Raw genomic sequence first — 57,384 nt, 5'->3', positions numbered from 1 at the left:
GCTAATCACTCCGATGCTGAGAGGGAAGACATGATTAAAAATATTTTAGCGGCAACCGTAGTTTTGGGGGGAACAGCGGTAGTGAGCGCAGGGCCGGCACCACTTGGTGTTGATGAAAGCGCCACAGTTAATCCTGAAACAGGTATTCGCCTGCCGGAAGGTTTTAAAGCTACAGTATTTGCAGATGAAGTTGGTTTTGTTCGTCATATTGTTAAGGCGGATAACGGTTGGCTTTATGGCGCTTTAATGCGCCCGAAGAACCGTATGGGTCTGGTGGCTATGCGCGATACAGACGGCGACGGTGATGCAGATGAAACACTTTATTTTGGTAATAAACTACGTGGTACCGGAATCGGTATTTATGACGGGTACCTATATTTCGGTACTGATGTAAGCATTATGCGCTGGAAGCTGCCGGAAGAAGGCGGCATTCCAACAGAAAAGCCGGAGCTTATTGCGCATGGTTTTATTGAAAAACGCCAACACGCAGCGAAAAGCTTTGCGCTTGATGGTAAAGGCAACTTGTTTGTAAATGTTGGTGCGCCGTCTAATGCTTGTATGGAAAAAGCTCGTACCAAAGGTTCGCCAGGTATGAACCCATGCCCGATTCTAGAAGACTTTGGTGGTATCTGGCGCTTTAGTGCTACCGAGCAAAACCAACATCAGAAAGATGCGGAAAAATACGCAACTGGGGTGAGAAACGCTGTAGCGCTTGATTGGAACCCACATGCTGATGGTTTATATCTCGCGCAGCATGGTCGTGATCAACTTGCTGAGTTTTTCCCGGAGCATTTCACTGTCGAAGAAAGCGCTGAATTGCCAGCGGAAGAATTCCACCGTGTAGACAGGGGCTCTGACATTGGCTGGCCTTACAGTTACTATGATCATCTTCAAGGCAAGCGTATGAAGATGCCTGAGTATGGTGGTGACGGCACTACAGAATCTGATATTGGCCAGATGCCACTGGCCGGTTTCCCAGGGCACTGGGCACCAAACGACCTGCTCTTTATGACAAGTTCAAAAGCACCTGAGCCATACAAACATGGTGCCTTCATTGCATTCCATGGTAGCTGGAATCGGGCACCTATGCCTCAGCAGGGTTACCGAGTTGCGTTTGTTCCTATGGATGTTGCAGGCAAGGTTACAGGCAAGTGGGTGACCTTTGCAGATGGTTTTGCAGGCACGCAGGAGATCCGTTCCCCTCGTGATGCAAAGCACCGTCCGATGGGCCTCGCAGAAGACCAAGATGGCTCGCTCTATATCTCCAGCCTGATGTCTGGTGGGCGCGTTTGGAAAGTGAGTTATGAAGCAAATTAGTATTCTATCAGCCCTCATCATTTTGGTGGGGGCTTTCTCTATGGCGGCAGCTCAAGAGGCTGACGTGAAGGTAACTGGTAAATCGCTTTATGAAGCTAATTGTGGCACATGCCACCAAATTGATGGCAGCGGCGTTATGTTCTTGCAGCCTGAACTGATTGGTAGCGAGCGCGCAAATGGCCCCAAGGGCGGTGTAATCGATATGATCCTTTTGGGTAGCGCAGCTGTTGAGCCGGGCACCAGCGACTACGGCAACGAAATGCCGGGTTTTGATTTTTTAACCGATGAAGAAATTGCATTAATCGCATCCTATGTACGTACCAACTTTGAAAACGATGGCGGCTCCGTTAGCTCTACTGACGTTCAGTCTCGCCGCAAACAGCGCTGATAGCCTTCCTGAAGAAATCGATGTCACTGCCGAACGCCTTAAAGTTAAAGCTGTAGGGCAGAGCGTTACGACAATTGATGTAGAGGATAGTGTTGCGCTTAGAATTGATAGCCTCTTATCTGAAGTGCCGGGCGTTGGCCTTTTCAGACGCGCGAACAGCTTAAGCGCTCACCCAACTATTCAGGGCCTCAATATGCGCGGTGTTGGCGCAAACGGGGCTGGCCGTGTGCTTGTAACGTATGACGGTGTGCCTATCACTGATCCGTTTGGTGGTTGGGTATATTGGAGCGGTTTGCCTAAACAGGCGATCAAGGAACTCCGTGTTCAAAAAGGCGGTTCGGCTGGTTCAGGTGGTGCGCAGGCGCTTGTAGGCCGGGTTGATATTATTTCTGATGTACCTGAGGAAAGCGGCGGCTTTGCCTCAGCATCTTTTGGTGCCTTTGATAGCTATGACCTTAGTGGCGGATTGTCTCTGGTTGGTGAAAAAGGGTATGTAACCGTCACAGCAGGGCATTTTGAAAGCGATGGCTTTTTCCTTTTGAACGAAGAGCAGCGCGGCCCTATTGATACAAGGGCAGCGAGTGAAGCAACATCTGCGTCTATCAAAGCTCGTTACGCTCTGAGCGATAGTACAACGATTTTCCCAACCGTACGTTATTACCGTGAAGAACGGGAAAATGGTTTTGAAGAAGGTCTTAACGAAACAGAAGCAGTGGATGCCTCTCTTCGCGTGCTTCATGAAGCCGCTTCTGGCGCACTCTATGAGCTGACCAGTTATTACCGTGACCGCCAGTTTAATAATGTCTTTGTAGCAGCACGCGATGAACGTACAGTAGCACGCCCGGTGCTTGATCAATTTGATATCCCAGGATGGGGCGCAGGTTTCCTTGCCCGTGTTCAGTGGAATGGTTTTGAAGCGGGTGTTGATGGCCGCAGGAACAGCGGTGAAACCAATGAACGTTTCCGCAATCTTGGAGCGGGCTTTACCCGTGTTCGCCGTGCAGGTGGGGATCAGTGGATTGTTGGTGCATACGCAGATTATCAGGCAGATGAAACTTGGGGATCATTCAGTGGCTCCGTGAGGGTTGACCGCTATAAAACCTATAACGGGGAGCGAGTTGAAACCAACCTTGAAGATAGCTCTGAGGTTAGAAATGATGCGATTGAAAACCAGAGCGATTGGATATGGTCTGGCCGCATCGGGGCTGAACGCCGTATCACTGGTGCTATTGATATTAAAGGTGCAGCCTATAAAAGCTGGCGCCTTCCAACGCTGAATGAATATTATCGTCCGTTCCGAGTGGGCAATGATATCACAGAAGCTAACCCAAACCTTGAGGCAGAAACACTTTACGGTGTTGAGATTGGCTTCGAATATCAACCGCTCAATAATGTTGAGGCCAACATCACTTTCTTCCGCAACTGGCTGAAGGATGGTGTAGGGAATATCACCGTAGGCTTTGGCCCTGGTTTCTTCCCTCTTGGTGGATTTGTGCCAAACGGTGGCGTGCTTCGCCAACGTGCAAACATTGATGAAAGTATCACTGATGGTATTGAATTTGATGCGTCTCTTGGGCTTCAGAATGGCTTAAGTTTTGGGGTAGCTTATCTGTTCGCTGATAGCCGGATTAGTGATTTTGATGTGCGGCCAGAACTTGAAGGCTTACGGCCAGTTCAAACACCAAAACATAGTTTCACACTAAGTGCGGAAAAGCGCTGGCAAGGGGCTTGGTTGAAGGTTGAAGGCCTTTATCGTTCTGGTCAGTTCGACGATGATCTGAATGAACGCAGGCTTGATGATATCTTCACAGTGAATGCTGCGGCAAGGTTTGAAGTGAAAGAAGGGATTACCGCTTTCGCTAATATTGAGAACTTGTTTGATGCTGAGGTAATTTCAGCACTTTCAGCAACAGGCCTTGAAACCATCGCTCAGCGACGTTTCTGGCAGGTGGGCCTTGAGGTAACGTTTTAGCTACTTGCGTTAAGTGGGAAATCGGGTTACTGATCGCTTTATAACTAAGGTGCATAAGCACCAATAAAACATATGCGACAGGAGACGACCCATGAAACTACTTAACGCTACATTTGTAACTATTGCTGTGCTTTCACTTGGCGCTTGTGCTGTATCTATCGAAGGCGGTAACGGCCGCTACGATGATCATCACAACAATTACCTGACAGTAACACTACCATCTGGTGATCGTGATGAGTTCAGCTGCCCGACAGAGATGCAAATCTTTGTGGAAGATAACCGTGCACAAGGTGGCGGCCTTACATATGGTTGCCGTTCGGTTGACGCTGAAGAAGGTTAGACCCTCAAGAAGCTAAACAAATGTAGCCGGCCTATTTTATAGAGCCGGCTATTTTTATACCTAAAGCCAGCGACGTACACGCTTGCAGTAACAATCATATTCCTCACCGAATGATTGGCGCATGAAGGCCTCTTCATCTTCGATGATTTTTCCAATGAGGATAGCGGTAGCTAACATGGAGAAAATCGTAATAGGCCCTGATACAGCTAGCGTTGCGCCGATCACGAAAATCATAATGCCTACATAAATTGGGTTGCGGCTGTAGCTGTAAAGCCCGCCAGTAATAAGGTTCTGGCTATCTTCTTTATTTTCGGGAATACCGATACGCCAGCTTTTACCCATATCAATTTGGCTCAAGATAGCGATGCCAATACCGAGCGCCATAAGCGCAACTCCAAATACAGAAAATGGATGGGTAAAACTATAAACCAGCTGATCCAGCTTTGGAATGAAAGGCCGTATGAGCAGATAGCCATCCAACACAATTGCGACGGCTGATGCCATGCTTTCAGAAAGTGTTTTCTTTTTTGAAAGTACAGAGAGCACCGACACGCTCTCTTTTCTGGAAAGGAACAGGATACGAGAAAACCCCCAAATCAGGGCAATGTTTATCAGAGCAACGGGCCCCCATAATACGATGAATTCTGCAGTGAACATATGCGTCTCCGGTTGCAGTATAATTGAAACGCTATGGATAATAAAATCTGTAGCAACTACAGAATCAAGATGTTTTTTATAGGCCTGCGCTATGGATGTTTCGCACAGGCCTTCCTGCTGTCGTGGGCAGGTTATTTCAGCGGTACATATATATCAGTGATCATTTCGCGTTCGGACACATCCGGGAATAGAGTAACCCTATGGAAAAACATCGGAAAATCTCCAAGTGTTTCATTAGCATCTATCAACAAGTTCTCAAACAGATTGGAACAAGTTTCCCCTATAGTTTCATCGCGCCCAATATGCCTGAGCACGGCACAGCGGTTTGCGGGGATGGTTTTGGTTACAACACCATATGAATTTTCAGCTACGTCATGCGTGGTGGATGCGCATATGTCAAACCGGAAGTCGGTGGGTGTGGTTAGGAAAGGGTCATCATAAACGATGTTATAGGTTTCGCTAATTTGTGGTGATAGCCCTACCCCTTTGCGCCATGCGATGAATGTCTGTACAGAACTGAGAATTGTATTGGGGTTGCCTCTGTGTTCCAGCACTGCAATTTTTGTTTCAGGGAAATCAATGAAAGTGAGATCGGTTGTTGAAGGTGATTGGGACATAATTAAACTTCTAGCCTCGCTAATGGGTTTAAGTTGCTCGTACCAAAAGCACCAGTCAGGTGTTTTCCGAAAAAGAGAAGGAGGTTGTTGAAATACTTTCTTGAATGCCCGTGAAAAGGACTCAGAATTTTCATAGCCCGCATCAAAAGCGATTTCCGTTATTTGGAGTTCTTTGCGAAAAGCTAACTGGTAGGAAGCTCGTTTAAGCTTTAGAAGTTGAACATAGTTGCCAATGTTTATGTTGGCATGTTCAGCAAAAGCGCGGTGAAAATGATACATTGAAAAACAGGCTACTTGGCTCAACTGAGTAACGGATAGCGATGTATCCAAATGATCGTCTATATGATCGATTACTCGTTTAAGCCGTTTTTGTGTTTCTGTTTGCATCATGCTTCCTTTTCTTTGGTGAGGCTAAGATGCAAGCATATGGCCGCAACTTCCTGACAGTAATTGCGGAGTTCCAAAATAAAGTAAAGAAGCCTTAGTGCGGTGGTTGCGAACGCTCTTCAATGCTGCTGATTAAATGCGATTGGATGGTGTCGAGTGCAGCCAATACATCAAGGGGTTTTGAGAGATAATCCCGAAAGCCGAGTTCCTTTACCTTATCTTGTGTGGCAGTGGTTACATCTGCAGTGATTGCAACAATGGGAACATTAATCGTGCGGGGGTCTTTTTGTAGAATGGAGAAAGCTTCAAGGCCACTCATCCCGGGTAAGTTCAGGTCCATGAGAATTAGATCATAGCCTTTTCTTTTTGCTAGTTCGATACCCAGTTCTGCGGTAGGGCAACTTTCCATTTCCACGCTATCTACATTCAGTAACAAGTGTTCCAAAAGTAAAATGTTTGAAGGGTTGTCTTCAATATACAATAGTTTTGCGCGGGTGTTTCTGGAGACTGCACTGTACTGCTGTTTTTCTTCATGAGTGTACTGGTAGTTAGATTGTGTTTCACTAAAAGGGATTTCAATCCAGAAGCTTGTACCGGTAGGTGAGCTTTTGAAATCGATAGAACCATTCATCATATGCATCAGCGTTTGTGAAATAGATAGTCCGATACCTGTACCTTCAACAATGGTATTTTCGTGACCCAACCGGGTGAAGGGGGTAAAGATTGTATCGGCTTGATCTGCCGGTATTCCAATGCCTGTATCTTCTATAAGTATTCTCAGATTTTTTTCGACTTTTTCACATTTGATGCGAACTGAACCTTTTGGTTTGTTGTATTTAACCGCATTGCTAACAAGGTTTAGAAGAACCTGACGAAGACGCATCTTATCTGCTGTAATGATGTAATCTTCATGGGCGGTGAAATCTAATTTCACATCAATCTCATATTTTTCCGCAAGCGGAGCAATAAGCTCCTTGCAGGAAGCGATAACTTCGGAGCTATTTGTATCTCCTAGCACAATATCAATAGCGCCATTTTCAATTTTGGATAAATCCAGCACATCGTTGATAAGGGCAAGTAGATGATCACCGCTTCTCAGAATAAGCCGCAAGGATTCACGTTGCTGTTTATTCAGTGGGTTGTTGTTATCCATCTGCAGGAGCTGGGCAAAACCAAGCACAGCATTGAGAGGGGTGCGTAGTTCGTGGCTCATGGAAGATAGGAATTCGGTTTTCGCTTTATTAGCGCGTTCAGCGTCCTCCTTGGCTTCTAGCAGATTGTTTTGGGCTTCGGTTTGTTCTGTCAGGTCTCTTACAATACCAGTGAAATAGAGTTCCCCGCCCAATTTGGTCTCGCTTACCGCTAAATATAGAGGGAAGATTGAGCCATCTTTACGCTGCCCTTGAACTTCACGGCCAATACCAATGATTTTGGCTTTGGAAGTTTCAACGTAGGACTGAATATAACCGTCGTGTTCTTTCTTATAGGGGGCAGGCATCAGCATTTTAACATTCTGTCCAATCATCTCTGATGATTGATAACCAAATAATTCCTCTGATGCTGGATTGGCTGCATTAATGATACCTCGGTTATCGATTAAGATCATGCCGTCTACGACAGTATCCCAAACAGCTTGAAGGCGGCTGCTTGAGGACCGGGCATCTGTTTGCAGCCGTCTATATTGTTGTGCCAGATAAGCTGCTGCCCACATCGGTACAGTACCTAAAAGGTTAGTCAAAAGCATAGTGCCGGAGACATCTTGACCATAACGGTAAAAAACACCTGATATGTTGAGCGCGGTGAGTATTACAACGGCCATATAGGGGATGTTGGGGTTAGCAAAGCTTGCCGAACAAAGTATGACACCAATAAGCGCAAATTCACCTAAGGCTGGTGGAATAATATCAGGCCTAAATACGCTGTAGGAAACTGCATAAACCAGTAGAATTATTGAGATAACAAGGAGTTGCCAGGGCGCTAGAGAAAATCTGGAAAACAGAGCCGGCATACGTTTTTGTCTCCTAAATAAGGAATGTGAGACCCCCGATTAAAACGATACTATTTTACTCTTGATTTGAACCTTACCCCAAAAACGCGAATTTTCCAAACCTATTGGGAAAATAAAAAAGCAGGCTCTGAGCCAGCTTTTTTAGTGTGCTATGTCTGAATGATTATTCGTCGGCTGCAAGCTTCTTGGCAATCTGTTGGAAGGCAGTAATAGTTTCGTCCTTCTGCATTTTGTTTTCCGGGTTGGTGAAGCCTTTGTTTGCACTGGTTTTTGCAATGATAATGTTTGTGCTTGGGTCTACATATATAAACTGGTGGTAAATACCTGAAGCCATATAATCACCTCGTGGTTTTGATGGGGTCCACCACTGAAAACCGTATCCGTAAGGCGTATCTGAACCGGGGTTATTAAAACCAGCCATCAAATGAGGAGCGCTTGGAGTTACGCTGTCTTTCACCCACTGTGCTGGAACAATGCGTTCCCCGTTCCAATTTCCTTCATGGAGATATAGTCTGCCCAGACGCGCCATATCTCTTAGGCTTACAGACATGCCGCCCATAGCCACTTCCATGCCTTCACCATCAATGGCCCAAATACCTTCATGCTCCATACCAATTGGCTGCCAGATTTTCTCCTGAAGATAGTCTGTAAGGGTTTTTCCAGTGACATTTACAAGCATCATGCCGAGAACATGGGTATCTACACTAACATAGTTATTGAAAGTACCGGGTTCGCGTTCACTTATGAGGCTCGTTGCAAAATCATCAAGTGACCCGCCAGTTGCGATGGCCATAGACATACGGTTTACGTCCGAGGAGAGATCACCATAATCTTCTGTAAAGCGAATACCGGATGACATCGTTAGAATATCCCTGATGATCACGCCATCATAACCACTACCTTTGAGTTTCGGTACATACTTGGTGATTGGATCATCGATGCTTTCAATAAGACCGTCTTCGATCGCAATACCAATAAGTGCGGAAACAAAAGATTTGGTTACTGAGAACATGTTATGGCGGTCAGTATCTTTCTCGCCCTGATAATATTCCTCAAACAAAATGGTGTCGTCTTTTACAACAAGCAGACCTGTTGTCCCCGTGATCTCGAGGAATTCGGCTAAATCCTTAGTCTTCCCGTCATATTCATACTGTTGTGGGATAGTCTGCTCAGCGCGTTTGAACTCCCATGGCGTGCTGGTTTTAATCACAGAATGTGGGAATTTGGCGGAGCTTGTCCGGAAGTTTTCTGTTATCTTTTCCGTATCGTAAAAAGTCGCAAGCTCATAAAAGCCCAAACCGAAGTTCACAGCTACATAGCCCCCATAAAGCACTGCTCCAGCGATAGCTACCTTAACGCCTGTTTTCCAAGAAAAAGCCACGGATATCCTCCCCATTCCGATTAACCCCTGTCTTTATGACCTAAATCAGAATGGGAAAAAGTCACAGAAAAAATGTGAGAAGGCTATAAGGCTGCGTTCAGCTTAAGCACGTCCCAATATCCCTTTTTTATCTCCATGCGCTCCCCATATCCCTTTTCAAGCATCAATTTATGAACTTCCTTGAGGCGGTAGCAGGGTACAAATGGCAGCACATGATGCTCGATATGATAGTTAACCCAGTATGGGGCTACTGTCGCGCGTTCAAAGATGTTTGCGAGCGTGGTGCGGCTGTTTTTAAGTGGGTCTTCTAGGTCAGGCATGGTGCAATGTTCGGCAATATTTCTGATCCGAAGCACCAGCATATATGTGGTGGCTAGAGGCAATAGCCACATTAAGAAATAAAGCTCAGGCATGCCTGCGAGGAAGAAGCCAGCGAACATTACTGCATTCATGAAAATTGGGCCTGCATAGAAATCAAACAAACGTTTTCCGCGGCCTTCCTTTTCTCCCCAGAAATAACGGAACAGACCGACATTAGTGCGGACAAATGCAATACCTGTAAGGTCACGTAGGAATTTCCGTGCCATACTTGGCTTAGTCACTGGAAAGGGAGTATATAGGAAGTTCTCAGGATCTTTCTCCGTGCGGGTAAAACGGTGATGGGCCATATGACGGATACGGTATCCATGCACGTTTAACAGCACAGGCCAGGCTGTAAACCACTGGGTAATTCTTTCATTTAGGTTCCGGGTTCTAAAAAGCATGCCGTGGCTGCCTTCATGCATAAGGATTGAAAGCCCTAACTGACGACCACCAACAACGATAAGCATTACAAAAAATGTAATTGGATTAGGGAGTAGTAGATACAGCGCCCAGGCTGCGGCAATCATTGCCCAGCAGTGAAAGACCAGCCAGAACCCCCACGCGTCAGACCGTTGCCTGATCCGGTGGCTTTCTTCCTTGGTTAATATATCAGATGGCTTGATTATCTGCCACTGCGTCGAAGAATGTTTTGCCATGATATTGTCCCGTTATCCTTGAGTTATTATTTGGCGCAATTAGGTTTTATGGCAAGTAAATCTGATACCTATCCGGGATGTTATAGAAGGCCGTAGCGGCATTAAGTGGAAATTGACCTTTTGCCCAGATACTTGCATGAATAATGCATGGGAATATTCATGAGAAATTTGCTGTTTATTCTGATTATAGCTTTGTTTGTGCCGTCATACTATGCAGTGGCTGACGAAGCACTTATCCAGCAACTGTCGGATAATCCGCTAATAGCGGAACCTATGCTGTCAGAGGATGGCCATTTCATTTCAGCTTATACAAGAGAAACGAAGCAAGCTCAGCTTTCTGTTTGGCGTTGGGAAAAGGGGTTTTCGAATAGGGAGAAGCTCCCGTACCAACGATCACAAGTTCTTTGGACCGCCTGGGTCGGTGATGGCCGTCTTTTATTGTCGCTTAAAGAAGGTGGCCTTGTTCTTTATGATGCTCATATTAAGCGTTTAAAGCCGCTTATAGAAAACGGGGGACCAAGGCCTAATGAGCTACCTCCGGTGCTTTTGAGTGCGATCCCAGATGATCCGACCAATATTTTAATGCAGTGGGAAGACCCAAAAGTTAAGGGTTACCCAGCTGTGTACCGAGTGGATGCAGTGAGAGGTGTTTCGACGAAGATTATCAGTGCGTGGGCGCCGGTTATCCGCTGGTGGGCTTCTCCTGAAGGGGAAGTAAAACTTGGGGAAGGCTTTCAGGGCAATAACCATATCCTTCTAGGGCCTGACGTAGCTGGTAGTTGGAAGGTTATCTCAGAGCACGATTACATTATGGGCACGCCGCCTGCGGTTCTTTCGGTTGAAACAGGTGGTGCGACAGCACTTACACTTTCAGCGCATGCCAGTGACAAAAAGGCTCTTTGGCGGCTGGATATTAATAGCGGTGATTTTATAGATCGGCTGGCTGGGCATCGAGGATATGATATTGCTTCTGCTCTCATACATCCCGGTGCTGACGTTGTTTTTGGGGCAGTTTTCTATGCAGAAGGTCGGGAGGCCTTTGTATGGCAAAAAGGTTTTAAAGAGGAACTTCAATTTGTTGCGAATAAGATTGGAGAGGACAATATTTCTTTCCTTTCCAGTAGTAGGGACGGCAGGGTGAAACTTTTTATGGTGGACTATAGTCACCGTCCCCCATCTTATGTGCTTTATAAAACAGCAAAGAAAGAAGCAATGCTTTTACCTGAGCATAAGTATAGCTTGCTGCCGATGGTTCGAACAGAAAGCGCTTTCATTCCGGTAGCGAAAAGAAAGCTTATGCATACATTGATATCCTCGCCCAAAGGCGGCGACAAAGGGAAAGCAATTCTATATTTACACGGGGGTCCTCAAAGCCGGGCAGTGCGCGCATTTGATCCGCAAGTGTCTCTATTGGTTGCCATGGGCTTCACGGTGGTACAACCGAATTTCAGAGGTTCTACAGGATATGGGGAAGCTTGGAGGAAAGCAGGGTATGGAGAGTGGGGAGGCACCATGCAGCGCGATATATCCTCGGCCATTGATTGGGTAATCTCAAGTGGTTATGCGAGTGGTGATAGGCTTTGCATAATGGGGGGATCTTATGGCGGATATGCCGCCATGATGGCGCTAGCGTTTGATAGTCATAAACTGGCTTGCGGCATTAGTCTTAATGGCATTGCCTCTCTCAATGATTATGTAGAAAATTTCCGGGGAAGTCGGTTTGGTTACCTTAGCCTCTCTGCTATTGTTGGTGATAGCAGTGAGAAAGCACTGTTCCAGAAATCACCACTCCATAAGGTCAATTTAATAAGAGATCCGCTGCTATTATTGCACGGTACCAGTGATAGTGTTGTGCCGTTTCTTCACAGCCAAAAGATGGCGCGTCGGCTTTTGTCTTTGCGGAAAGAGGTTGAGTTTGTCGCTCTTAATGATGTTGGTCATGTGCTGAATACACCACAAGCATGGTCTGTGTATCTGAAGTATTTGCAAGAATTTCTTGAGGACCATGTTCGAGACTGAACAATGCCACCTCCCAGTAGGGTGAGAGATGGCATCTATCCCGGCAGCAGACCATATAAGGGAGTGCGATAACCTTAATTGTCGCCGGAAATTCTTATGTTATTTCAGGCTGGGCCATATTTTCCCGGGGTCTTCCCGTTTTTCATTCTTATAGGTTTCAATATGCACATGTGGCCCTGTTGACTGGCCGGTATTGCCTACGAATGCAACGACATCGCCTTCTTCTATTCTGTCGCCAACAGATACAGCATAGCTATCTAGGTGCGCAAAAACTGTTGTGATGCCGCTGGTTGATTGAAGCACTACCACTTTGCCCCATTTCGGATTGTTTTGGTAAACATCTGTTGCTGCCACAACGTAGGAATTGGCTGGGGCAAAGATAGGTGTGCCAATTGGGGCTGCCATATCAATTCCCTTATGAACCCTGCCTTCACGCATTGCTTCATAGGCTTGAGATTTGCAACCATCTACAATAGGTGCCAGTTCATTTCTGAAGGGAAGATTGATTTGTCCAATAGCATGCGCTGTGCTTGCCAGTGTTACTGAACCCCCTAGAACTCCCAAGAGGAAAGCTAGGAGGATGGCTTTATCGCGTTTTGGCTTGCGAGATGGGCCTATCCCTTTCATAATAGTCTCAATTCTCATTTTGTTACTCCACAAGTTGTGATTTGAGAAGGAAGCAGGAGGGCATTGCAGTGCCATTCCTGCTGGCTTGCGCAAAGCTGAAAGCAGTGCTTCTGCATAAGCTTTGCGCATTTTTTTTGTAGCCCGTTTCAGGGCGAAATTATCCGCTCTGATTTCACAGGCATTATGCCACGCTACAATCAACTTCTTTAAGAATGGATTGAACCAGAAGAGGGCTGATAATAACGCAAGGGCTGTCGCTATCTCGGGGTCTTTTTTCCGGATGTGCATTTGCTCATGCCGGATAATAAGAGCCTGTTGTTCTTTCGTTGTTGTTTCTAAAAGATCTTTAGGAAAAATAACTGCTCGTGTTGGCCAGCCAAAGGCATATGGCGGTATGTTTCTTTCAGAAATACGTATGTCTTCTGCTGTATCAGATGTTTTTGCAAAGTGGGCAATTCGGGCGAGTTTAACGTAACTATAGCCAAATCGGATAAGGCTGATGATGCAACCTGCTGCGATAACCAACTGAAAAATATCTATCACAGTACTTTCAGAGGTTGGCAAGCTTACTACTGCATTAAAGTTGGTGGTGTTCGAAATATCATCAAGGCTTGGCAGCCAGATATTGGTGGGAAGCATTGGTACCGTTGTTGGGAAAAGTATCCCTAGATACGGGGCGAACGATAGTGCGATTAAAAAAAGTACCAGATTGGGGTTTTTGCGTAGGTTTGCTACCTGCCGACCGAGCAATCGGTGCATAACAAGCAGAACAGCCGCCCAAATGATATGAAACAAAAGCGCTGACATTATGAACGCTCGCCTTCGTCAAAGTCTTTCATAAGTTTTTCAAGTTCTTTGATTTCATCTGGCTCGAGGATCTCACTGCCAGTGAACATGGAACCAGGAAGGGGGCCTTTTACCTCAAGAACACGGCTGATGAAATCACGGGTCATGCTGGCGAGTGTGGATACTTTTTCCACTTGTGCTGTATAAACCCGCACACCGTGGAATTCCCTCATGGTGACCATATCTTTGCCGACCATGCGCTCTAGTGTTTTACGGGTGGTTGAAAAACTCCAGCTCTTTGAAACGCTAACTTGCTCATGAATTTCACGTGCACTCAATTCGCCCTTACTCCAAAGCGCTTTAAGGAGCGGAAGTTCACTTGGGGAAATTTTCATAATGACCTCTCATTCATTTGTCGCAAATATGTGACAAATGTCACATTGAGTCAAGGCACGAATGAAAAGAAAGTAAATGTGGGCATTAGATATACTGATTCATGTGGTTTTCTGAACAGTTGTAAATCTTATAGGAGTGAAATCAGAATGAAGAGCAGTGGAGTAAACGAGTGCTTTTTCAAGGCTTTGAGCCATTTTTTCTGAAAATTAATCGTTTTTTCCTTCTGAATCTTACAGTTTTATGTTCTTAAATGTGGCGGGCGCTCTTTTTAAAGGCAAAGAGCCATGGGAGTTATCTGCGCAGAAAGACGCAGAAATACAGATCAATAATCAAGGGGTAAGTTTGTGAGCACAGTTGAAAGTTCGACCGAAGGGTCGCAGCAACGGGAGCTACTAGGACATCCTATAGGGCTAAGTATTTGTTTCCTAACAGAAATGTGGGAACGTTTTTCATACTACGGTATGCGCGCACTTTTAATTCTCTTTCTAACAAAGCATTTTCTTTTTTCAGCTGGTGAGGCCAGCCTGATTTATGGTGCTTATACAGGCCTCGTTTATATGCTGCCAGTTGTTGGTGGTTATCTGGCTGACCGTTATCTCGGTAGCCGGAAAGCGGTGACTTACGGTGCTATACTTTTGGTAGCAGGTCATATCTCGCTCGCCTTTGAAGGACCACAAGCTATCCTGAGCGGAGACGCGGTTGAAAGATCGGAACTGCACGTTTCAATCTTCTTCCTTTCTCTTGCCTTGATTATCACAGGTGTGGGCTTTCTAAAGGCTAACATTTCAACAATTGTTGGTGCGCTTTATGGGCCGAATGACCCACGTCGTGATGGTGGTTTCACTATCTTCTACATGGGTATTAACCTTGGGTCTCTTCTTGCAACGCTGCTTGTTGCTGGTATCGGTGAAACTTACGGTTGGGGCTACGGCTTTGGTCTTGCTGGTATTGGTATGCTTGCTGGACTGGTGGTATTCTGGAAAGGTCAACACTTGCTTGAAGGTCGTGCGGATCCACCAAATGAAGAAGAATTGAAGAAGCCTGTATTTGCGGGTTTGAGCACAGAGTGGCTGATCTACCTTGGTGGTATCGTAGCTGTTGTAGCAATGTGGTGGCTGGTTCAGCACCAAACACTTGTTGGTACCCTACTTGGTGGTACTGGAGGCTTGATGTTGCTGATTGTGGTAGCATACGGCTTTATGAAATGTACAAAGGAAGAACGTGAGCGTTTGTTTGTTGCTTCTATCCTTATCGTATTCCAGGTGGTGTTCTGGGCACTGTTTGAACAGCAAGGCTCGAGCCTGACACTTCTTGCTGATCAGCAGTTTAATCGTGACCTTGGCTTGTTTACGCTGACAGCAGCACAAGTTCAGACGATGAACCCGCTATTCATTGTTCTTTTCGCACCGGTATTTGCCTGGATGTGGGTAAAGCTTTCGAAGAGAGGCCTAGAGCCTTCAACACCAGCGAAGTTTGGTATTGCGATGCTGCTTGTTGGTATTGGGTACCTTTTATTCTCATACGGCCTTGGTCTAACTGATGGCCCTGGTAAGAGCTTCTTCTGGTTATTTGTAATCTATCTCTTCATGACACTTGCTGAGCTGTGCTTGAGCCCTGTTGGTCTTTCTATGATCACAAAGCTTTCTGTAGCCCGCCTTGTTGGTATGATGATGGGTATGTGGTTCCTGTTCACAGCATTTGCGAACTTCGTAGCTGGTTTCCTTTCAAGCCTGACAGGTGCTGAAGGCCATGGTTCTGGCTCTGGTGAGCTAAGCGTTCCAGCAACAATTGATCTGTTCCACTCTGTGGGACTTCTTGCGATTGGTATTGGTGTGGTTCTCTTTATCCTGACACCGCTGCTACGCAAATGGATGCACGGCGTTCACTAAAAAAAGAAACACAGCTAAATGTGTGAAGGACGGCGAGGGTTTCCTCGCCGTTTTTTTATACTTAGATAAACGTAAGTTGTACCAGTGCTATAGTGACACATACTGTTTTGCTTGATAGGGTTTCGCCTGATCTGTCAGACACATGGCAGACATAGGGAGACCAACATGAAAAATTATAAAGTTCGAATGGGCGTTATTGCTCGTTCTGCGGCTAGCATGCTTGTGCTTGGGACAGTGCTTGCAGCATGCGGCCCGGAAGGCACCACCGAACAGGGTGCTTTTGTTGAAATCAACAAAGATCCATATCCATCCAGTTATACACCACTACCATCTGAAACTACGTTGATTACAGGCGCGAATATTCTTGACGGTAAAGGCGGCATGATTGAGGGGGGCTCAATCCTGCTGGAAAACGGTAAAGTTAAGGCTATCGGTGCCTCTGTGGAAGCACCAACTGGTGCACGTGTTATTGAAGCGAATGGCCGCTGGGTAACGCCGGGTATTATCGATGTACACAGCCACCTTGGTGTGTACCCAAGCCCGGGTACAGGCTCGCATTCTGATGGAAATGAAATCGGTGAGCCAGTAACTGCAGGTGTTTGGGCCGAACACAGTGTTTGGCCGCAGGACCCGGGTTTTGGCCGGGCAGCAGCAGGTGGTGTAACAGCGCTGCAAATTCTACCGGGGTCGGCAAACCTTATTGGTGGTCGCTCAGTAACCCTCAAGAATGTACCGGGCCGTGTTGCACAGGACATGAAATTCCCGGGTGCTCCATATGGCCTGAAGATGGCATGCGGTGAAAACCCGAAGCGTGTTTATGGTCGCGGCAATAACCCTGTAAGCAAACGCCCATCAACTCGGATGGGTAACGTGCACGGTTACCGTCAGGCATGGTCTGACGCACAGGCTTATCAGCGCGAATGGGAAAAGTATGAGCGTGATTATAAGGCTGGTAAAGATGTGTTACCGCCGAAGCGTGATCACCGTATGGAAACACTTGTAGGTGTACTCGACGGTGAAATTAAAGTGCATATGCACTGCTACCGAGCTGACGATATGGGTACGATGCTTGATCTGATGAAAGAGTTTAATTATCAGATCGCCAGTTTCCAGCATGGTGTTGAAGCTTATAAAATTGCAGACCGTTTAGCAGAAAACAATGTTTGCGGTGCCTTGTGGGCTGATTGGTACGGCTTCAAAATGGAAGCATACGACGGCATCCGTGAAAATATTCCTTTCATGCACAAAGCAGGTGCTTGCGCTATTGTTCACTCTGATGATGCTGGCGGTATTCAGCGCCTGAACCAAGAAGCTGCAAAGGCGCTGGCTGATGGTAATAAGGTTGGTCTGAATATTTCGAAAGCTGATGCATGGCAGTGGCTGTCTTTAAACCCTGCTAAGTCGCTTGGTATTGATAATGTTACTGGTACGCTTGAAGTTGGTAAAAATGCGGATGTTGTTCTTTGGTCTGCTGATCCATTCAGCGTTTATGCGAAGGCAGATATCACATTTGTAGATGGTGCTGTTGTGCATGATCGCAGTGATGCTTCCAAACGCCGAGTATCTGATTTTGAACTGGGTATGCCTGGTGAAGGAGACGTGAAATGAAGATGATGAAATCTCTCATTGGTGCTGCAGCAGCGATTGCGCTCTCCAGCACGGCTCTCACCGCAGTTTCCGCTGAAGATATCGCTATCACAGGCGGTACAGCTTATACAAATGGCGGTAAAGGCAAGGTGGAAAACGCAACCATCCTTATGTCTGACGGAAAGATTGTTTCAGTGGCTTCTGGTGGTGATGTGCCATTAGGTTACCGTACAGTTGATGCTTCAGGTAAATGGGTAACCACCGGTTTTATGGCTGCATCGGGTTCTATCGGATTGGGTGAAGTTGGCTCATGGGCAGATAACAGTGATGCGTCTGCCGCGAAGGCGAAAGACGGTATCGCTCTTGATGTCAAATACGGCCTGAACCCTCGCAACACACGTGTTGAAATTACACGTATTGAAGGGGTAACCCACGCGCTTTCTCACTTCAGCAGTGCGAAAGACCAGTGGGTTGGCACAGGCGCTGTTATTCGTCTAGCTGGTGATACACCAGGTGAAATGATCATCAAAAACCAGGCGATGATTTATTTGGATGCTGATGAAGGCTCTGCCCGTTCAAATGGTGGCAGCCGTTCTGTTCTCTGGCCGGCAATTATCAAGAAATTGAAAGATGCCAAGCCAAAGGATGAAGCAGAAAAAGAAGATAAGGAAGGCGATGACAAGAAGGATAAAAAGCCCAAAGAGAAAAGCGTAGCTGAAAAGAATCTAGCTGCTCTCTTTGCTGGTGATACATCCCTTGTTGTTTATGCACACCGGGTAACTGACATTGAACAGGCAATTGCGCTTAAGGAAATGTTTGGTTTCAAGGTGATTGTAATGGGTGCTCGCGAAGCTTGGATGGTAGCTGATAAGCTTGCTGCAGCCAGTATCCCTGTAGTTCTAAATCCACATGATAACTTGCCGTCTCGTTTTGACATGCTGGCTTCCACGGGGGCTAATGCTGCTCGCTTGAATGCAGCGGGCGTGAAAATTGCCTTTTCACCAGTTGATACATCAAATACACGCCTGCTGCCACAGGCTGCCGGTAACGCTGTAGCCATGGGACTTCCTTGGGAAGCTGCCGTTGATGCGATGACTGTAAACCCTGCTGAAATCTTCGGTGTTAGCGCTACCTACGGTACGATGACTACAGGTAAAGATGCTGATGTTGTGGTGTGGAATGGTGATCCACTTGAGTTGATGACAAGCCCGGATACTGTCTTTATCGCGGGAGAGGAAATTCCGCTTGTATCACGACAGACCAAACTTCGGGACCGTTACCTGAATATTCCAAGAGCGCCCGGTCTAAACTAGGGTGTTCTAGAAAAAGTGATAAGAAAGCCGAGGGTTCCCTCGGCTTTCTTCTTTTAAATTTAAAGAAGTGTAAGAATGTTTAGTGCTGCTAAAACCATCAGCACAACGCTGGAGAGCATGAAGGTAAGAAACCTGAGGGTTACTTTGTTTATCAAGGTTTGCATAAAGGAATGCACAACACGCAAGCCGACATAAGCCCATGCCAGTTGCACCATGAAATCAGTTACGTTGCCTGCCAGATAGGTGTAGAAAACCAGTGCGAAGAACATGGTTGGCTGTTCATGCAGGTGGTTATAATTATCTGCGATACGGCGTACGTCCGCTGGTAATGTATTTAACGAACCTGGATGTGCAGCAGCCTGTGGATCAATTTCAGCCTTTGCCATTGCAGGCAGGCGTGTAGCGTACATCCATCCCCACATTACGAGTGACCATGATACCAAGGCGAGGATTGGTAATAGTATTTCTTTTTCCATTTCGTACTCCCCTGAACGGAAATTATTATTGCTCCCAAATAAAACAGTAGCGTGTTTTGTTTATAAGGCTAACAATAATGTGAGGTACTTGGGGAATAGGCTAACATTGGATTAGCGTGCCTAATTGATGCCATTTTGTCGCCTTAGCGACAATGGGGAAGTGGAATTTATAAGGGTTGGATTATGTACAAAGCAGTGGGAGCTGCGCTTTTTGGCGTATTGTGTTTTGGGGGCAATGCGGGTGCTCAAGACCTGTTTGAAATAAAACAACTAGATGCTGGGCATCCGGTTGAAACTATGGAAAAAATCCATTTTGGTAGCCAAGGGAAAGCAGCTCTTCTTGCAGCAGGCCGAGATCGAGATGGAGCCAAGCATTTTTCGATATTTGATGCGGCAGGCGGTAATGAAGCTATACTGCATTTCACTATGCCTGAAGATATGCTGTTTTTTGATACTGCCAAATTGGACGGCAAAGCTACAAGCGTGGTGTTTCTATCAAGTGAAGGTGTTTCGTATTTTAATACTGAAAGCGGCCAAATAGAGCTTTTGGTGCCAGTACAAAGTATTTTCAGGCAATCATTTAATCCAAGACTTAACAAGGCTGATTTCTCGAAAGATTTGAACGGCGACGGTCTGGCAGATGTTTTATTGCCTGATTTTGATGGATATCGTTTACTCCTTGGGAAAGAAGCTGGTGGTTTTGAGCCTGAACAGCTTTTGAATATGCAGGTTGAAATGCGTTTGGGTGCCGGCACACCTCGCTATAGTACCTTTCCCTACTATCAGTTTGATGCAAACTTTGATGGTAAAGATGACATAGTGTTCCACCAGGATCACAGCTTCATTGTTTTTCCTCAAGAGGTAGACGGTAGCTTTGAAAACGAGCCAATGATCATACCGTTTGATCTACCAGTGACGGGGAATTCATACAAAGAGCAGGTGCGTGCTGACGAGCGCTACGCTGATCAGACTAATCTGGAAAACAGTACGTTCCGGGAAATAGATGATATTAATGGTGACGGCATTATTGATATTGTGACCACCACAGATATAGCGAAGGGCGTGTTTAACCGTACATTGGAATTTCATTACTATTACGGCAAAAATGAAGGTGGAAAGCTTACATTCAGTGGCGAAGCTGATACTGACATCGTGATGAAAGGGTTTTCTACCCGGAACGAACATATCGATTTCGGTACCGACGGTAAAAAAGATTTTGTGGCGGGTGCAGCCAATCTGGGGATTGGGAAGATAATTGGTATTTTCTTGTCTGGATCGACCAGCGTAGATGTAAATTTCTATGAGCAAGGTGATAACGGCAGATATACCGAGAAGCCCACATACAAAAAGAAGGTAAGTGTTGCCTTTAACCTTTCAAGCGGCCAATCCAGCATCCCTGTTGTAGAGATGGGGGACTTTAATGGCGACGGTTCTAAGGATCTGGTGGTAAGTAAGAAGGAAAAAGAATTACAGTTCTTTATGGCAACACCGGGTGGTAAAAATATGTTTGCCCGAAAAGCGGTCAAGCTCAAAATTCCATTACCGAAAAACGGTGAATATGTGGATGCGCTTGATTTGAATGAAGACGGTAAAGATGATCTGGTTTTCTATTTTGATAGATTGAATAGCGCAGCTGAAAAAGTTAACCAAATAACCGTGATGCTCGCAAAATAACGAGCATAGATTCGAGTACAATTTAGGGCACAAGGTTTATTGTGCCCTAAATTCCCAGTGAAATATGACTAGCGATTTTTCGCTTTTGCTTGCAGCATTTTCCAACCTTGATAGCGTATTAAGATTGCTAGAATGCACATCAGAGGCAACCAGCTTGTACTAAAACTTGTGAACGCCTCTGGCTCTTTGCTCGATGTTGCGAGGAAAATGAACCAAATATAGTAGCTGCTGATTTTATGGAGCATTTTCCATTTGCGTGCGCCCAGTTTTCTTACAGCTGTATTGTTTGAGGTAATGGTCATTAAAAACAGGAATAGATAGGCAAGCGCTCCGATGCCGAGAGTAGAAGCTTCTCTTGTTTCTTCGGTGAAGGCCAAATTCGATAGTACAAATCCTAAATGTACAAAGTGGATAAGCGCGAAGTTAAGCCCCAGGTACCGACGGTTTTTCATAGCCCATCTGGAATAGTCACTTGGCCGCATAATATGTAGGCTTGATGTAGTGAATGCCAGAAAGAAAAAGATAAACGCCAAATGAGCAGTGGGCTTCATGACAAGATCAAGCGCTCCAATGTAATTGCCTGCCGTCTGGATGCTGAAAACTGTATAAACCACAAGCAATAATGCGGTGATCAGTAACAGGTGTTTCCCTTGAAATCTTTTAAGCATAAATTTGGCCCTTGTATTTTCCCCTAGCTGATGAATAGTTTCATAGAAACTGAAAAAAACAAAATGCAGGTGAGGGAAACGTTATGAAATTGGTGCTTAAACCAATTCCCAAAGAAGATTACCCGAGGTTTCATGAACTGGTAAATGACTTTGATGTCGCACGCATGACAGCGACCATTCCGTTTCCAGTAACTTATGAATTTGTTGAAAAACGCCTTGATGATCGTCGTGAATTAGAAGCTAAAGATGGCTCTATCGTAGAACGCGGAATATACAATGATCAGGGAGAGCTTATTGGGAATGCTGGGCATTTTCCACATGAAAGCGGTGGTCGGGAAATTGGTTATTTTATTGGCCGAGATTTTTGGGGCAAAGGATATGCAACAGAAGCTGGTAAGGCACTGATCAACCTCGTACGAGAACAAGGGCATGCTGGGATCATCTACGGTACTGTAGCCAAGGATAATCCAGCTTCTATGCGTGTACTTGAAAAACTGGGCTTTATCCAAGTGGGTGAAGGAAGCGGAACAAGCGCCGCTCGCCCGGGTGAAATAACAAAACACAATAAATACGAATTGGCGCCCTGATTTTATATGAATGTTTCTATCAGAAATATGGTTGGGGCTGATATTGAACCGCTTGCAAAATTCCACACAGATGAAGAAGCTGCCTGGCTCGCGGGTGGTGGTGCTATCTCTGGTGATACAGCAACTCACGTTGCTCGTTTTGCTCGGCTTTTGGACGATGAAAGTGGTGAGTTATTGCTGCGGACTATCATTGTGGATGGTGAAGTTGCTGGATATATCGCAACTTTCCTGCGTGAGGATGCAAGAGAGATAAGTTACTGGCTAGGAAGACAGTTTTGGGGCAAAGGGATCGTTACTCATGCTCTAAAAGTTTTTTTGCTCCAAGTGAAAGAAATATTTCCTGATCAATCCATTTATGCACGTGTGGTTGAGAGCAATATTGGCTCCGCTAAAGTGCTGGAAAAAACAGGCTTCAGAAGTTTGAGAGAAGAGCAATTCTTTTCTGAAGCCCGACAAGGCGAAGTTTCTGAGACCCTTTATATACTGAAGTAAAAGCCGGGCATTACCCGGCTTACATCTCTAGAAAGCAAGTTGCCAACCTAGTGTGATGGTTAAGTCAGTTTCCATCTGTGGGCCATTAAGGTCTTGCAATATTGGTGTGCCAACTTCAAGCGCAAGGCGATTACCTTTCAGGCCACCTTCGGTGAAGAGATAGTTGATGCCTGCAAATAACTCAATTTTCTCACCACCGTGAAAGTCAGTTTGAGCTGTTTGTACAGGCCCTGCAATGGAAGGGTCGCGGCCATTAATATCGCCTTGCGTCGTGAATTTGGCGCGGCCGGATACCGAAATATTATCATTAAAGCCATATGCGAGCCATGAGGTGGCTTCAAATTTGTCTCCGAGTGTGTAGCCTTCTGCATTATCACCCAAGCGAATAGTAGCTCGCGCCTGTGCACCCCAGTTAATATCATCCTTATGTCCTACATAAGTGATACCCGGTTCCAGATCCCAAGTGCCGGAACCCAATTGCATTGGATAGGGTAGGCGTACAGTAGGCGTTCCGCCCATTGGGGTTAGAATATCATCTGTTTCTGTATTTGAGCCCGTTGGTAAGCTGATACCAGCATTCAAATGAAGCTTATGTGTACCACTGTCGTGAAGGCGAATAAGTGCACCTAACTTTGTATCGCCAAAGCCTGAGGATTTAGTGTTGAACTCACCAAGTCTGTTGGTACCCATACCACCCTGAAATGTTACATGATCCATGGTGTTGGCATTGTACATGGCCATTGCCATCAGGGTTATGTTGTCGGTCGGCGCGTACATGGCACCAATCATGACCATATGCATATCCATCTGGGTGGGTACAATACGAAGGGTAGGGGGCTGCCCAGGAGCGCCAGCAAAGCTGTTCGGAACGGTGGTTACAATCTGTTCTGGCGTTACGCTGTTGGTGCCAATACGGCTGCCGCTCATATCCATATACATATAGCGGGCACTGAGCATAAACTCCCCTTTCTTGTGAAGGTGATCCCCCATTACGCCAATAGGTGCATGATCATAAGCGCGTGGTGCTTGGTGAGTATCGTGTGCGAAAACAGGCATACTGCATACAAGAGCAGACGCCGCCAATAAGGTGCGTTTCATCCGGTAATTCCTCTGCGGATAAATGGTAGTAGTATGGTTTGTTTAGGGAAGAGGAACTACAGGCTTGGCGGTCCGCGTGCAGTGGCACGAAGAATGCGGAGCATACTGAGGGTAGCTGCATGCTCTGCTGCATTGGAAGCGGGACCAAAGTCTGAGGGTAGAAACTCTAGATCAGCAAGCTGGATAGGGGCATCTAGAGCGGAATATGGACATTTCATCCTGTCCATTTGATCCATGGTTTCATCGTCATGATCAAAATGAACAGGCATCCATGGTAGTTCGCCCGCAGATGCACAAATACGTACAAGGCTCCCGCCGTTCAGGAAAGAACCGATATCAAGCATCATGCCATCTGTAACTGAAGCTCGTGCAGAGAAAGATACAAACAGGACGGCCAATAGTATTTTGTGTGCAGTGTACCGCATATGGGCAGTTATGTAGCACGCATGCCCATGAAGATCACCGACAATAGAAAGAGTGCGACATTTTTACATGGAAATGCTGGAAGAATCCGATGAGGCCTAAGAGAGGGGGGCCTCATATATGGGGCAGACTCTTCCAGCAGAGGGCTCTCAGTTAGCAGAATTGAACTGAGAGTTGAGGACTTTTATCCCGCGAAACCACCATTAATAGCTTCGAGTTTGTGTCCGAAAGGATCAAGAATGAATGTTGTATACACATCTGGAATTGGATAAGCGGGGCGCGGGCCTGGTTTCCCCGCACAGGTGCCACCATTTTCCATAGCGAACTTGTGGAAAGCATCCACAGCTTCTTTGGTGTCCGCCTTAAAACAAATATGGGTACCATTGCCAACGGAAGCTGCGCCGCCATCGTTAGGGCGGATTAGAATAAATTCTATACGGTTACGGCCATAGGCGGCTAGCGCTTCATTGCTGACCATGCATGTGTAACCAAGTGTTTCAAGCAGACCATTATAAAATGACATAGCGTTTTCGACATTATCTACGCCGAGGCTGAGGTGATCAATCATACTCTATCGCTTTCCTAAGATTTCAAGGGAGGTGGGCAGAGCAGGCTCTGCCCGGGTGAACTGGGCTTAAAGATCAGTTGCAGCAGTGTGCTTGATCTTTTTCCAGTTAGCTTTCGCTTTACGAAGCGTGCCTTTTTCGTCTTGTAGGAAAGCTTGTAGGATATCGTCGCTCAGGAATAGATATAGTTTACCGTCGCGAACAGCTGCGTAACGTGGGTTGCCGTCAAATTTCTTACCAACAGAAACACCAAATGTGCAGAAACCACCATTTTGCGGTACAAAGCGATCAGGGTTTGCTTCAAATGTTTTCTTATTGTCTTCAGAAGCGAAGTAATATGCCACGCCATCATGAACAGATGTGTATTTAGCAACGCCGTCAATACGGTTACCAAGGCCAATGAAGGCCACTGTATCAACACCGTGTGCGCCAAGTGGTGCGCCTGCCGCTGTGAGGCCAGGAACAGTGTTGTGTTCATCATCAGCTAGAACCGCAGGCGTTGCAGCAATAGAAGCAGCGATAAGAATAGAACCAATCTTCACGAATTTAGACATTGTTTTTCCTTTCCGAAATATGTGTTGCCATGTCTGGTTTCGGAAATAGGAAAATGTAGATGATTGATCAATATGTATGCGGTTATTCCGGATTTAATGCAAAATCAATGGGACGATATGCATATTTATGCATGTTTTCGGTATTCTGTAGGAGACACCCCAAAGCGTCCGCTGAAGGCACGAGTAAAGGCTGCAGGTGATTGGTAGCCGGTTTTTTCTGCAATGGCCTGCACGCTAGTGCGGCTACTTTCCAGCATGGCAAGTGCTTTCTGTAAACGCCAGTCACTAAGATAGCCCATCGGGCCTGTTCCAACCATCTCACTGAACCGTTCAGAGAAACGGCTACGAGACATGCCAGCCTCTTGCGCAAGCTTTTCCACGCTCCATGCAGCTTCTGGTGTCGTGTGGATAAGCTGTAGAGCGCGGCCAATGTGTTTGTCATTGAGCGCGATCAGAATGTTCTGCAGATCACCCTGTTTATTGATGGCTGATCGGAGAAGTTCAATAAATACGATTTCTGATAATCGGGTAACTGACGCTTCGGCACCTAGTTGGTTTGAGAACATGCGTTGTGCGACAAGCCTGAGCATTTCATCAAGCCAAGGTTCTTTAAGCCGTTCTACCATTGTTGTTACCAGGTAGTCAGGCAGAGCTTTGATAATGGGGTGGTCTGCTTTTTCCCGGAAGGTGAAATGGCCACATACCATTTGGGTCGAGGCGAACTCATCTTTGTTTCCTACAACTAAAACACCTTCGTTTTTATAGCCAACATTTTCAAGAACCTGCTCGAGAGGCGGGGCATTTCTTCCAGCTCTGTCTGAAAGGATATGTTTACGGCCACGGGGAATAAGAACAATATCGCCGGGAGTAAGGGTAACATCTTTACCGTCAGAAAATGTGATATTGCATGATCCTTGGATGACCAGATGGAAACGTGCTGCTTGCTCGTAATCAGGCACTGTTACAGCCCATGGGCCAGAAAAGTCCGTCCTGAAATAAAGTGCGCCTCTTAAATCCAGCGTATTTAAAATATCGTCTAATACATCCATTGCAGATCATCCTGTTTACCGGTCTATAATTGTATGACCAGCATAGGAATAACTGTCTATTCAAAGGATCGTGAGAACAGGAGCTGCTTCTCCCTATCGGGAAGAGAGGCGGGTAGGAAGAAGCAGCGAGAGTAGTAGCTTTAACTAGGAATGAGCTAGTGTGCTGTTTCCTTTTGGCCGATCACCAGCTTCTAAACTGTTTGCAAAATAATGATTTCGGTCTCTATGTCCTGCTTCATCATCACGAACGGCGATTACCACATCACGCAGTGTGGCATCTTCTGCAAGACTCCAGTAATCGATAGCGATTTGGGGTGCCTCGGTGTTCGCGTGGCGTCCGGCATCAATTTCTTCAAGATACTGGTTATAGCTTACAACCGCCTCTTCTTCGAAGTAGCCAACAACCCGGTGTGCTGTTTTTGCAGAGAATAGATAGAGAAAGAAATAGACATTATAGAAAATAAGCTGAGTGATCATAATCACCGCACGTTCAAACCATGTGGGTTTGGCTACTTCGATGAATGTCATCAAATGCATGCGCTCATTCTCTGCCTCATCAAGCAGTTCACGAATCCAGCCTTGATCATCTCGAATATGTCTTAGACATTTAAGATGCTGTAACAGGCCAGCGACCATACCGGGAACTGCCGCCACCGTTTCCAGTACCACAGCACGGTGACCATAGCGTTTTGCGAAAAAACTATCAGCGACAAATCTGAGCGCTTTTACGAAGCCGTAAGCAAAATGATCTGTGAACCCTTTGGGTTCATGGTGAAGGATTTCGGCTCCCTGCGGAGCTTGTGAATGAGCCATAAGAACCTCCTCACATAGGTGTGGGCTACAGGTTCTATATTGGGTGAGATAGATTAAATTTTCATTAGACAGACTGTCACATGTGACAGTTTGACAGAGGAATATATTCCTTTGTGATTACTTTGTCTTCAGACTAACGAGTGTTGTTAAATGCTAACTGAACCTGCTCAAAACGCTTCTTGCTATCTGCTATTTGTGCACATTTAGTTTCGCGTTTACAAAGTCTGGCGATCGTAGATTCAATTTTCTTGAATTGCTTGGGTAGTTTTTCAAGCTCACCGTTTCGGAAGTCAAGCAGCGCAAGTTCTATCCGTGCATCCACATTGGCGCGGTTCAGGCGAACAGCTTTCCTGAAGGAATTTCGTGCTTCCTTAAGCTTGTTTTGCTGAAGTTCAGTAACTCCCCTAACAAAATAGAGTTGGGAAGACGTTACTTTTAGTGCGCCAAAAGGAGCTTGTGAAAAAACACTTCGCGCTTTTGCTCGCGAGCCAGCTACATAGGCTTGATTTTCACCTTCCCAATCGTCAGCGAGATTCAGGGTTGCGCGTGTTATTTGCCCGCCACTTCCTAGTGCTTCAAAAGCCTGTCGGCCTTGGATTTGTTTTTCAAGGGCAATAAACTGCTGAGTTGCGAGAATAGAAAACTGTCTTTCAGCTTTCGCATAATCGCCGTTAAGGTACGCGCTAAAAGCTTCCCTAAGGGAGCCACGTAGCGTTTTCTCAAGCTGTTTTGCGTTGATTTCAATTTCTTCATCGGGCTGTACAGGTACAGGGTTACCCTTTTCTGCATAGGCAAGTGATGAAGCTGAAACGATCAGTTGAAGGCCCAGAAGTGTTTTTAAAAGCATATCTATTCCCCAATGTGTCTTGGAGAATATATACGTTTTGCGTTATGAAGTACAACTTTTGATGGCCGTTATATCATCACATTTTTGATATTACTGCACATAAGCTGGGAATACAGGCAGGCTGTTAAAATGCTTCATCTCATGCTGGATGATAATACGCGCGCCTTTTTCCTCGGCGTATGCTTCAAAGGCGCTCTGTGAAATCTTGGTTGCTTCTTTATCAAAGTTAAAAGAAGGGACAGCTTTTTTCTCCCGGCCTTCTGCATGGGTGTAAAGGTCACCAGAGAAGAGATAACCACCTGTTTCGGGGAGGTTCACGTAAAGCACAGCGTGCCCCACCGTGTGACCGGGCATATATTTTACCACCACAGTGCCATCACCAAACACGTCATGCTCGCTATCAAACTGGATAGTTTTTGCATTCTCAAGCGCACCCCACACTTTATAAGCTTCAGGTTGGGATTTCATCTCGTCAGAGAACATAAAAGCATGTTCGCGGTTGTTGATCACAAGTGTTGAACTGGTGAAAAGTGCAGCATTGCCTGAATGGTCAGGGTGCCAGTGGCTAAGGCCCAGATATTCTACATCGTCTGTGCGCATACCAAGATCAGCAAGTTGATCTGTAAGGCTGCGCTCCATACGGAGAATACCGTAGCCAGCGTTCATACCATCTTGATGTTCACTCAGCGATTGTTCAAGGCCGGTATCCCAAAGGAAATCGCCTTTAGGATGTCGTATGAGAAAGCAGGGATCAGCGAGTGTTGCGCTTTGCCCGTTAAATTGGCCCTCGCTTGAAAAGGCACCAATATCGAACATTTCGATAGTGCCGCAATCAAGCGCATATAATTTGATGGTATCTCTGTCTTCAGCTTGTGCTGATAGTGTTATTGTTAGTGCTGCCGTTAGTGTTTTTAACGTATTTTTCATTCAGTTATTTTTTCCATATTTTTGAATATTCGCCAGGGATGCCAAGGCTATCCCACATAGCGTCAACTTTGTTCACCACATCGTCTTCCATATATATTTCGGTACCCCATTCGCGGTGGGTTTCATTACCCACTTTATTGGTGGCGTCCATGCCGAGCTTACCGCCAAGCCCGCTTTCAGGGCTTGCAAAATCAAGATAGTCGATAGGTGTATTTTCAATGGTGACAATATCGCGAACTGGGTCCATCCGGGTACTCATAGCCCAGATTACATCTTTCCAATCACGACAATCGATATCGTCATCCACAACGATGACAAACTTGGTGTAAACGAACTGACGCAGGTAAGACCAAACGCCTGTCATCACCCGTTTAGCGTGGCCCGCATAAGCTTTTTTGATACTGACAACAGCCACGCGGTAGCTACAGCCTTCTGGCGGTAGCCAGAAATCAACAATCTCTGGGAACTGCTGCTGCAGCAGGGGAATAAACACCTCATTAAGTGCTTCGCCTAAGATTGCAGGTTCATCAGGTGGGCGGCCAGTGTAAGTGCTCAGGTAGATCGGGTCTTTACGCATGGTGATAGCAGTGATGTGGAATTCTGGGAATTTCTCCACGCTGTTATAATAACCTGTGTGGTCCCCGTATGGTCCTTCATCACCGTAGTCATCAAGGCTTACGTACCCTTCGATCACGATCTCGGCGGTGGCAGGCACTTGCAGTGGCACAGTTTTACAGTCTACGAGTGGTACCTTCTTCCCGCGCAGCAGCCCAGCAAACTGGTACTCTGAAAGTGTGTCGGGCACTGGTGTTACGGCAGCGAGAATAGTACCTGGGTCCGCACCAATAACGGCGGCCGCTGGCACAGGTTCGCGCTTCTGTTCTTTCCAGCGGGCATATTGCTGTGCACCGCCACGGTGCTTTAACCAGCGCATCAGAGTTTTATCTTTGCCCAGGCGCTGCATGCGGTAGATGCCCAGATTATATTTATCTTCCGCTTTATCAGAAGGTCCTTTGGTTACAACCAGTGGCCAAGTGATAAGAGGTGCCGGTTCATCCGGCCAACAGGTTTGGATCGGTAGCTTGAACAGGTCAATATCATCCCCTGTTAGCACTACCTCCTGTACCGGGGCTTTTTTAACCTTCTTTGGCTTCATCGCGAGCACTTGCTTCGCAAGTGGTAAGAGCTCAAGCGCATCCTTCACACCGCGTGGTGGCTCTGGTTGCCTGAGGAAGGCCAAGGTTTCACCAACTTCACGCAATTCGTGTGGTTCACGGTTCATGCCCCATGCTACGCGCTCCACTGTTCCGAACAGGTTTACGAGTACGGGCATGTCTGATTTTTCGCCGTTCTCATTTACCACATTTTCAAACAGGATCGCGGGCCCACCAGCATGCAGGACACGAGTTTGAATTTCTGTCATTTCAAGGTGAGTGGATACTTGCTCAGTGACCCGAACAAGTCTGCCTTCGGCCTCTAGCCGATCGATAAAATCGCGAAGTGAATCATAAGCCATGACCACGCTTATAATAAAGCTTGCGTGAGGATGCTATGGGATAATTGCAATAAGTGTATTTCTGGCGTAATTCCCTTAATAGGTGCATGTATTAGAGGGGAAGTTACTGTGGGCACGCCAATTATAAGGGAAGGTGGCTATTTTATCCGGGCAGACCGTAAGGCTATAGGCTATCGTGTAGATGAAGAAACGTATCAGAAATTCGAAAAATTACGCCTCTGGGAAACACTTATTTGTGTCTCAATTATACTCGTGATTTTCATTGCAGGGCGATTTATCTCGCCAGCATTTTATGCTTTTTATACTTCATTGAATGTGGCCGCTCAGGCAGGTGTATTGGGTGCTATTTTACTTTCAACTGGTTATGCGCTGTTTAGTATTGCGTGGTATTTAGAGGGGCTTTTTGTCCGAAAGCTGAAAGCAGTAGATGAAGGCTTGCCATTTTTCCAGCGTCGACATGAGCGTTTTAACAGTAAGGCTTCTTACAAGGCATCTCTTTGGGTATTCGCGCTTGGGGGCGTTATAAATTTTTATGCGTTTTGGAGTGACCCTTCCCGAAGTATTAATCTTCTTGTTGGTGTTCTCAGTTTATTGTCTGTAATAGAAATTATCCACTATCACTTTTTCTACAAAAAGGGTAAAAAGCCTGCTGATAGTTAAAGCAATAAAAGCGGTATCAGTGATGCCTCGGCGAGAGAAGAAAAGCGAAAGCCTTGAAATAAGGCTCGAATACTCGAAGAAAACAAGCTTTATGGAAGCGTGTAAGGCACGCGGTCAAACCGCAAGTGATGTGTTGCGCGGTTCAATTGAGGAATATATCGCTAGCCCTGAGAACCGTTTTCCAGTTTCTACAAAATCTCTGAGTATTGCAGCGCTACTGGCTGCTGGGATTTCTTTAGCAGCGTTTTATGAACAGCCTGCAAGTGAACCAGCGCAGATGCTTCTTTCTGCACTTGATACCAATGCTGATGCGTATCTCACTGCAACAGATGCCAGAGATGAAAGCCGTAAAGCGCTCTTTATGCTTCTTGAAAATGCGGATCAGAACGTGAATGGGCGAGTAACCGCGCAAGAGCTTGATACACTCAATCTCAAGAGCATCCGTTTGGAAGATAGTTCTGGTGAGATGAAACCTGTATTCCTGAGTTTAGAGAGGAAGGACCTTTCTGAGGACAGGATTGCAAAAGAACTTGCCAAAGCTGGTATGCCTGAGAAAGCTCGTGAAACCCTGTCCCGAAAATTAGCGGCTATGGTTGCCGAGGATTAACTCGCGTAATAGCTTTTCATCCATGTGTGCCAGTCGGCTTCCAATTCGGTAATGCTTGTTGGAATGTTATGCTGTTTTCCATTTTTTGCTAGCCAGCTTTCCATAGAATGACCATCAGAAATATGGCTGGCAATCTCATGAAAAATTGCAGGATTGCCAGATTTATCCATAAGGTAATCCGCAAATCCTCTTGATTGTGCGTAAAAATCAGCTGGGTTTCTGACGTTTTCGCCTAAGTCAAAATCATCCAGGTTTTTAATCATAATGCTGGAACTTTCCTTTGATTTTGATGCTTGCTCCCGTATTTTGGTTACCTGTCTGAAAAGAGGGTGTTCCATCTGGAAGTATTCCTCAAGTGGCCAGAAGGCATCAAAGTTCCCCGATGCGGCAAGCTTCTTAAGAGCTTTTAAACGGCCTTTTGTAACAGCTTCATTTTCTGCGAGAACAGCTGAAAGCTCGTCAAGCCAGTCGGGAGCATCACTGCCATATTGTGGTTCACCATCTGGTTCCGAATCTGGGTAATAGGCATGATGAAACCACATATGGGCCAGTTCATGAGCGAGCACACCTTTTTCCAGATCACCAGACTGAACGGCACCTTGCTTTTGCAGCTTTTCAACTTGTTCTGCAACGATAGTATCCACTGTGGCATCAGGTAGTGAAGGTTGTTGGGCTTTTATTTGTTTCTTAATATTACTAGCTACCAATTTTGATTTTTGATCTGGTGTGAGCCAAGGCATAATGGTTGTGTAACCATTTTTTTTAAGTGCGTCTTTAAAGGTATCAGGCACAGAACCACCAAGTGTCAGGGCAGTTAAACCCGTTTTTTTTCCAAAGTGTTTCTCAAATATTTGCGCGGCATTTTGTATGATGGGCAGATAAGTTTCGGCGCCGTCTTCTTTGCTTGCCACCAAGCCTAAGCCTGAATATGAGCATTTGTATGTGTCGTCGCAGACTTTAGGCAGTTCATCGTAGGCCGAGGTTGTGAGTGCTAGAAGCGAGATAAATGTTGTTTTGAAAATCATGGTTTCCTCCTGTCATGTATGAAAGGAGGGAAATCAATTTTCCTTGTGAGAGCCAGTAATTAACTGTCCGGGCATGGCGTGGTTCTTTAAAAAGAATGCCCGGACAGATAGTCCCTTTGAAAACAATCGGTTGCAGATGCTATTCCGCAGCAGCATTCGATGTTTTTAGAGATTTTGCTGGAGTTATTTCCTCCGCAGGGGATGTTTCGTCCTGCAATATCGGCCAAAGAAGCTGCGCTTTGGCACTCATGGGCGCAAGGTTTTCAACACCATATTCCTTCGGATATGTTCGTGTGATTTTCGTGGTACCGAAAAGAATATCCCAGAAAAACAGCAGGTTCCCAAAATTACCTTTGTAATTAGTTGCGGGATCATCAGCATATTTACCGTGGTGAGCAGCATGCGTAGCGGGTGTGGATATAGTGCGTTCAAGAACCCAGTAAATTGGTGAAAGCCAAGCATGCTCAATGAAAGGCTTGTCCCAGCGCACATTTGAATGTGCACCGAAGATGACCGACATTTTCACCACAACATAATATATATAGATATCTGCAAGCCCCAGATAGATGAGTACGCCTGAAATCCACAAGGACGGCATTAGGCTGTAGTAAAGAATGTTGTTTCGGTAGACGATACGTATGCTCATATAGTTGCCATTGTGGTGCGCACGGTGCAGTCCGTAAAGAAACGGAAAAGTGTGGGAAGCGCGGTGCCACCAATATTGCATCATATCATCGCCGATCAGCAGAATGAGTATTTTGAACCCGATGGCGAGTTCAGCCAGCGAGCCAGCATAGGTTGGAGCAACTTGCCCTGACAGATACATAGCGGATACTAGAATGAAAGGCTGGGTTACACCTGTAAGCATCAAGGTGCTGATAATTTCCACCCATTTATCGCCTTTTTCTTCATCTGGTTGGCTGAAAAAGCGTGAAGAGATAATTTCTGCCAAGGCGAATCCCAAGAATATCAAAGGTATAATCAGTTTGTAGTCCATTCATCCCTCCCACGGTGAATGACAAGCTTATCAAAAGCTGGTAACTTGAAATGCAAATTAGTTATCATTTGGTGAAGAAGATGAGCTATATCCCTAGCCTGGGTGTTCCAAGCCTTTACAGTTCTCTACCGGATTTGTTGCGGCAGAAGCTGGATATGCTTGGAAGTATTACCCATTATGCGCCGGATCAACATATTCAGAGCAGGGGCGATGAAACCGAAGCTTTTTCCATTATTACAAAAGGCAGTGTTTGCTTTGGAAAAATGGATGTGGAAGGTAAGTTTCTTGTAAGTGCGGTCCTTAAAGCAGGGCAGTGCTATGGAGAGTTTCCTCTACTTGCAGGCCTGCCACGTACACATGATGGTATCACGGTTGGTGAAACATCTATTCGCCATATCTCTCGAACAGCTTTTGAAGGCCTTTTAAATGAAGAGCCTGAACTTTCGGTTCTGATGTTAAAATCGGTAACTGAACAGCTCCATAATGCCCTTGAATGGATTGATGATCTCAGGCGTTATCCCCTTAAGTACCGTCTCGGGAAAGCGCTTCTCCAAATGATGAAGCATCATGAAAACTCTTATCTCAACATCAACCAGCATGAGTTGGCTGATATGCTTGGGGTAAGCAGGGTCGCTATCGGGAAAGAATTGAAGGATTATAAAGCCCGGGGATTTATCGCTATTCACTATGGTGCTGTTGAAATCACAGTACCGGCAGCCTTTGCTAGATGGGTGGATAGTTTCCTTCAGCTAGATCCAGTGATGCCACGACAGACCTAGACACCATGTCACATGGTGTAATGTGATCAAATGTCCTAACCTTCGGCCAACTAGCTGAAAGGTGACGCTATGACAGTACTCTATAACGGCCCGGCTATTTTTGCGGGTTCATTCCGAGTTTTCTTTTTCTCTGCGGCGCTCTGGGCGATTGTATCACTTGGGTTGTGGATAATATATCTGGCCGCCGGGGTGGAGCTGGCTGGTGATGTAATCAGTTGGCATGCACATGAGCTTATCTATGGTTATGGTGGAGCGGTGGTTGCAGGGTTTGCTTTCACGGCTATACCTAATTGGATCGGGCGAACTCCTGTCCGTGGGGGAACTTTAGCACTGATGTTTGGTTTGTGGTTTATCGCTCGGTTGTCGGCGGCGGCACTTTTGTTTGATATTCAGGCTATGAATGTAGCGTCTGTTTCTGAGATCCTGTTTTTTGCTATGTTTGTCGGGCTTGCTGCGCGTGAAGTGATCGCTGGAGGCAATAAGCGGAATTTCAAAATCATCGCTGTGTTTGTTTTGTTTTTCCTATCTGCGTTGGTTGCCAATCTAAACAGACTGGAATTGCTGGAAGTACCTTTCCTGCCTTGGCAAACAGGGCTTGCAATTTTATTACTGCTTATCTGCATTATTGGCGGCCGGATTATTCCGGCCTTTACCGCTAATTGGCTTAAGAAAAAGCTGGTTGAGGATGGTATAACAAACATGGACGACCAGCTGCCAATTATGTTCAATAAGTTCGATGTGGTAGTGATCCTGTTTACGGTCCTTACCTTTGTTTTATTTATCGCTGGTTATAGTGGTTATACCTTATTTGTTTCTGTCGCCGCGATGGTGTTGCATGTGATTAGGCTTATGCGCTGGAAGGGTATGAAAACCTTCAGCAGTCCTATCGTGCTTGTCCTTCACATATCCTACCTTTGGGTGCCTATTGGTTTTGCGTTGCTGGCGCTTTCAGGGATGGATCTGATTGATGAAACAACGGCCCTTCATGCGTGGACCATTGGCGCAATGGGAAGTACTACCCTCGCGGTGATGACACGAGCAACACTTGGGCATGCAAACTTGCCGCTTACAGATAGCGCTGTTTTGACAGCTATTTACACAGCGGTCAATTTAGCGGCGGCCCTCCGTATTATGGCGGCTTTTATGTATGATCATTACGACATGCTGATCAGAGCATCTGGTGGTATGTGGCTTCTGGCATTTGGGTTGTTTGTGCTTAAGTTTGGGCCAATTCATTTCGCTAAATCAAAGTTATAAAGCGCTGATAATCTCAGATGGTATTTGGCCGCCAACCCAGTAGCAAAGCTCAGCCGGTGTTTCGATATCAAATAGAAGGATATCTGCCCGTTTGCCCGCTTCCAGCGTGCCTCGATCATCCTGCAGACCTAGTGCTTTAGCTGCATTTCTGGTAATGCCTGCAATTGCCTCTTCAGGCGTTAAGCCGAAGAGTGTACACCCCATATGAAGCATAAGTTGAAGCGATTGTACGGGGGAACTTCCGGGGTTGGCATCTGTTGCCAGTGCCATATCAACGCCTGCTTGCCGCATCATTTCAACTGGTGGGCGTTTGGTTTCAGAAAGTGTATAATACGCACCGGGCAGTAGAACTGCCACAGTTCCTGCTTCCGCCATCGCGGTAACACTTTCAGCACTTGCGTATTCCAGATGGTCAGCTGATAGCGCATTGAATTCTGCAGCCAGTTTACCACCGGATAGGTCGGAGAGTTGGTCAGCGTGAAGCTTCACGGGAATGCCGAACCGTTCAGCTGTTTCAAACACGCGCTTGGTTTGCTCATACGAAAAGCCAATGCCCTCGCAAAAAGCATCAACCGCATCGACGATACCCACCTTTGCAAGGGCGGGCAGCATCATTTCACAGATGTGATCAATATACCCTTCTTTATCACCAGCAAATTCTGGTGGCAGGGCGTGAGCGCCGAGGAAAGTGGTTTTTACATCTATGCCAGCTTCTTTGCCTGCGGCCTTAGCCGCTCGCAGCATTTTCTTTTCGTCATCATATGTAAGGCCGTAACCGGATTTAATCTCGGCTGTCGTAACACCTTCAGTTTTCAGTTGTAGCAGGCGTTTTGTGGCACTTTCAGTTAGTTCATCCAGGCTTGCTGCACGTGTTGCATTCACTGTGGACAGAATACCGCCACCTGCGCGTGCGATTTCTTCATAGGATGCGCCGTTCAGGCGTTTTTCAAACTCAATGGCGCGGTTGCCGCCAAAGACGATATGAGTGTGAGGATCAATAAAGCCGGGCAGGGCAAGCATATTGCCACAATCTTTGGTTTCGTCTGCGTCGGCGGAAGGTAATTCAGATTCCGATCCTACGTAGGCGAGTCGTCCATCTTTCACGCCGATAGCACCGTGTTCAATCATGCCGTAGGGCATGTCTTCCTTTACCATGGTTGCAATGCGAACATTCCGGTAAAGTGTTTCAAAACCAGCCATATTGCCTTCCTCCCCAGTTATTTCGCTTCTTATACCACAGCTTTTTGTTGACACATAATCTAACTTGTATGAACTTGTATATACAAGTGGAGATGAAGATGCAAAAACTCTATTTTAAAGAGGGCCTTTTAGGCGGTGATTGGGCGCTTAATATCTGCGTGGAGGTGGCAAGTGATGGAGTAATCGCTGCGGTACACTCCGGTGTGGATATCCCGTTAGAAGCCGACGTGCATGAAACAGTGCTACCATCTATGCCAAATCTGCACAGCCATGCTTTCCAGCGCGCGTTCGCAGGCCTTGCAGAATATAGAGAAGCTGGGCAATCAGATTTCTGGAGCTGGCGCAATGCCATGTATCATTTCGCTGCACAGATGAACCCTGATGCGCTTAAAGTTATCACCAGTGCTCTTTATGTTGAAATGCTGAAAGCTGGTTATACCGCTGTTGGAGAGTTTCATTATCTTCATAACAGCCATACTGATCAGGCGCTGGCGATGAGCGAAGCGGTATTGGCAGCTGCGAATGATAGTGGTATCGCGCTCACCCATCTTCCCGTTCTTTACCAGGCTTCTGATTTTGGTGGTAAGTCAGCGAGCGATGGACAGAAACCCTTCCTCCACTGCAACAAAGAATTTGAACGCCTCCTACAGGTGCTGAAGCCACGCATCAGCGGTAGGCATCAGCTTGGTATGGCTTTCCACAGCCTTCGTGCAGTGCCTGAGGAAAATTTTGCGGGTGCGGTAGATGCTATTGAAAACATTAACCTGAAGGCACCTATCCATATCCATATTGCTGAGCAAATGAAGGAAGTGGAAGCATCTGTCGCACATTCCGGTAAACGGCCAGTTGAGTGGCTTTTGGAAAACCAGAATGTAGATGAACGCTGGTGTCTTGTGCACGCTACTCACGTGCAGGAGCATGAGTGGAAGGCGATTGCCAAAAGCGGTGCGGTGGTAGGCTTGTGCCCTGCAACTGAAGCAAACCTTGGGGACGGATTATTCCCCGTGCCTGAATACACCCAAATGGGGGGCGGCTTTGGTATTGGGTCAGATAGTCATATCAGTGTAGATGCGCGAGAAGAACTACGTTTGCTTGAATATGGACAACGTCTCGCGCGGCAAAAACGTACTGTGCTGACCTATGAAGGGGGTGGTCATACAGGTGAATACCTGTGGCGTGAAGCGGCAAGAGGTGGCGCTCAGGCGCTGGCGCAGCCTATTGGTGAAATCGCTGTTGGCAAGCGCGCTGACCTATTGGTGATTAACCGGGATAATCCGATGATGGCAGGTTCTTTTTATGGACAGGTGATGGATAGCTTCATTTTCTCGGGCCAGCCAAATCCAATTTCTGATGTGATGGTGGCAGGAGAATGGGTCGTGCGTGGGGGCAAGCATAAATATGAAGAAGATATCTTTGGCGCTTACAAAGAAACTGTGCGCGAAATTGCTATGGCGATGGAGGCATAATCATGAATGCACCTCTTACCCGGTATGAAGTAGTAAAGCAGTACGTACTTTCTGCCATTGAAGGCGGTGATTATGAAGCTGGTGATAAACTACCAAGCGAAAATGAGCTGGTTCGGGAACTTAGCGTTTCACGGATGACAGTGAACCGTGCGCTTCGAGAGCTTACAGATGAAGGACATATAATCCGCAGAGCAGGTATGGGTAGTTTTGTGGCGGGCCGCCGTATGCGCGGACAGGCGGCGGATATTGAAAGCATCCGTGACGAACTTGCTTCTCGTGGTGAGGTTTGGTCTGCAACAGTTTTGAGCCAGAATAGTGTGAAAGCGTCTGAGGCATTTGCTGGAGAATTTGGCGCAGATAGTGGTACGGAATTGTTCCACCTGTTGATTATTCATAAGGGTGACGGGCAACCTATTGAACTTGAAGAACGCTGGGTGAACCCGGATATTGCACCTGACCTGCTTCTGGAAGATTTTTCTGAGACGACACCGACAGATTATCTCCTTTCAGTGGCACCGCTCCTGCGTGCCGAACATGTGGTGCGTGCTGTTGCGCCTACTGCAAGAGAAGCTGAACTCCTTGAAATTGAAGAAGGCACCCCGTGTCTTGAAATTAACCGCCGGACATGGACAGGAGAGCGTGTAGCGAGCTTTGCACGTCTTCTCTACCCCGGTGACCGATATGAATTAAGCGCGCGTTTTTCAAACGTTGGCGCGTCTGCAAATACATAAAAATAAAAGGGATATACAGATGAAAAATCGCCCTGATATTCATGCGCCAACGGGTGCTGAGCTCACATGTAAAAGTTGGGCAACAGAAGCTCCAATGCGGATGATGATGAACAACCTTGATCCTGCGGTTGCTGAAAACCCGGATGAGCTTGTTGTTTATGGTGGTATTGGTCGTGCGGCCCGTAACTGGGAGTGTTTTGATAGCATCGTTGAAACACTGAAGGGCATGGAAGAATATGAAACACTGCTTGTTCAGTCAGGTAAGCCGGTAGGTGTGTTCCGCACCCATGAAGATGCGCCGCGCGTCCTGATCGCCAACTCAAACCTTGTGCCGGCTTGGGCGAACTGGGAACATTTTAATGAGCTCGATAAACAAGGTCTGATGATGTACGGACAGATGACAGCGGGTTCATGGATTTACATTGGCTCACAAGGCATTGTTCAGGGCACTTATGAGACATTTGTTGAAATGGGTCGTCAGCACTTTGGTGGCGATCTTACAGGTAAGTGGATTCTCACTGCTGGCCTTGGTGGCATGGGCGGAGCACAAACACTTGCAGCTACTATGGCGGGCGCGTCATGTATGGCGATTGAGTGTCAGGAAAGTAGCATCGATTTCCGCTTGAATACTGGTTATCTGGATGCGCGAGCAGATACTGTTGAAGAAGCACTTGAGATGATTGAAAAATCTCATGCAGATGGTAAGGCAATTTCCGTTGGTGTGCTTGGAAATGCGGCTGAAATTCTGCCGCAGATGGTTGAAAAAGGTATCCGTCCTGATGCGGTAACAGACCAAACCTCAGCCCATGATCCGGTAAATGGTTATCTACCAATTGGTTGGACAGTGGATGAATGGATTTCAAAGCGCGAAACAGCCCCTGAGGAAGTATCTGCTGCTTCAAAACCGTCTATGGCCAAGCACGTTGAAGCAATGCTTGCATTCCACAATATGGGTATCCCAACAGTAGATTACGGTAATAATATCCGCCAGGTTGCCTTTGATGAAGGTGTTGAAAACGCGTTTGATTTCCCTGGTTTTGTGCCTGCATATATTCGTCCGCTTTTCTGCCAGGGCATTGGCCCATTCCGCTGGGCTGCACTTTCCGGAGACCCGGAAGATATTTATAAGACCGACCAGAAGGTGAAAGAACTTATCCCTGATAATCCACACCTTCATAACTGGCTTGATATGGCGCGTGAACGTATTCAGTTCCAAGGTTTGCCAGCGCGTATTTGTTGGGTTGGCCTCGGTGACAGGCACCGCCTCGCGCTTGCGTTCAATGAAATGGTGAAAAACGGGGAACTAAAGGCCCCTGTGGTGATTGGCCGTGACCATTTGGATAGTGGTTCTGTTGCAAGCCCGAACCGTGAAACTGAAGCAATGATGGATGGTTCTGACGCTGTATCAGATTGGCCGCTTCTTAATGCGCTTCTTAACACAGCATCAGGCGCAACATGGGTAAGTCTTCATCACGGTGGTGGTGTTGGTATGGGTTACAGTCAGCATTCGGGCGTTGTGATTCTGTGTGACGGTACAGAGCAAGCAGCTAAGCGTGTAGAGCGTGTGCTGTGGAATGACCCAGCAACGGGTGTGATGCGCCATGCAGATGCAGGCTATGATATCGCGAAAGATTGTGCACGCGATAAAGGCCTAAATCTGCCGATGCTTGATAAGTAAGGAGTTCTCCAAGTGTCTGACCATAAAATGATTAGAAAAGCGGGTAGCCTTAGCCTTAAAGATCTTAGGCATATCTATGAAAACCCGATTCAGTTTGAGCTGGACCGTAGTGATTTTGCGAATATTGATCGTGCCCGCCAAACGGTAACTGATCTAGTTGATCGCGGCGATACAGCATACGGTATCAACACAGGGTTTGGTTTGCTGGCAAATACCCGGATTGCTTCTGAGGATGTAGAACAGCTTCAGGAAAACCTTGTACTCTCGCACGCAACAGGTGTGGGTGAGCCGCTTGCTGATGGTGTTGTGCGCTTGATCCTGGCGATGAAAGCGACCAGCCTTGCACAGGGCTATTCTGGTATTCGGCAGAGCGTGATTGACGCGTTGATCGCCCTTCTGAATGCAGAACTTTACCCGGTTATTCCTGCAAAAGGTTCTGTTGGGGCATCCGGTGATTTGGCGCCGCTCGCGCATATGTCAGCGGTTCTACTGGGTGTTGGTGAGGTTCGTGCTGCTGGTGAAGTAATCTCCGCCAAGGAAGCATTATCTCGCATTGGGCTAAAGCCTATGTCACTTGCTGCCAAAGAGGGCTTGGCGCTTCTCAATGGTACACAGGTTTCAACAGCGCTCGCACTTTCGGGGCTGTTTGAGATTGAGAATGTGTTCGCGGCGGCCATGGTAGCTGGTGCAATGTCTGTAGATGCCATGAAAGGTTCCATGGTGCCATTTGATCCGCGTATTCACGCAGTACGCAGGCAACAGGGGCAGATTGATACGGCAGCTATGTATCGCAGCTTGATTTCAGGCAGTGAGATTAACCAATCCCACCACGATTGTGAAAAGGTGCAGGACCCATATAGCCTTCGCTGCCAGCCACAGGTTATGGGCGCAGCGTTAGGTGTAATGCGCCAGGCGGCTGATACTCTGTTTACCGAAGCAAATGCTGTAACGGATAACCCGCTTATTTTCCCTGATGAAGGTGATATTCTTTCTGGAGGTAATTTCCATGCGGAACCCGTGGCGATGGCAGCAGATATGCTTGCGCTCGCAGCGTGCGAAATCGCTTCTATTTCTGAACGCCGCACCAGCTTGCTTGTAGACCCGAACATGTCTGGCCTGCCAGCGTTCCTTGTGGAAGATGGTGGGTTGAACAGTGGTTTCATGATTGCCCAGGTAACGACAGCGGCGCTTGTGAGCGAGAATAAAACACTGGCACATCCCGCAAGTGTGGACAGTATCCCGACATCGGCGGGGCAGGAAGATCATGTTTCCATGGCTACATTTGCTGGTCGCAGATTGCATGATATTGCTTTCAACAGTGGTACGGTGATTGCTATTGAGCTTATCGGTGCTGCACAGGGTATTGATTTTCACAGGCCTCACACGTCAAGCGATGTACTTGAAGAGGTGCATGCAGATATCCGTAAATCTGTCGATGTTTATGAGCGTGATCGCTATTTCGCACCCGATATTGAAGCAATCCGCGAAATGGTTGCTGCAGGCTCTTTGAACTCCTATGTTGAAAGCTTACTGCCTTCAACGCATATGGGGAGCGAAGCTCTGTGAGCGACATCTTTAATCTTGTGAGGGGGAATAGCCCCCTCCTTGTTTCCATGCCACATAGTGGTGAAAGTCTTGGCCCATATATGGAGCGTATGACAGATGCTGCGCATAAGCTTACAGATACGGATTGGCATTTGCCGAAACTCTATGCATTCCTCGCTGACATGGATGTAACCGTTATTGCTGCTAACCATTCCCGTTATGTGATTGACTTGAACAGAGACCCATCTGGGAAAAGTCTGTATCCGGGCCAGAATGTCACTGAGCTTTGTCCGACAACCACATTTCCTGAAGAACAGATTTATCTGGATGGAGAAAAACCATCTGATGAAGAATGTGCTGAGCGGGTGAAGACATACTGGGAGCCCTATCATAACCGAATTGAGGAAGAACTGAATCGCTTGAAAGCCCAGCATGGGTATGCGCTTTTATGGGATGCGCATTCTATCGCTTCTGAGGTGCCTCGTTTCTTTGAAGGTAACCTGCCAGACTTTAATCTAGGGACCAACAGTGGTGCGAGCTGTGATAGCAGGCTTGGTGAAGAGCTTCTGAAGGTTGCGGAGCAGTTTGAAAAATATACTGCTGTCTTAAATGGCAGGTTTAAGGGCGGCTTTATCACGCGGAAGTATGGTCGGCCTGAAAAGGGAGTTCATGCAGTGCAGTTAGAGCTTTCACAGATTACATATATGGAAGAGCAGTTTCCGTTTGCATATGGGAATGAAAAGGCCGCAGCAGTGCAGCCCTGTATCAAAGCCTTGATTGAAACCATGCTTGAGTTTCAAGGTTAGTTAGCTGAAGATCATCTTTATGCGGTTTATGAAGCCTTGAAGAATATTGGGCCGTTCACGCAGTATTAAACCTTTATCCAGCATCAGGGTATGGAAGTCTTTTATTCGGCCGGTGAACGCAGTATTGACTGCTGGAATTAAGTAGCCTTGTGCTTTAATAGCTTTAACTGCTTCATGGCCTTCATTGGGCATCACATAGTGATAGATGTTTCGGTGTTTTGGAAACGCAGCGGTATGAATGCTATCTATACCTTTCGCACCATGGATGATGAAACATAGACCATTGTCGAAGTTTCCTTCATCTATAGTTTGTACCTCAAAAGACGGAATTCTACGTTGCCATTCTTTCCAGCGATTTTCTTCGGGAATAATGGATAGGTCCATTGAGTATTGAGGCGAGATCGCAAGTATTCGGTCTATCTTCATATAGCGTGTAGCAACAAGTGCTCCGAAGGCACCCATACTGTTGCCGATCGCAAAAGTCTTTTTGAATGAATGTTCAGCGCAATAATTTCTAATAAAATCAAATAAAACCTTGTTTTTCTCGTGACTATGAAACCAATGTCGTTTTTTATCGAAAATGAAAATAACAGAACGCTTACAGCCAGCGCTGGCAGTGCCAAAAAACTCTTCTTTCTGAAGTGAAATGCCGCCAATACCTTCACCAATACCTAGAAATGATAGACACACTTCATCACCTTCACCTTCATAGCAGGTGATACGGAAAAAAGAGTCTTCGTAAATATTCTTCAAACCATGTTGTTTTGCAGCTTCTTTAAATTCAGCTGATCTGAAGTTTTTGATCCCAAGCGACATAAAAATACTCAGTGTATAATGCTAAAATGAATGCAGTTTTATAATGGGTGAAGCCTTTTGGATATAGGATAAAAGTTTGTTATTGAATTATACCCAACGTCTTACCTGTGCTTTATATGCACGATATTCATTTCCGAAAAGTTGTTCTAAGATAGCTTCTTCTTTTTTAATAAAAAGTGTGTGAATGAGTATTGGGAACGCCGCCACTATAATGGCGGGACTATAGGCATCTGAGCCAATCCAAAAGCCACATAAAGCAAAAAGCATAGCCAAGTATATTGGATTTCGGCTGTAGGCAAATGGTCCCTTTGTAATAAGGGCGCGAGCCTCGCTGTTCGGGTGTATGGTTGTCTGGGCTTTTTTAAATTCCATTGCAGCCCAAAATATTATGAATACAGCAAACCCAACAAGATACCCTCCTATGTTGAAGGTGGCGGTTTTCCCTGTTTCTAAATAACCGAGAACTACAATGGATATAGCAGACCCCAAAAAAATATGTGGTGGTAGCAGGCGTGTATCTCGGTTCTCGGAGTTAGACATTGAATATAGCCCTCGTTTTCTTGAATGAAGAAATTTCAATAAGGGAATACTGGCCTTGAACACTAAGTTTATCCAGAATTTTATATATTCGAGTATATTTTGTTAACGTTCAGGTGGTATTATGCGTTAGATGTAAAGCGTTATCTGTAAGTTGCGATTGGGGTGACTAACTTGTTTAAACGCACACCAAAAAGTATGTTCCTGGAACGTATCTGGCGTGACCTTCCGCGAGACGGTGGGCGCGATATGCCGTTGCGGAATACCTTAAAGGCAAGCCGTATCCCGGATTTAATCCCGGATCTGTCTGTGGCGAAGCTACTCGATGACAGTGTTCGAGTTATCATGGCTGGAACAAATGTAACTGCGCGGTTAGAAGCGGAAACGGCTGGCAAAGATTATATGCAGTTTGTTTCTGCTTCACAGCGCCAGGATGTTTTAACAACATTGCAGTTGGTGTGTGGTATGCCTGTGGGTGCTTGCCTTCAGATACGTAGTTCCTATCACAGAGGGTATGATCAAACCGTAGAAGTAACCATTCTGCCGCTTGCTGGATTACAGTTTCCCGATGTTTATGTAATGGCCCTCTCCGTTCCTATTAACGGTAGCAGAGATATGCAGGGTGGTGTTAGGGGTGCTCCAGTAGCAGCCGATTGGAGCGGTCCTGTGCAATGGATAGACTTAGGGCTGGGAGTGCCACAATTGGATGGTGGCACCCAAGCCGATAGTGCTTACGCTTTAGATATCTCCAAAGTGTTTTAGAGCAGCGTTGGCGATTTCTCTCCCCCATTCTTGAACGAAGTGTCCGCCATCTGCGATTTCCATCGGTTTAGGGCAGTCGTTGATTTGTTCATTCAGCCACTGCATGGCAGGCGGCCCCAGGACCGGGTCTTGCATGCCGATAGCCATGAAACTCTGACCTTTCCATTTTTCCTGCCAGAACTTGAGTGCTTTTTTTGAAGTATTTACACCTTCCATAGCTGGGTCTGTCATTACCAGTTGCGGAAAGCGTCTCACACCTGCTTTGTAACTGTCATCAGGGAAAGGTGCATCATAGGCGGAAACTTCTTCATCTGTGAGGATAGGAGTGGAACGTTTCATAAGGCCGCCGACAGGGAAATCTGGGGTGTTGGCTACATAATCCCGCCACGCATTGAAACCATCACCAGCAGGCCTGCCGATAGCAATTGTTGTATTCATAACAATCAAACGATTAAAGCGGTCTGACATTTCAAAGGGAAGTGTAAGCCCAAGCAGGCCGCCCCAGTCTTGGCATACAAGAGTTATGTTTTTTAGGTCCAGTCTTTCAATGAATGCTAGCAGATAATTGCGGTGAAAATGAAAAGTGTAGTTTGCGTCATCAACAGGTTTATCTGATCGACCAAAACCGAAAAAATCTGGGGCAACTACCCGAGCACCACTATCCAGAAATTCAGGAATCATTTTCCGGTATAGATACGACCAACTTGGTTCACCGTGGAGGCAAAGGAAAGTATGCTTGGCATCTTCTGGGCCTTCATCCACATAGTGAGCGCGCAGAGTTTCATAACCTTTTAGATCATCAAGATAATTGGGGGAATAAGGCCAGTCTTTTAGATTCTCGAATCTGTCATCGTTTGTGCGAAGTGCCTTCATTTTATGCTCCCCTTGAAAGAAATTTTTCTCCGTATCCTTAGGGATATAGGGGGATTGCGAGATATGACGAATTTTTTTCAAACTGATCGTTGACAGAGAGAGCGCATTGCCATAGATACGGCGGCGGAGACGTGGCTGAGTGGTCGAAAGCGCTCCCCTGCTAAGGGAGTATACTGGCAACGGTATCGAGGGTTCGAATCCCTTCGTCTCCGCCATTCATTTCAAATGAATTCGACTAAGCACATCATTAAAATTTGGTGACAAAAAAAGAGCTGACACTAGGTACCAGCCCAAGAAGGTGCAATATACCGCGAGGTTTACTGCTGAGTGTTGAGCCATGTTTCTATCGTTTTTACATAGGCTTGCGGCAACACATGCCCGCTGTCGAAACTTTTATTGGTGATTGTTGAACCCGCTGCTATCAGCTCAGCGTTTTGTTTGTCGGTGGAATACTCGTCATTTTCTGCGGTAATAAGCAGCCAAGGTGCTTTCACATCAGCAGCAAAATTGATGGGGGATACTTCAGGCACGTTTCTTACCGCTGGCGGTACCATTGTGACCAAATGTGTGACTCTTTTATCCTGAGAGGCCAACAGTGTGCCCATTTGTGCGCCCATACTATAGCCCATAACCACGACCTTTTCTGTGCCTTTGAAGTTCTTCAGCATCTTATCCAGCAGATACTGGTAATCCTTCACCGTGTTGTTGATCATGTTTTGGTAAGCTTGACTGTTGCCTCGGCGTGCTGCTTTCACCAATGCCATTGGTTTGTCACCACTACGGCGAGCGCCGTGTCTGCGGGCATCAAGAGCAAGAACACGGTATCCACGGTCAATAAGCATTTCAGTGACATCGTCACCGAACATCATATTATCTTCAGCAAGCCAATAGAGGCTTGAACCCATCAAGCCGTGCATAAGCACTGCAAGCGGGGCATCTCTTTTGGTGTCTTTAGATTGGTAGATAAAGCCGGTAATGCGGTTTCCATCAGGCGCATCATACCCCAGTTGCTGCACATAGGTTTGTGCTGAAGCAGTTAAACTGCTGACCAGAATTGCGGTGGCTGCGGCGAAAGTTTTGAAAAGTGCTGTCGTCATATTTTGTCTCCTTATGGAGACTGTTTAACAAGCGCTATGTCAAACCACTGTCAAATGCCGTCAGCTTTTTCTTTCCACCTTAACGTGGCTGTGGTTCCGTCTGTTTCACCGGCTTGAATATTGAAATCAAGGTTGAAGTGATCGCTTAATCTTTTCACGAGACTAAGGCCAACACCGAACCCTTCCACACGTTTATCTACACGGCCAAAACCAATTCCTGTATCGATTATAGTCATTGAGTTATGGTTTACAGTAACTTGTACGCTACCTTTTTCTGTATAGGAAAGAGCGTTTCTAAGAAGATTTCCTACCATTACGAGCGCGACCGGCTCAGGTGCAGGGATTATGCTGTCTTTTTCACCTTCCAGGCTCAACGTAATAGGGCGATTTCCTGTTAGGTAAGAATAGCTGGCTATTAATGTTTCACATGCGGAATAAATATTACAGATTTCTTCTGTTGAAGCGTCTCTACCTAACCATAGAATACCTTCAGTGAGCATTTGCATATCCTGTACCGCGGCTTTCAAACGGGTAAAGGCCTTGGTCTTTTCAGAAGTTTCTTCGAGAATTTCAAGGGCGCCAAGTGCTACGGCAAGAGGTGTGCGTAGTTCGTGGCTGGCATCTCGATTAAACTGCTGTTCACGTTCAAGAAGTTCTTCAATTCTCGCATTTCTGTCAGTAATTGCATCTGCCAGTGTATGAAGTTCTTTGGGCGCTCTATTTGAAATATCAAATTGTGTGGAAAGACTTTCGCTGCCTGACAGTGCTTCTGCCATTGTTTCTAGTGGCTTGGATACCTTCTTTGTAACCCTAACCATAAAGAACAAGGATATAAGCAGAATAACTCCGCCCATGACCCCGATAACAACCAAATATAATTTTATATAGGGCGTGGAACGAACAAAAGGCCTTGCATTAAAAACCAGATAAAGCCTGTCACCATTTTCCAGAGTTCTTACGGCTGCATGAAAATGACCTCTTTCTTCACCGAAAATCTCAAGGTTTCGAGTTGTCCATTCCGGGTTTATCTGACTTTTAAGCCAAGGCGGCAGGTTTTCCCATCCACGGTAATAGTCCAGTTCATAGGCAGCTGTTTTGCCGCTCTTGGCATCAGCAGTATCAATGTTTTCAATAAGTGCATCAGCGGCATTGTTAAGCTGAACGTCAAAAATCTGGTCTTCAAGGTCAAAGCCAAACATCACAGCCATATAAGTGAAAACCGCAAAGCTAAAGAGGGCAGAGCTGATATAGCTTCTGAGCACTAAACTACGAACTTTTCGTTTGTTCTTCACCATATTATTTCTCTGCCTGAAGGGCATAGCCTTTGCCGCGGATCGTTTTTAAAAGCCCATCTTTGCCAATATCATTTAACGCTCTCCGGAGGTTATATATGTGAGTTCTTAAGGCGCCGGATTCTGGTGGTTCATCTTTCCATAGCGCATAACTTATATTTTCGGTGGAGACAATTTCAGGCGCAGCATTTAAAAGCAGCTTCATAATAGTGCGCTCTTTTTCAACGATAGAAACTGTACGGTTTTCTTCAATAAGAAAAAGCCCTTCTTGATTAAGACTTATGCCCGCGAAAGATAGATCATGCTTCGCACGTACTTTGGGGCGGCGACCAAGTGCTTCAAGCCGCATTTTAAGTTCTCTGAGCGAAAAAGGTTTTACCAGATAATCATCGGCACCCACCGTGAAGCCGGCTTCTTTGTCATCAAGAGTATCACGAGCAGTTAGCATTAATATAGGGGCCTGAACCTCGGCTTCATTTCGGTAGGTGGCACATACTTCAAGGCCATCACAGCCAGGCAACATTAAATCAAGGACGATCACATCATATTCATCACCAAGAGCAAGCTCTAATCCTTGTGGACCACTATAGGCGAAATCGAGGTCGAAGTCGTTTTCCAGATATTCGGCAATGTTGGCTTGAAGATCCAGATTGTCTTCAACAATCAATATACGCATGAACCACCCTTTCGTTACTTTGAACAAAGCAGCATAGCTGTTGGTATGTCAATTGGATGTCAACTGACACCCTGTTTTCATTTCACCTTTATTTGACATTCACCTTGTTAGTTTTCCTCTGACAGCAGAGGAGATAGCAGTGATGCGAGATACAATAGAACTGAACAACATCAGTCATTATTTTGATACGGCCGCGGAGCGTATTGAGTTATTCGATAATCTGTCCCAAACCATTGGTACAGGGGAAATTTTAGCCATTGTTGGGCCATCAGGAGCTGGAAAATCCAGCCTTCTTTCCATTGCCGCCGGGCTTGAAGACCCGGAAGAGGGTGAAGTCGTGTTCAATGTGGGTGGAACACCTATTGATAAAATGGCCATGCGTGCGAACTCGGGCTTTATTTTCCAGCAGTTTCATCTGATGCCCGAGCTGGATGCAATTGGAAACCTTGCACTGCCACTTCGCCTGAAAGGTAACAAGGATGCCTTTGATATCGCGGCTGATTGGCTTGGCAAAATTGGCCTTGAAAAACGAGCGGGCCATAAACCCCATCAGCTAAGTGGTGGAGAACAGCAGCGTATAGCAATGGCACGCGCTTTCGTTAGTCGCCCGCGTTTTATTTTTGCAGATGAACCAACCGGCAATCTTGATGCCCGTACATCAGAAACCGTGATTGATCTGATGTTCGGTTTCGCCCGGGAAACCGAGTGTGGCCTTGTGGTGGTAACACACAGCAATCGGCTAGCGAGCCTCGCGGATAAAAGCTTGAGGCTAGAGAATGGTGCGCTGGAGATAGCGGCATGAGCACGGTGAAATTGATATGGGATAACGCTCGGCATGACCTGAAGGCTGCGGACGGCAGGATTACGGTGCTGACGCAAACTGCGCTTTTGTTTTTCCTACTCACTCTTACGCTTGTGAGTGCCTCTATCCAAAATTATCTGAAAGCGAACTTGGATCAGATGCTGGGCTCTGATGTGGTTGTGGAAAGCCATGTGCCACTGGAAGATAGAGCACTTCAAACGTTGCGAAGTGAAACGCAGGGGCTTGCAAAGTCTGAGCTACTGAAAATCACGCTGAGTTTTGAAAAACGGTGGGAACGTGTTCAGTTGAAACTTGTGGATAATGCCTACCCAATTCAGGGGCAATTGATGATCGGTGCATCACCAGGAGCCGATCAGATGCCTGCAAAGCGTGGGCCTGACATTGGGGATATTTGGCTTGGATCACGTTTGGCAACAAAACTTGGTGCTGGCGTTGGTGATCAGATTAAGATTGGCGGAGAAAACCTTCAGGTAGCCCAGATACTTTTTCACGAGCCGGACCGTCTTATGGAAGGGCATAGCGTGGACCTTCGGGCTATGGTGCATATGGATAGTTTGGCATCGAGTGCACTCGCCAGTAGTGGTCAGCGGTTTCGCTATATGATGATGGCAGATGAGGCGCAGGCAGAAACTATTGAAACGTGGGCTAAGGATGCATTGCCGGGGGCAACTGTTTTAAAGAAGTATGGTGGCCAACACCCGCTCTCAGGGTTTTGGCGCCGCACGGAAAATTTCCTTGGGCTTGCTTCTGTTATTCTCTTTTTCATGGCCGCTGTCGCCATTGATATGACCAACCGCAGGTGGCTTGCAAACATGCGGTACCGTATTGCAATTTATACCAGCTTTGGTACGTCGCTTGGAAAAAGCATGGCTATGGCAGGCGGGCAGTGGCTTACAGGATTTGTTCTTTCTACTGTAGGCGCGTGTGTTTTCGCAGCTGTGGCTCAGGATTTGATTGTTGCCGAACTGCAAGCTTATTTCCCGGGATTGTCAGGTGGTCTTTACCTTGCGGCAATTATTAAAACAGTGGCGCTTGTCTTTATCCTGTTGCTGGCCCTTCAAATACCGACATTTAATCAGTTACGTGGTTCTTCTGTGCTTTCGCTGATCAGAAAAGCACCAGAAAACCGGTATCTGTTGCAGCGGCTTTTCTGGGGTTTGACGTCTGCCACACTTCTGGCCGCGGTATATTCAGATAATATGCTTTTAACTGCCATGACGCTGGGGGCGGTGGCTGTTGCGCTCATATTCATGACATTCCTAAGTTGGCTGGTTCTTCGCCTTGGTGATTATTGGGGAAGCCGACGGGCAGGTTTGTTGCCGTTTGCTTTCTTTATGATGAGGCAGCGTATTTTCTCCAAGTCTGCACAGATTTTAGGACTTGGCCTATGTGGTTTGCTGTTACTGTTTTCCTTAATGCTCATGCGTGATTTCAGTGCGATGATCGAAACCAATAGCCGTGTGGAAGAAGGTAATTTGATTATCTCAGAAGCCCAGGAAAAGCATGTGGGTGCTATTCACGATTGGTCTGAAAAAACAGGCAGTACGGTCAAACAACTTAGGCCGTTCTTGTCGGCTAAGCTTGTGCAGGTGAATGGTGTGCTTCTCAATGATTACATGAAGAAGCCAAGCGATTCACTGGCGACACTACAGGAACCTATTCGTCTGAGCTGGGCCGATGAAATCCCTGACAATAATCGCCTTGTTGATGGTAATCGCTGGGAAGTTGGCACAGAAGATTGGCAACAGATTTCAGCAGAACCTGAAGTGATGACCGATATGGGATTCAAATTTGGTGATAAACTGACGTACCAGATTGGTGGTGAAACATATACTTTCACTCTAGTGGCAAGCCATGCTTATAAACCGGGTGGTAGCTTCATCACCTTTTGGTTCCAGGTACCACTTTCGGCAAGAGAACAGATTAAAACTGATACCTATTATATGGGAAGTATGAACCTGCCGGAACAGGCATGGAGTGAACTTGCAAGCCTTTGGGAAGCGAACCCAACACTCGCCCTTCTTCCGCTTAAGGAAATGATGCAGCGACTTGAAAAAACATTGGGCATCGTGACCAAAGTAACATCCGGTTATGCAGCTATGGTGCTGGTGCTTTCCCTGTTTGTTGTTGCAGCTTCCGTGAGCGGTTTTAAGGCGGATGATCAGCAGAAAAATGGCCTTCTTATGAGTATGGGATTGAAGGAAAAAGATTGCCTGTGGCTGAATTTCTATGATTGGGGTGTAACCGCCCTTATCGCAGCGGCTGGTGCCATTGTTGGTACATGGATGGCTGGTATTCTGATTTATGAAGATCAGTTTGGGCTTTTCTATAACCCTGATCCGATTTGGGTAGTTGGCACTATTAGCCTGATGGTGGGCACCGTTTGCTTGATTGGTTATCTAGCCTGTCGGCAGAGCCTGAAAGTTTCTGTTCGAGACTTACTCGCCGGTTAATTATTAGACGATTAAGCCCAGTGCATCTGTACTGGGCTTTTTTATTTCAAGCGCAGAGAGACAAGGTTTGTTTGATAAGCTGTTTATCTGAAAAAGGTGCTTCAAGTACCGCGGTGATGCCGCAATCCTCCAGTTCGTGCCGAATGGTTTTTGATACAGGCGGACTGATAAGGATTATTGGGATATCGCAGTGTGGTTCACCAACAGCACGTACCTTAAGGATAAACTCCAGTTCGTTTTGCCCCACTTTATTGGTGATCAGGTAAACTGCTTTATAGTCGCGTTCCGTGCATAATCGGTAACAGAGTTCCCCTGAGCATGTGTGTAGATAAAAATAAGCGCTGTTTTTGATAACACTGATAGGTGTTGCGTGAGGTGTATTGTCTTCCAGAGAAAGCATCAAGAATTTCCATTCGGTAAATTCCGATAAATCCCAGGATGACAGCATAAATTGTAAATGATCAGGAATCATTTGATTAACCTAAAAACTGATAAAAGAATAATGTTGTAACAGGCTAAAGCTGAGGTATTGCTCGCAAGATTGCAGTTGCGGAAAGCTTGAGTAGCCGATCTTTTTCAATATCTTCTACAACAAGAGATAGCGGCAGTTGATCACGAGTTGGTCGATCGAGCATTGTTTCTGCGTAGGCTGTAAAGATTAGGCGAGGAAAACGTTTGTGTTCTTTCATGGCCTTCATGAGAACAGAACGTCTTAAACGCGTTATGTTATTGAATGTCAGCTTTAATCTGACGGGAAAGTCGTGACAGATAAGAGCGCCATTTTTTTCCGCTAAATTGTAAAAGCCATTGGCTTCCGCCCAAATTGCACATGCTTCCAGAAAACTGGTTTTTTGGTGCTCAATTGACAGGCTTTGTGGGCTGTATTTCTTCTGATAGGCATCGACGCTTTCATATAACATGTCGTAACTCGTGGGTTAGAAATGGGAAGAAGTAGCATCTACGGCCTGCCTGTTAGCCTTTGATGTACCAAACGAACGTGCGCATGAGCCAATAGCATCTTGAAACACGTTGATAACTTCTGATTTGCTGAGAGCATGCAGTTGCGGATCTCTGGCGATTAAACCATGTGCGAGAACCAGCGGATGATGCTTTGATTGATTTGCGTGAGCAATAATGGACCGTTGAAGCGTTTCACAGGATGTGAAGAGCTTTCTAATGTCATTTACTGTGCACTTGCAGATAGTTGAAGCCTGAGAAAAATCTATCTGATATGGACCGCGCCTTTCCTGTTGGCACCAGTCTGCGCATGTTTTGATAATGCGCTGTTTTGTGATCTTTAACATATTTATGTCCCCAACCTTCGATCAATGCAGGTAAGGGTAGAGTGCGAGTGCTTAGGTGTCGTGTTTCAATTTGTGTCAGAATGTATCAAGTTTATAGGGAAGCGAATATGATGACAGGGGAAAGAAACAAAGAAGCGGTGCTGATTCCTAACGCCAACCCCTTTAACCAATTTTCTCCTCGCAATATATTTTTACACTGACGCTTATAGCTCTTTTCTTTTAGTGGTGATGATGCTTCTGGCAGATACTTCAATAGTGGCATCGTAATCTTATATCGCAGCATTTTGAAAATGTCGTAAGTCACCCATGAAAGCGTAAGGACCGCTAACATGCCGCAGAGAGAAACAAGTTCGTGAGATATGCCGCAAAGAATACCGAGCAAAACTAATACGATTAGTTTGTTCCCTATTATAAAACCTTGCGAAGCCGTGGAGAGCAGTTTAGTGGATCTCCAGCAATCATTACAGCTGTATATTTCGCTCACAGCTTTAAGGCTTGCACTGAACCCCTTTCTTTCCATACAGCCGCCGCAGTAGGGACAGTGTCGTAATTTGATAGATTGTTGCCTCATAACCATACAAATAAATTGCTGCCATCAATTTTAATTCAGGAATATTGATTTGTTCATAGCTGTCTAATATTCCTTAATCAGGAGTGTCCAAAGGACCGACAAACTATAGGTAAAATATCAAATTAAGAATGTACTAAGATGTATCAAATTGTACTTCGCCCTGTGCAACCAAAGCGACTACACCTATAATTTGTTCTCAGGCAGGCATTTTGATTGGGCATATGAACTATTAAGTTCGAGAAAAATTATTAACTTAGTGTATTGAGTATAATACTGAATTTTGATGGAGCTTGAATGTCAAGTGTGTCGCATATTCTGATCGTTGATGACGAACCTGAGATCAGAGAATCCCTATCTCATTATTTAGGAAATAACGGTTTTAAAGTCTCATGTGCTGCTGATGAAAAGCAGGCTTTGGGGGTGATTGCAGAAGAGCATATTGATTTGGTCATTTTGGATATTGTTCTGGGGCAAGATGACGGCATTAGCATTTGCCGTACGCTCAGGCAAAGCCACTCTCTGCCGATTATGTTCTTGTCTGGCAAAGCTGAAGATACTGAAAAGGTTGTTGGTCTTGAGGTCGGTGCAGACGACTATATGATCAAGCCATTTAACCCTAGAGAGCTGCTTGCTAGAGTGAAGGCAATATTACGCCGTACTCAGCAAATATCTATTGAAACGCCAAAGCAGAATTCCAAGAAATATCGTTTTGGTGATTTTGTGCTGGATGCCATTGACCAGCAAATATCAACGGAGGCAGGTGATGCTATTCAGTTAAGCTCTGGAGAGACGAGACTGCTTCTTGTGTTTATGGAAAATCCACAAACAGTCTTGAGCAGGGATTTCCTTCTGGAGGCCACACAAGGACGTATGGCAAATATGTTTGAACGAAGCATCGATAACTATGTGGCACGGCTTCGAAAGAAGATTGAGGAAAACCCCAAAAAGCCTCAAATTTTGAAGACTTATTGGGGTGGTGGCTATTTGCTCAATTGTGCGGTTTCACCGCTTTAAGAGGCTTCCGCCTGCATAAAAGTATCCAACAGTTCTTTTACTTTCTTTGGTGAGAAAGGTTTGCTGAGTACAGGGCAGTTCGCGGTTGATAGAAAGCGCTGTGCAAATTGAGATAATTCATCACCGGTCATAAAGACTGTTTTGTCGCTAAGATGCGGATAATCAGAGCACACTTTTTCATAAAGTTGAGGGCCGTCCATTTCAGGCATTCTTAAATCACTGATGATCAAGTCGATATGTTCGTTTGCCAAGACTTCTAAAGCTTTTTGACCATTTGGTGCGGAGCTTACATCATGATTTTGGCTTTTGAGTATCTGTCCTAAAGCATCCAGAATCTCTTCTTCATCATCAACGATGAGAATTCGGCAATCAGCACAATCTACCTCGGTCTCCGTTTCCGCGGCATCAGCGTAGTTTTTGGTCCAGGCAGGGAGATAAAGCCTGAAGTGCGCCCCTTTTTGCGATGGCATAAGGTCAATCTTGCCATCATGTGCTTCCACAATACTGCGGACAATAAATAATCCAAGCCCCGTGCCTGTGCCAACTTCCTTTGTAGTAAAGAAGGGGTCAAACACTTTACTGCGTATGTTTGCAGGTACACCAGGGCCACTATCAACGATATCCACTTTGATAATATTGTTTACCTCATCATATGAGCAGGTGATGGATAGAAGCTTCTGCCGTACCTGAGAGGACATAGCGTGTAGCGCATTCAGGAGTAAGTTAAAGAATACCTGATAGAACTGGTTATAGTTCCCTTTGATAGCTGGTAAATCTGGCGCGATATGAAGAGATATATCAACGTCATTTTGCCGGAAACTATAGCCGGAAATATCAATTGCTTCCTTCATACATTTTTCAAGATCGAATGGTGCAGAATCGCCGTAATCTTTGCGTGCTACGTTCAAGAAAGATCGTACAATTTTAGAGCAGCGTTCCACTGCATCTTCAATCTTTTGCATACGCTCTGTAACAGCTGGGTCGTTTACTGCATCAGCCACGATGTGGGTGTTGGTCATAATGACTGTAAGAGGGTTATTAAGTTCATGGGCCACGCCCGCTACGAGTGTACCTAAAGCGTTGACTTTTTCACTTTGGAACAAAGCTTCACGCTGTTCTTTTAGCTGACTTTCCAGACGTTTCTGGTCCGATAAGTCGATGAAGCTCATTACAATGGCAGCTCTACCATCAAACACACTTTCCTGCGTGGAAAAGAGCACTGGGAATGTTTGATTGTCGGCATTCATAAATTCCGTTTCTTGCAGCACTTGTTTGGATGCTGCTTCTCTCGATAACAAATGATGCTTTTGTATGAAGTTGGAAAATGCCGAGCCGGTCCCTTTTATATTGCTGCCTAGAAGCTTTTCAGCAGCTTCACTGGCGAACAACACAGTTTCTTTCTTCTTATCAAACACTAGAACCGGGAAAGGTTGACCGTGAAGAATGCTTTTCAGTGTTTTAGTGGAACGATTAAGAGCTGTAACATCACGGGCCGTGAGAATGTGAACGCCTGAACGAAGGAGACCACAGTCCATTAGAAAGGCACGTCCATCATTCAATTCAAATTCAATAGTTGTCTTATTTTGTAAGCCTTCCCAAAGGGCTTTTATGATTTCTTTGCCTTCTTCAATCTTTTTGCCGTTCACACCGTAGACAAGCCGGGGCTGCAATTGGTCCATGATTTCCGCAATGCTTCGACCAACCAATTGGTTTTTAGGCATATCGAGTACATCTACAAAGGCCTGGTTACAGGTCATAAGCTGGAAATGGCCATTATCAATGGCAATTAAATCAGGAACGGCCTCAATTGCATCTTGAAGAACATGCCAGCCTTTTTCTGCCTCCGCCTGGAATGCATCCGCTTCTTTTTTAGCATGCCCTTTCACTTGCTTTGCCAGATCAGATGCAATGACGCCAACCATAAAGACGCCCATGCCTATGTATACAACGGGCAGGGTGGTAAAGAGGAGCGTTTGGAACAACGCAGAAAGCTTTGGGTCTGGCGTGCCGCCCTGAAGGGCG

Annotated in this window: 55 protein-coding genes and 1 tRNA gene; 25 read left to right on the top strand and 31 right to left on the bottom strand. The window is 46.1% G+C overall.

All coding sequences use genetic code 11. The annotated features are described in order from the left end of the window. Positions 1–30: 30 nt before the first annotated feature. From MF542_RS06195 to MF542_RS06180, 4 genes are all read left to right on the top strand, one after another. Positions 31–1,317 carry a PQQ-dependent sugar dehydrogenase gene (locus MF542_RS06195; RefSeq protein ID WP_247017076.1) on the top strand — a complete coding sequence of 429 codons (1,287 nt, stop codon included), beginning with the start codon at positions 31–33 and terminating at the stop codon, positions 1,315–1,317. Then, positions 1,304–1,705 (top strand): c-type cytochrome, encoded by a 402-nt coding sequence (locus MF542_RS06190; RefSeq protein ID WP_247017074.1) that lies wholly within the window; start codon positions 1,304–1,306, stop codon positions 1,703–1,705. Before MF542_RS06195 ends, MF542_RS06190 begins: the two co-directional genes overlap by 14 nt. Further along, positions 1,653–3,677 (top strand): TonB-dependent receptor, encoded by a 2,025-nt coding sequence (locus tag MF542_RS06185; protein ID WP_247017072.1) that lies wholly within the window; start codon positions 1,653–1,655, stop codon positions 3,675–3,677. The genes MF542_RS06190 and MF542_RS06185 overlap by 53 nt, the downstream gene beginning before the upstream one ends. 91 nt (positions 3,678–3,768) lie before the next feature. Further along, a complete protein-coding gene (locus MF542_RS06180; protein ID WP_247017070.1) occupies positions 3,769–4,017 on the top strand; it encodes a hypothetical protein in 249 nt (82 codons plus the stop codon). Positions 4,018–4,077: 60 nt separating this feature from the next. Here MF542_RS06180 and MF542_RS06175 read toward each other — a convergent pair whose 3' ends face one another. The 5 genes from MF542_RS06175 to MF542_RS06155 all read right to left on the bottom strand — a co-directional run bounded on the left by MF542_RS06175 (position 4,078) and on the right by MF542_RS06155 (position 10,086). Beyond that, positions 4,078–4,674, bottom strand: coding sequence for a methyltransferase family protein (locus tag MF542_RS06175; RefSeq protein WP_247017068.1), 597 nt, complete (start codon positions 4,672–4,674; stop codon positions 4,078–4,080). Between the two features lie 131 nt (positions 4,675–4,805). After that, positions 4,806–5,681: an AraC family transcriptional regulator gene (locus tag MF542_RS06170; RefSeq protein WP_247017066.1), complete on the bottom strand. Its 876-nt coding sequence runs from the start codon at positions 5,679–5,681 to the stop codon at positions 4,806–4,808. A 91-nt stretch (positions 5,682–5,772) separates the two neighbouring features. Next, the gene (locus tag MF542_RS06165; protein WP_247017064.1) at positions 5,773–7,686 is read right to left on the bottom strand and encodes a hybrid sensor histidine kinase/response regulator; all 1,914 of its coding nucleotides are present in this window, start codon (positions 7,684–7,686) and stop codon (positions 5,773–5,775) included. Between the two features lie 163 nt (positions 7,687–7,849). Beyond that, complete coding sequence (locus tag MF542_RS06160; RefSeq protein ID WP_247017062.1) at positions 7,850–9,067, bottom strand: serine hydrolase domain-containing protein; 1,218 nt, start codon at positions 9,065–9,067, stop codon at positions 7,850–7,852. A gap of 83 nt (positions 9,068–9,150) precedes the next feature. Then, on the bottom strand, positions 9,151–10,086 hold the full coding sequence (locus MF542_RS06155; RefSeq protein ID WP_247017060.1) for a fatty acid desaturase family protein: 936 nt from the start codon (positions 10,084–10,086) through the stop codon (positions 9,151–9,153). A 159-nt stretch (positions 10,087–10,245) separates the two neighbouring features. On the opposite strand from MF542_RS06155, the gene MF542_RS06150 reads away from it, so the two are divergent. Next, a complete protein-coding gene (locus tag MF542_RS06150) occupies positions 10,246–12,105 on the top strand; it encodes an alpha/beta hydrolase family protein (protein ID WP_247017058.1) in 1,860 nt (619 codons plus the stop codon). Positions 12,106–12,204: 99 nt separating this feature from the next. Here the strand turns inward: MF542_RS06150 and MF542_RS06145 are convergent, their stop codons facing one another. Both MF542_RS06145 and MF542_RS06140 read right to left on the bottom strand, forming a co-directional pair. Beyond that, positions 12,205–13,539, bottom strand: a complete 1,335-nt coding sequence (locus MF542_RS06145) for a M23/M56 family metallopeptidase (RefSeq protein ID WP_247017056.1) — start codon at positions 13,537–13,539, stop codon at positions 12,205–12,207. After that, a complete protein-coding gene (locus tag MF542_RS06140) occupies positions 13,539–13,913 on the bottom strand; it encodes a BlaI/MecI/CopY family transcriptional regulator (protein ID WP_247017054.1) in 375 nt (124 codons plus the stop codon). The genes MF542_RS06145 and MF542_RS06140 overlap by 1 nt, the downstream gene beginning before the upstream one ends. Before the next feature lie 345 nt (positions 13,914–14,258). On the opposite strand from MF542_RS06140, the gene MF542_RS06135 reads away from it, so the two are divergent. From MF542_RS06135 to MF542_RS06125, 3 genes are all read left to right on the top strand, one after another. After that, positions 14,259–15,803 carry a peptide MFS transporter gene (locus MF542_RS06135; protein ID WP_247017052.1) on the top strand — a complete coding sequence of 515 codons (1,545 nt, stop codon included), beginning with the start codon at positions 14,259–14,261 and terminating at the stop codon, positions 15,801–15,803. 165 nt (positions 15,804–15,968) lie between these two features. Beyond that, positions 15,969–17,411 (top strand): amidohydrolase, encoded by a 1,443-nt coding sequence (locus MF542_RS06130; RefSeq protein WP_247017050.1) that lies wholly within the window; start codon positions 15,969–15,971, stop codon positions 17,409–17,411. Continuing rightward, positions 17,408–18,703 (top strand): amidohydrolase family protein, encoded by a 1,296-nt coding sequence (locus tag MF542_RS06125; RefSeq protein WP_247017048.1) that lies wholly within the window; start codon positions 17,408–17,410, stop codon positions 18,701–18,703. The genes MF542_RS06130 and MF542_RS06125 overlap by 4 nt, the downstream gene beginning before the upstream one ends. Positions 18,704–18,762: 59 nt before the next feature. On the opposite strand, the gene MF542_RS06120 is transcribed toward MF542_RS06125, so the two are convergent. Next, positions 18,763–19,179: an MAPEG family protein gene (locus MF542_RS06120; RefSeq protein WP_247017046.1), complete on the bottom strand. Its 417-nt coding sequence runs from the start codon at positions 19,177–19,179 to the stop codon at positions 18,763–18,765. 183 nt (positions 19,180–19,362) lie between these two features. On the opposite strand from MF542_RS06120, the gene MF542_RS06115 reads away from it, so the two are divergent. Next, positions 19,363–20,853, top strand: a complete 1,491-nt coding sequence (locus MF542_RS06115; RefSeq protein WP_247017044.1) for an FG-GAP repeat domain-containing protein — start codon at positions 19,363–19,365, stop codon at positions 20,851–20,853. Between the two features lie 68 nt (positions 20,854–20,921). On the opposite strand, the gene MF542_RS06110 is transcribed toward MF542_RS06115, so the two are convergent. Continuing rightward, positions 20,922–21,521, bottom strand: coding sequence for a cytochrome b family protein (locus MF542_RS06110; RefSeq protein WP_247017042.1), 600 nt, complete (start codon positions 21,519–21,521; stop codon positions 20,922–20,924). 83 nt (positions 21,522–21,604) lie between these two features. Between MF542_RS06110 and MF542_RS06105 the strand changes: the two genes are divergently transcribed. Together MF542_RS06105 and MF542_RS06100 are read left to right on the top strand one after the other, a co-directional pair. After that, complete coding sequence (locus tag MF542_RS06105; RefSeq protein ID WP_247017040.1) at positions 21,605–22,108, top strand: GNAT family N-acetyltransferase; 504 nt, start codon at positions 21,605–21,607, stop codon at positions 22,106–22,108. 6 nt (positions 22,109–22,114) lie between these two features. Continuing rightward, on the top strand, positions 22,115–22,600 hold the full coding sequence (locus MF542_RS06100) for a GNAT family N-acetyltransferase (RefSeq protein WP_247017038.1): 486 nt from the start codon (positions 22,115–22,117) through the stop codon (positions 22,598–22,600). 27 nt (positions 22,601–22,627) lie between these two features. Here MF542_RS06100 and MF542_RS06095 read toward each other — a convergent pair whose 3' ends face one another. The 9 genes from MF542_RS06095 to MF542_RS06055 form a co-directional block, all read right to left on the bottom strand. Next, positions 22,628–23,698 (bottom strand): transporter, encoded by a 1,071-nt coding sequence (locus tag MF542_RS06095; protein WP_247017036.1) that lies wholly within the window; start codon positions 23,696–23,698, stop codon positions 22,628–22,630. Positions 23,699–23,754: 56 nt separating this feature from the next. After that, complete coding sequence (locus MF542_RS06090) at positions 23,755–24,123, bottom strand: hypothetical protein (protein WP_247017034.1); 369 nt, start codon at positions 24,121–24,123, stop codon at positions 23,755–23,757. A 182-nt stretch (positions 24,124–24,305) separates the two neighbouring features. Next, positions 24,306–24,689, bottom strand: coding sequence for a VOC family protein (locus MF542_RS06085; RefSeq protein ID WP_247017032.1), 384 nt, complete (start codon positions 24,687–24,689; stop codon positions 24,306–24,308). Between the two features lie 66 nt (positions 24,690–24,755). Continuing rightward, positions 24,756–25,241: a YHS domain-containing (seleno)protein gene (locus MF542_RS06080; protein WP_247017030.1), complete on the bottom strand. Its 486-nt coding sequence runs from the start codon at positions 25,239–25,241 to the stop codon at positions 24,756–24,758. Positions 25,242–25,366: 125 nt separating this feature from the next. Beyond that, the gene (locus MF542_RS06075) at positions 25,367–26,290 is read right to left on the bottom strand and encodes an AraC family transcriptional regulator (RefSeq protein WP_247017028.1); all 924 of its coding nucleotides are present in this window, start codon (positions 26,288–26,290) and stop codon (positions 25,367–25,369) included. Positions 26,291–26,434: 144 nt separating this feature from the next. Continuing rightward, positions 26,435–27,103: an alternative oxidase gene (locus MF542_RS06070; protein ID WP_247017026.1), complete on the bottom strand. Its 669-nt coding sequence runs from the start codon at positions 27,101–27,103 to the stop codon at positions 26,435–26,437. 133 nt (positions 27,104–27,236) lie between these two features. Then, positions 27,237–27,950: a tetratricopeptide repeat protein gene (locus MF542_RS06065; protein WP_247017024.1), complete on the bottom strand. Its 714-nt coding sequence runs from the start codon at positions 27,948–27,950 to the stop codon at positions 27,237–27,239. Between the two features lie 90 nt (positions 27,951–28,040). Next, entirely contained in the window at positions 28,041–28,877 is an 837-nt protein-coding gene (locus MF542_RS06060) for an N-acyl homoserine lactonase family protein (protein ID WP_247017022.1), read from the bottom strand. Positions 28,878–28,881: 4 nt separating this feature from the next. Next, positions 28,882–30,393, bottom strand: a complete 1,512-nt coding sequence (locus tag MF542_RS06055; protein WP_247017020.1) for a UbiD family decarboxylase — start codon at positions 30,391–30,393, stop codon at positions 28,882–28,884. Positions 30,394–30,501: 108 nt separating this feature from the next. Between MF542_RS06055 and MF542_RS06050 the strand changes: the two genes are divergently transcribed. Then, positions 30,502–31,053, top strand: coding sequence for a hypothetical protein (locus MF542_RS06050; RefSeq protein WP_247017018.1), 552 nt, complete (start codon positions 30,502–30,504; stop codon positions 31,051–31,053). 19 nt (positions 31,054–31,072) lie between these two features. Continuing rightward, positions 31,073–31,660 carry a hypothetical protein gene (locus tag MF542_RS06045; protein WP_247017016.1) on the top strand — a complete coding sequence of 196 codons (588 nt, stop codon included), beginning with the start codon at positions 31,073–31,075 and terminating at the stop codon, positions 31,658–31,660. On the opposite strand, the gene MF542_RS06040 is transcribed toward MF542_RS06045, so the two are convergent. Both MF542_RS06040 and MF542_RS06035 read right to left on the bottom strand, forming a co-directional pair. After that, positions 31,657–32,685: a hypothetical protein gene (locus MF542_RS06040; RefSeq protein ID WP_247017014.1), complete on the bottom strand. Its 1,029-nt coding sequence runs from the start codon at positions 32,683–32,685 to the stop codon at positions 31,657–31,659. The two genes, MF542_RS06045 and MF542_RS06040, sit on opposite strands and share 4 nt — an antisense overlap. Before the next feature lie 139 nt (positions 32,686–32,824). Continuing rightward, positions 32,825–33,682 (bottom strand): sterol desaturase family protein, encoded by an 858-nt coding sequence (locus MF542_RS06035; RefSeq protein WP_247017013.1) that lies wholly within the window; start codon positions 33,680–33,682, stop codon positions 32,825–32,827. A gap of 80 nt (positions 33,683–33,762) precedes the next feature. Between MF542_RS06035 and MF542_RS06030 the strand changes: the two genes are divergently transcribed. Together MF542_RS06030 and MF542_RS06025 are read left to right on the top strand one after the other, a co-directional pair. Further along, positions 33,763–34,461: a Crp/Fnr family transcriptional regulator gene (locus tag MF542_RS06030; RefSeq protein ID WP_247017011.1), complete on the top strand. Its 699-nt coding sequence runs from the start codon at positions 33,763–33,765 to the stop codon at positions 34,459–34,461. Positions 34,462–34,530: 69 nt separating this feature from the next. Further along, positions 34,531–35,718: an NnrS family protein gene (locus MF542_RS06025; RefSeq protein WP_247017009.1), complete on the top strand. Its 1,188-nt coding sequence runs from the start codon at positions 34,531–34,533 to the stop codon at positions 35,716–35,718. Here the strand turns inward: MF542_RS06025 and hutI are convergent. After that, positions 35,713–36,918, bottom strand: coding sequence for an imidazolonepropionase (gene hutI, locus MF542_RS06020; protein ID WP_247017007.1), 1,206 nt, complete (start codon positions 36,916–36,918; stop codon positions 35,713–35,715). The genes MF542_RS06025 and hutI overlap by 6 nt on opposite strands. A gap of 98 nt (positions 36,919–37,016) precedes the next feature. On the opposite strand from hutI, the gene MF542_RS06015 reads away from it, so the two are divergent. The 5 genes from MF542_RS06015 to hutG are packed head-to-tail and all read left to right on the top strand — an operon-like array spanning position 37,017 to position 43,144. Continuing rightward, on the top strand, positions 37,017–38,384 hold the full coding sequence (locus MF542_RS06015; protein WP_247017005.1) for a formimidoylglutamate deiminase: 1,368 nt from the start codon (positions 37,017–37,019) through the stop codon (positions 38,382–38,384). 2 nt (positions 38,385–38,386) lie between these two features. Beyond that, positions 38,387–39,115, top strand: coding sequence for a histidine utilization transcriptional repressor HutC (gene hutC, locus MF542_RS06010; protein WP_247017003.1), 729 nt, complete (start codon positions 38,387–38,389; stop codon positions 39,113–39,115). A 19-nt stretch (positions 39,116–39,134) separates the two neighbouring features. Next, positions 39,135–40,793, top strand: coding sequence for a urocanate hydratase (gene hutU, locus MF542_RS06005; RefSeq protein WP_247017001.1), 1,659 nt, complete (start codon positions 39,135–39,137; stop codon positions 40,791–40,793). Between the two features lie 27 nt (positions 40,794–40,820). Then, positions 40,821–42,359, top strand: a complete 1,539-nt coding sequence (gene hutH / locus MF542_RS06000) for a histidine ammonia-lyase (RefSeq protein WP_281501588.1) — start codon at positions 40,821–40,823, stop codon at positions 42,357–42,359. Then, positions 42,356–43,144 carry an N-formylglutamate deformylase gene (gene hutG, locus MF542_RS05995; protein WP_247016997.1) on the top strand — a complete coding sequence of 263 codons (789 nt, stop codon included), beginning with the start codon at positions 42,356–42,358 and terminating at the stop codon, positions 43,142–43,144. Before hutH ends, hutG begins: the two co-directional genes overlap by 4 nt. Here the strand turns inward: hutG and MF542_RS05990 are convergent, their stop codons facing one another. Both MF542_RS05990 and MF542_RS05985 read right to left on the bottom strand, forming a co-directional pair. After that, positions 43,145–43,960 carry a hypothetical protein gene (locus MF542_RS05990; RefSeq protein WP_247016995.1) on the bottom strand — a complete coding sequence of 272 codons (816 nt, stop codon included), beginning with the start codon at positions 43,958–43,960 and terminating at the stop codon, positions 43,145–43,147. A gap of 87 nt (positions 43,961–44,047) precedes the next feature. Next, on the bottom strand, positions 44,048–44,500 hold the full coding sequence (locus tag MF542_RS05985; protein ID WP_247016993.1) for a methyltransferase family protein: 453 nt from the start codon (positions 44,498–44,500) through the stop codon (positions 44,048–44,050). Between the two features lie 162 nt (positions 44,501–44,662). On the opposite strand from MF542_RS05985, the gene MF542_RS05980 reads away from it, so the two are divergent. Then, a complete protein-coding gene (locus MF542_RS05980) occupies positions 44,663–45,259 on the top strand; it encodes a PAS domain-containing protein (protein ID WP_247016991.1) in 597 nt (198 codons plus the stop codon). On the opposite strand, the gene MF542_RS05975 is transcribed toward MF542_RS05980, so the two are convergent. Further along, positions 45,236–46,132, bottom strand: coding sequence for a haloalkane dehalogenase (locus MF542_RS05975; RefSeq protein WP_247016989.1), 897 nt, complete (start codon positions 46,130–46,132; stop codon positions 45,236–45,238). The two genes, MF542_RS05980 and MF542_RS05975, sit on opposite strands and share 24 nt — an antisense overlap. A 125-nt stretch (positions 46,133–46,257) precedes the next feature. Here MF542_RS05975 and MF542_RS05970 point away from each other — a divergent pair. Further along, positions 46,258–46,347 (top strand) — tRNA-Ser (locus MF542_RS05970). 102 nt (positions 46,348–46,449) lie between these two features. Here the strand turns inward: MF542_RS05970 and MF542_RS05965 are convergent. Genes MF542_RS05965 through MF542_RS05955 form a run of 3 tightly spaced genes read right to left on the bottom strand, consistent with a single transcriptional unit; the run spans position 46,450 to position 49,197 of the window. Next, positions 46,450–47,229 (bottom strand): alpha/beta hydrolase family protein, encoded by a 780-nt coding sequence (locus MF542_RS05965; RefSeq protein ID WP_247016987.1) that lies wholly within the window; start codon positions 47,227–47,229, stop codon positions 46,450–46,452. Positions 47,230–47,279: 50 nt separating this feature from the next. Further along, on the bottom strand, positions 47,280–48,524 hold the full coding sequence (locus tag MF542_RS05960; protein ID WP_247016985.1) for a sensor histidine kinase: 1,245 nt from the start codon (positions 48,522–48,524) through the stop codon (positions 47,280–47,282). 1 nt (position 48,525) lies between these two features. Then, entirely contained in the window at positions 48,526–49,197 is a 672-nt protein-coding gene (locus MF542_RS05955) for a response regulator transcription factor (RefSeq protein WP_247016983.1), read from the bottom strand. 142 nt (positions 49,198–49,339) lie between these two features. Here MF542_RS05955 and MF542_RS05950 point away from each other — a divergent pair, with 142 nt between their 5' ends. Together MF542_RS05950 and MF542_RS05945 are read left to right on the top strand one after the other, a co-directional pair. Next, entirely contained in the window at positions 49,340–49,999 is a 660-nt protein-coding gene (locus tag MF542_RS05950; RefSeq protein WP_247017937.1) for an ABC transporter ATP-binding protein, read from the top strand. Further along, a complete protein-coding gene (locus MF542_RS05945) occupies positions 49,996–52,473 on the top strand; it encodes an ABC transporter permease (RefSeq protein WP_247016981.1) in 2,478 nt (825 codons plus the stop codon). Before MF542_RS05950 ends, MF542_RS05945 begins: the two co-directional genes overlap by 4 nt. Positions 52,474–52,519: 46 nt before the next feature. Here the strand turns inward: MF542_RS05945 and MF542_RS05940 are convergent, their stop codons facing one another. From MF542_RS05940 to MF542_RS05930, 3 genes are read right to left on the bottom strand one after another with little or no spacing between them, the layout of a single operon-like run. Next, the gene (locus MF542_RS05940; RefSeq protein WP_247016979.1) at positions 52,520–52,945 is read right to left on the bottom strand and encodes a hypothetical protein; all 426 of its coding nucleotides are present in this window, start codon (positions 52,943–52,945) and stop codon (positions 52,520–52,522) included. A 43-nt stretch (positions 52,946–52,988) separates the two neighbouring features. Next, positions 52,989–53,393, bottom strand: a complete 405-nt coding sequence (locus tag MF542_RS05935) for a hypothetical protein (RefSeq protein WP_247016977.1) — start codon at positions 53,391–53,393, stop codon at positions 52,989–52,991. Positions 53,394–53,408: 15 nt separating this feature from the next. Then, the gene (locus MF542_RS05930; protein WP_247016975.1) at positions 53,409–53,777 is read right to left on the bottom strand and encodes a hypothetical protein; all 369 of its coding nucleotides are present in this window, start codon (positions 53,775–53,777) and stop codon (positions 53,409–53,411) included. An 865-nt stretch (positions 53,778–54,642) separates the two neighbouring features. Between MF542_RS05930 and MF542_RS05925 the strand changes: the two genes are divergently transcribed. Then, positions 54,643–55,362 (top strand): response regulator, encoded by a 720-nt coding sequence (locus MF542_RS05925; protein WP_247016973.1) that lies wholly within the window; start codon positions 54,643–54,645, stop codon positions 55,360–55,362. On the opposite strand, the gene MF542_RS05920 is transcribed toward MF542_RS05925, so the two are convergent. After that, positions 55,359–57,384: hybrid sensor histidine kinase/response regulator (locus MF542_RS05920; protein WP_247016970.1), on the bottom strand; the 2,026-nt coding region annotated here is incomplete at its 5' end. The two genes, MF542_RS05925 and MF542_RS05920, sit on opposite strands and share 4 nt — an antisense overlap.

This window comes from Kordiimonas laminariae, from assembly GCF_023008165.1.
Lineage (GTDB): Bacteria > Pseudomonadota > Alphaproteobacteria > Sphingomonadales > Kordiimonadaceae > Kordiimonas > Kordiimonas laminariae.
Note: the sequence above shows the minus strand (reverse complement) of the source record. Positions and strands in the feature narration are given on the sequence as shown.

Excerpts from the sequence above, each read along its gene's own strand:
- MF542_RS06195 (WP_247017076.1), top strand. The coding sequence starts at position 31 with ATGATTAAAAATATTTTAGCGGCAACCGTAGTTTTGGGGGGAACAGCG.
- MF542_RS06190 (WP_247017074.1), top strand. The coding sequence starts at position 1,304 with ATGAAGCAAATTAGTATTCTATCAGCCCTCATCATTTTGGTGGGGGCT.
- MF542_RS06185 (WP_247017072.1), top strand. The coding sequence starts at position 1,653 with ATGGCGGCTCCGTTAGCTCTACTGACGTTCAGTCTCGCCGCAAACAGC.
- MF542_RS06180 (WP_247017070.1), top strand. The coding sequence starts at position 3,769 with ATGAAACTACTTAACGCTACATTTGTAACTATTGCTGTGCTTTCACTT.
- MF542_RS06175 (WP_247017068.1), bottom strand. The coding sequence starts at position 4,674 with ATGTTCACTGCAGAATTCATCGTATTATGGGGGCCCGTTGCTCTGATA.
- MF542_RS06170 (WP_247017066.1), bottom strand. The coding sequence starts at position 5,681 with ATGATGCAAACAGAAACACAAAAACGGCTTAAACGAGTAATCGATCAT.
- MF542_RS06165 (WP_247017064.1), bottom strand. The coding sequence starts at position 7,686 with ATGCCGGCTCTGTTTTCCAGATTTTCTCTAGCGCCCTGGCAACTCCTT.
- MF542_RS06155 (WP_247017060.1), bottom strand. The coding sequence starts at position 10,086 with ATGGCAAAACATTCTTCGACGCAGTGGCAGATAATCAAGCCATCTGAT.
- MF542_RS06150 (WP_247017058.1), top strand. The coding sequence starts at position 10,246 with ATGAGAAATTTGCTGTTTATTCTGATTATAGCTTTGTTTGTGCCGTCA.
- MF542_RS06145 (WP_247017056.1), bottom strand. The coding sequence starts at position 13,539 with ATGTCAGCGCTTTTGTTTCATATCATTTGGGCGGCTGTTCTGCTTGTT.
- MF542_RS06140 (WP_247017054.1), bottom strand. The coding sequence starts at position 13,913 with ATGAAAATTTCCCCAAGTGAACTTCCGCTCCTTAAAGCGCTTTGGAGT.
- MF542_RS06130 (WP_247017050.1), top strand. The coding sequence starts at position 15,969 with ATGAAAAATTATAAAGTTCGAATGGGCGTTATTGCTCGTTCTGCGGCT.
- MF542_RS06125 (WP_247017048.1), top strand. The coding sequence starts at position 17,408 with ATGAAGATGATGAAATCTCTCATTGGTGCTGCAGCAGCGATTGCGCTC.
- MF542_RS06120 (WP_247017046.1), bottom strand. The coding sequence starts at position 19,179 with ATGGAAAAAGAAATACTATTACCAATCCTCGCCTTGGTATCATGGTCA.
- MF542_RS06115 (WP_247017044.1), top strand. The coding sequence starts at position 19,363 with ATGTACAAAGCAGTGGGAGCTGCGCTTTTTGGCGTATTGTGTTTTGGG.
- MF542_RS06110 (WP_247017042.1), bottom strand. The coding sequence starts at position 21,521 with ATGCTTAAAAGATTTCAAGGGAAACACCTGTTACTGATCACCGCATTA.
- MF542_RS06105 (WP_247017040.1), top strand. The coding sequence starts at position 21,605 with ATGAAATTGGTGCTTAAACCAATTCCCAAAGAAGATTACCCGAGGTTT.
- MF542_RS06100 (WP_247017038.1), top strand. The coding sequence starts at position 22,115 with ATGAATGTTTCTATCAGAAATATGGTTGGGGCTGATATTGAACCGCTT.
- MF542_RS06095 (WP_247017036.1), bottom strand. The coding sequence starts at position 23,698 with ATGAAACGCACCTTATTGGCGGCGTCTGCTCTTGTATGCAGTATGCCT.
- MF542_RS06090 (WP_247017034.1), bottom strand. The coding sequence starts at position 24,123 with ATGCGGTACACTGCACACAAAATACTATTGGCCGTCCTGTTTGTATCT.
- MF542_RS06085 (WP_247017032.1), bottom strand. The coding sequence starts at position 24,689 with ATGATTGATCACCTCAGCCTCGGCGTAGATAATGTCGAAAACGCTATG.
- MF542_RS06080 (WP_247017030.1), bottom strand. The coding sequence starts at position 25,241 with ATGTCTAAATTCGTGAAGATTGGTTCTATTCTTATCGCTGCTTCTATT.
- MF542_RS06075 (WP_247017028.1), bottom strand. The coding sequence starts at position 26,290 with ATGGATGTATTAGACGATATTTTAAATACGCTGGATTTAAGAGGCGCA.
- MF542_RS06070 (WP_247017026.1), bottom strand. The coding sequence starts at position 27,103 with ATGGCTCATTCACAAGCTCCGCAGGGAGCCGAAATCCTTCACCATGAA.
- MF542_RS06065 (WP_247017024.1), bottom strand. The coding sequence starts at position 27,950 with ATGCTTTTAAAAACACTTCTGGGCCTTCAACTGATCGTTTCAGCTTCA.
- MF542_RS06060 (WP_247017022.1), bottom strand. The coding sequence starts at position 28,877 with ATGAAAAATACGTTAAAAACACTAACGGCAGCACTAACAATAACACTA.
- MF542_RS06055 (WP_247017020.1), bottom strand. The coding sequence starts at position 30,393 with ATGGCTTATGATTCACTTCGCGATTTTATCGATCGGCTAGAGGCCGAA.
- MF542_RS06040 (WP_247017014.1), bottom strand. The coding sequence starts at position 32,685 with ATGATTTTCAAAACAACATTTATCTCGCTTCTAGCACTCACAACCTCG.
- MF542_RS06035 (WP_247017013.1), bottom strand. The coding sequence starts at position 33,682 with ATGGACTACAAACTGATTATACCTTTGATATTCTTGGGATTCGCCTTG.
- MF542_RS06030 (WP_247017011.1), top strand. The coding sequence starts at position 33,763 with ATGAGCTATATCCCTAGCCTGGGTGTTCCAAGCCTTTACAGTTCTCTA.
- MF542_RS06025 (WP_247017009.1), top strand. The coding sequence starts at position 34,531 with ATGACAGTACTCTATAACGGCCCGGCTATTTTTGCGGGTTCATTCCGA.
- hutI (WP_247017007.1), bottom strand. The coding sequence starts at position 36,918 with ATGGCTGGTTTTGAAACACTTTACCGGAATGTTCGCATTGCAACCATG.
- MF542_RS06015 (WP_247017005.1), top strand. The coding sequence starts at position 37,017 with ATGCAAAAACTCTATTTTAAAGAGGGCCTTTTAGGCGGTGATTGGGCG.
- hutC (WP_247017003.1), top strand. The coding sequence starts at position 38,387 with ATGAATGCACCTCTTACCCGGTATGAAGTAGTAAAGCAGTACGTACTT.
- hutU (WP_247017001.1), top strand. The coding sequence starts at position 39,135 with ATGAAAAATCGCCCTGATATTCATGCGCCAACGGGTGCTGAGCTCACA.
- hutH (WP_281501588.1), top strand. The coding sequence starts at position 40,821 with ATGATTAGAAAAGCGGGTAGCCTTAGCCTTAAAGATCTTAGGCATATC.
- MF542_RS05990 (WP_247016995.1), bottom strand. The coding sequence starts at position 43,960 with ATGTCGCTTGGGATCAAAAACTTCAGATCAGCTGAATTTAAAGAAGCT.
- MF542_RS05985 (WP_247016993.1), bottom strand. The coding sequence starts at position 44,500 with ATGTCTAACTCCGAGAACCGAGATACACGCCTGCTACCACCACATATT.
- MF542_RS05975 (WP_247016989.1), bottom strand. The coding sequence starts at position 46,132 with ATGAAGGCACTTCGCACAAACGATGACAGATTCGAGAATCTAAAAGAC.
- MF542_RS05965 (WP_247016987.1), bottom strand. The coding sequence starts at position 47,229 with ATGACGACAGCACTTTTCAAAACTTTCGCCGCAGCCACCGCAATTCTG.
- MF542_RS05960 (WP_247016985.1), bottom strand. The coding sequence starts at position 48,524 with ATGGTGAAGAACAAACGAAAAGTTCGTAGTTTAGTGCTCAGAAGCTAT.
- MF542_RS05955 (WP_247016983.1), bottom strand. The coding sequence starts at position 49,197 with ATGCGTATATTGATTGTTGAAGACAATCTGGATCTTCAAGCCAACATT.
- MF542_RS05950 (WP_247017937.1), top strand. The coding sequence starts at position 49,340 with ATGCGAGATACAATAGAACTGAACAACATCAGTCATTATTTTGATACG.
- MF542_RS05945 (WP_247016981.1), top strand. The coding sequence starts at position 49,996 with ATGAGCACGGTGAAATTGATATGGGATAACGCTCGGCATGACCTGAAG.
- MF542_RS05940 (WP_247016979.1), bottom strand. The coding sequence starts at position 52,945 with ATGATTCCTGATCATTTACAATTTATGCTGTCATCCTGGGATTTATCG.
- MF542_RS05935 (WP_247016977.1), bottom strand. The coding sequence starts at position 53,393 with ATGTTATATGAAAGCGTCGATGCCTATCAGAAGAAATACAGCCCACAA.
- MF542_RS05930 (WP_247016975.1), bottom strand. The coding sequence starts at position 53,777 with ATGTTAAAGATCACAAAACAGCGCATTATCAAAACATGCGCAGACTGG.
- MF542_RS05925 (WP_247016973.1), top strand. The coding sequence starts at position 54,643 with ATGTCAAGTGTGTCGCATATTCTGATCGTTGATGACGAACCTGAGATC.